The 43083-nt window shown below is 68.1% G+C and carries 36 protein-coding genes; 12 read left to right on the top strand and 24 right to left on the bottom strand.

Annotated elements, in window-relative coordinates; all coding sequences use genetic code 11:
- Positions 1 to 39: 39 nt before the first annotated feature.
- On the bottom strand, positions 40 to 1137 hold the full coding sequence (locus tag ACFVYE_RS41725) for a bifunctional succinyldiaminopimelate transaminase/glutamate-prephenate aminotransferase (protein ID WP_383978384.1): 1098 nt from the start codon (positions 1135 to 1137) through the stop codon (positions 40 to 42).
- 114 nt (positions 1138 to 1251) lie between these two features.
- Entirely contained in the window at positions 1252 to 1572 is a 321-nt protein-coding gene (gene fdxA, locus ACFVYE_RS41720) for a ferredoxin (RefSeq protein WP_018956287.1), read from the bottom strand.
- A 117-nt stretch (positions 1573 to 1689) separates the two neighbouring features.
- On the opposite strand from fdxA, the gene ACFVYE_RS41715 reads away from it, so the two are divergent.
- Together ACFVYE_RS41715 and ACFVYE_RS41710 are read left to right on the top strand one after the other, a co-directional pair.
- On the top strand, positions 1690 to 2691 hold the full coding sequence (locus tag ACFVYE_RS41715; RefSeq protein ID WP_389608687.1) for a GNAT family N-acetyltransferase: 1002 nt from the start codon (positions 1690 to 1692) through the stop codon (positions 2689 to 2691).
- Positions 2692 to 2709: 18 nt separating this feature from the next.
- Positions 2710 to 3567, top strand: a complete 858-nt coding sequence (locus ACFVYE_RS41710) for a tetratricopeptide repeat protein (protein ID WP_389608686.1) — start codon at positions 2710 to 2712, stop codon at positions 3565 to 3567.
- A 161-nt stretch (positions 3568 to 3728) separates the two neighbouring features.
- On the opposite strand, the gene ACFVYE_RS41705 is transcribed toward ACFVYE_RS41710, so the two are convergent.
- Positions 3729 to 5744: a GTP-binding protein gene (locus tag ACFVYE_RS41705; protein WP_389608688.1), complete on the bottom strand. Its 2016-nt coding sequence runs from the start codon at positions 5742 to 5744 to the stop codon at positions 3729 to 3731.
- A gap of 664 nt (positions 5745 to 6408) precedes the next feature.
- On the opposite strand from ACFVYE_RS41705, the gene ACFVYE_RS41700 reads away from it, so the two are divergent.
- From ACFVYE_RS41700 to ACFVYE_RS41685, 4 genes are all read left to right on the top strand, one after another.
- On the top strand, positions 6409 to 6945 hold the full coding sequence (locus ACFVYE_RS41700) for a hypothetical protein (protein ID WP_389608685.1): 537 nt from the start codon (positions 6409 to 6411) through the stop codon (positions 6943 to 6945).
- A gap of 150 nt (positions 6946 to 7095) precedes the next feature.
- Positions 7096 to 7818 (top strand): class F sortase, encoded by a 723-nt coding sequence (locus ACFVYE_RS41695; RefSeq protein ID WP_383975865.1) that lies wholly within the window; start codon positions 7096 to 7098, stop codon positions 7816 to 7818.
- A 122-nt stretch (positions 7819 to 7940) separates the two neighbouring features.
- The gene (locus ACFVYE_RS41690) at positions 7941 to 8204 is read left to right on the top strand and encodes an FG-GAP repeat protein (RefSeq protein WP_383975863.1); all 264 of its coding nucleotides are present in this window, start codon (positions 7941 to 7943) and stop codon (positions 8202 to 8204) included.
- Positions 8205 to 8579: 375 nt separating this feature from the next.
- Positions 8580 to 10352, top strand: coding sequence for a coagulation factor 5/8 type domain-containing protein (locus ACFVYE_RS41685; protein WP_383975861.1), 1773 nt, complete (start codon positions 8580 to 8582; stop codon positions 10350 to 10352).
- Between the two features lie 68 nt (positions 10353 to 10420).
- Here ACFVYE_RS41685 and ACFVYE_RS41680 read toward each other — a convergent pair whose 3' ends face one another.
- The 8 genes from ACFVYE_RS41680 to ACFVYE_RS41645 all read right to left on the bottom strand — a co-directional run bounded on the left by ACFVYE_RS41680 (position 10421) and on the right by ACFVYE_RS41645 (position 17930).
- Positions 10421 to 11032: a response regulator gene (locus ACFVYE_RS41680; protein ID WP_383975859.1), complete on the bottom strand. Its 612-nt coding sequence runs from the start codon at positions 11030 to 11032 to the stop codon at positions 10421 to 10423.
- Complete coding sequence (locus ACFVYE_RS41675; RefSeq protein WP_383975857.1) at positions 11029 to 12207, bottom strand: sensor histidine kinase; 1179 nt, start codon at positions 12205 to 12207, stop codon at positions 11029 to 11031. Before ACFVYE_RS41675 ends, ACFVYE_RS41680 begins: the two co-directional genes overlap by 4 nt.
- Positions 12204 to 12944, bottom strand: coding sequence for an ABC transporter permease (locus ACFVYE_RS41670; protein WP_383975855.1), 741 nt, complete (start codon positions 12942 to 12944; stop codon positions 12204 to 12206). The genes ACFVYE_RS41675 and ACFVYE_RS41670 overlap by 4 nt, the downstream gene beginning before the upstream one ends.
- Entirely contained in the window at positions 12941 to 13876 is a 936-nt protein-coding gene (locus ACFVYE_RS41665; RefSeq protein WP_383975853.1) for an ABC transporter ATP-binding protein, read from the bottom strand. Before ACFVYE_RS41665 ends, ACFVYE_RS41670 begins: the two co-directional genes overlap by 4 nt.
- A 185-nt stretch (positions 13877 to 14061) precedes the next feature.
- Positions 14062 to 15894, bottom strand: a complete 1833-nt coding sequence (locus ACFVYE_RS41660) for a hypothetical protein (RefSeq protein WP_383975851.1) — start codon at positions 15892 to 15894, stop codon at positions 14062 to 14064.
- A gap of 430 nt (positions 15895 to 16324) precedes the next feature.
- Entirely contained in the window at positions 16325 to 16768 is a 444-nt protein-coding gene (locus ACFVYE_RS41655; RefSeq protein WP_383975849.1) for a DUF6113 family protein, read from the bottom strand.
- A complete protein-coding gene (mshB, locus tag ACFVYE_RS41650) occupies positions 16765 to 17664 on the bottom strand; it encodes an N-acetyl-1-D-myo-inositol-2-amino-2-deoxy-alpha-D-glucopyranoside deacetylase (RefSeq protein WP_383975847.1) in 900 nt (299 codons plus the stop codon). Before mshB ends, ACFVYE_RS41655 begins: the two co-directional genes overlap by 4 nt.
- Positions 17665 to 17735: 71 nt before the next feature.
- The gene (locus tag ACFVYE_RS41645; protein ID WP_383975845.1) at positions 17736 to 17930 is read right to left on the bottom strand and encodes a hypothetical protein; all 195 of its coding nucleotides are present in this window, start codon (positions 17928 to 17930) and stop codon (positions 17736 to 17738) included.
- Positions 17931 to 18096: 166 nt separating this feature from the next.
- Here ACFVYE_RS41645 and ACFVYE_RS41640 point away from each other — a divergent pair, with 166 nt between their 5' ends.
- A complete protein-coding gene (locus ACFVYE_RS41640; RefSeq protein WP_389608684.1) occupies positions 18097 to 20229 on the top strand; it encodes a prolyl oligopeptidase family serine peptidase in 2133 nt (710 codons plus the stop codon).
- Positions 20230 to 20270: 41 nt separating this feature from the next.
- Here ACFVYE_RS41640 and ACFVYE_RS41635 read toward each other — a convergent pair whose 3' ends face one another.
- The 7 genes from ACFVYE_RS41635 to ACFVYE_RS41605 form a co-directional block, all read right to left on the bottom strand.
- The gene (locus tag ACFVYE_RS41635; protein ID WP_389608683.1) at positions 20271 to 21272 is read right to left on the bottom strand and encodes a hypothetical protein; all 1002 of its coding nucleotides are present in this window, start codon (positions 21270 to 21272) and stop codon (positions 20271 to 20273) included.
- 197 nt (positions 21273 to 21469) lie between these two features.
- Positions 21470 to 22690, bottom strand: a complete 1221-nt coding sequence (locus ACFVYE_RS41630) for an ABC transporter ATP-binding protein (protein ID WP_389608682.1) — start codon at positions 22688 to 22690, stop codon at positions 21470 to 21472.
- Positions 22680 to 23657, bottom strand: a complete 978-nt coding sequence (locus ACFVYE_RS41625) for an ABC transporter ATP-binding protein (RefSeq protein WP_383973239.1) — start codon at positions 23655 to 23657, stop codon at positions 22680 to 22682. Before ACFVYE_RS41625 ends, ACFVYE_RS41630 begins: the two co-directional genes overlap by 11 nt.
- 12 nt (positions 23658 to 23669) lie before the next feature.
- Complete coding sequence (locus tag ACFVYE_RS41620) at positions 23670 to 24644, bottom strand: ABC transporter permease (protein WP_383973237.1); 975 nt, start codon at positions 24642 to 24644, stop codon at positions 23670 to 23672.
- On the bottom strand, positions 24637 to 25560 hold the full coding sequence (locus ACFVYE_RS41615) for an ABC transporter permease (RefSeq protein ID WP_383973235.1): 924 nt from the start codon (positions 25558 to 25560) through the stop codon (positions 24637 to 24639). The genes ACFVYE_RS41620 and ACFVYE_RS41615 overlap by 8 nt, the downstream gene beginning before the upstream one ends.
- A gap of 121 nt (positions 25561 to 25681) precedes the next feature.
- Complete coding sequence (locus ACFVYE_RS41610; RefSeq protein ID WP_383973233.1) at positions 25682 to 27313, bottom strand: ABC transporter substrate-binding protein; 1632 nt, start codon at positions 27311 to 27313, stop codon at positions 25682 to 25684.
- Positions 27314 to 27725: 412 nt separating this feature from the next.
- The gene (locus ACFVYE_RS41605; protein ID WP_389608681.1) at positions 27726 to 29003 is read right to left on the bottom strand and encodes a PQQ-binding-like beta-propeller repeat protein; all 1278 of its coding nucleotides are present in this window, start codon (positions 29001 to 29003) and stop codon (positions 27726 to 27728) included.
- Between the two features lie 577 nt (positions 29004 to 29580).
- Here ACFVYE_RS41605 and ACFVYE_RS41600 point away from each other — a divergent pair.
- The 5 genes from ACFVYE_RS41600 to ACFVYE_RS41580 all read left to right on the top strand — a co-directional run bounded on the left by ACFVYE_RS41600 (position 29581) and on the right by ACFVYE_RS41580 (position 35700).
- On the top strand, positions 29581 to 30609 hold the full coding sequence (locus ACFVYE_RS41600) for an ABC transporter permease (RefSeq protein WP_383973230.1): 1029 nt from the start codon (positions 29581 to 29583) through the stop codon (positions 30607 to 30609).
- A gap of 75 nt (positions 30610 to 30684) precedes the next feature.
- Positions 30685 to 32472, top strand: coding sequence for an ABC transporter substrate-binding protein (locus ACFVYE_RS41595; protein ID WP_383973228.1), 1788 nt, complete (start codon positions 30685 to 30687; stop codon positions 32470 to 32472).
- 92 nt (positions 32473 to 32564) lie between these two features.
- Positions 32565 to 33545: an ABC transporter permease gene (locus tag ACFVYE_RS41590; RefSeq protein ID WP_383973226.1), complete on the top strand. Its 981-nt coding sequence runs from the start codon at positions 32565 to 32567 to the stop codon at positions 33543 to 33545.
- Between the two features lie 71 nt (positions 33546 to 33616).
- On the top strand, positions 33617 to 34582 hold the full coding sequence (locus ACFVYE_RS41585) for an ABC transporter ATP-binding protein (RefSeq protein WP_383973245.1): 966 nt from the start codon (positions 33617 to 33619) through the stop codon (positions 34580 to 34582).
- Positions 34583 to 34608: 26 nt separating this feature from the next.
- Positions 34609 to 35700: an ABC transporter ATP-binding protein gene (locus tag ACFVYE_RS41580; RefSeq protein ID WP_383973224.1), complete on the top strand. Its 1092-nt coding sequence runs from the start codon at positions 34609 to 34611 to the stop codon at positions 35698 to 35700.
- A gap of 191 nt (positions 35701 to 35891) precedes the next feature.
- Here the strand turns inward: ACFVYE_RS41580 and ACFVYE_RS41575 are convergent, their stop codons facing one another.
- From ACFVYE_RS41575 to ACFVYE_RS41550, 6 genes are all read right to left on the bottom strand, one after another.
- A complete protein-coding gene (locus tag ACFVYE_RS41575; protein ID WP_383973222.1) occupies positions 35892 to 37043 on the bottom strand; it encodes an ABC transporter ATP-binding protein in 1152 nt (383 codons plus the stop codon).
- Positions 37036 to 38094 (bottom strand): ABC transporter ATP-binding protein, encoded by a 1059-nt coding sequence (locus tag ACFVYE_RS41570; protein ID WP_383973220.1) that lies wholly within the window; start codon positions 38092 to 38094, stop codon positions 37036 to 37038. The genes ACFVYE_RS41575 and ACFVYE_RS41570 overlap by 8 nt, the downstream gene beginning before the upstream one ends.
- A 14-nt stretch (positions 38095 to 38108) precedes the next feature.
- A complete protein-coding gene (locus tag ACFVYE_RS41565) occupies positions 38109 to 39056 on the bottom strand; it encodes an ABC transporter permease (RefSeq protein WP_383973218.1) in 948 nt (315 codons plus the stop codon).
- The gene (locus ACFVYE_RS41560; RefSeq protein WP_383973243.1) at positions 39049 to 39975 is read right to left on the bottom strand and encodes an ABC transporter permease; all 927 of its coding nucleotides are present in this window, start codon (positions 39973 to 39975) and stop codon (positions 39049 to 39051) included. Before ACFVYE_RS41560 ends, ACFVYE_RS41565 begins: the two co-directional genes overlap by 8 nt.
- A gap of 150 nt (positions 39976 to 40125) precedes the next feature.
- Entirely contained in the window at positions 40126 to 41769 is a 1644-nt protein-coding gene (locus ACFVYE_RS41555; RefSeq protein ID WP_383973217.1) for an ABC transporter substrate-binding protein, read from the bottom strand.
- 456 nt (positions 41770 to 42225) lie between these two features.
- Entirely contained in the window at positions 42226 to 42810 is a 585-nt protein-coding gene (locus ACFVYE_RS41550; protein ID WP_383973215.1) for a hypothetical protein, read from the bottom strand.
- Positions 42811 to 43083: the final 273 nt, after the last annotated feature.

Below are 43083 nucleotides of genomic sequence, written 5' to 3'. Positions count from 1 at the left end.
GGAGTGCGCACTCCCGAGGCCCCTCGCGCGTACCGCCTGCTATCGGGCCAGCCGCTTGACCGCGGCGGCCACCCGCTCGTCCGTCGCCGTGAACGCCACGCGTACGAAGCGGTCGCCGGCCGTCCCGTAGAAGTCGCCCGGTGCCACCAGAATGCCGAGCTCCGCCAGGTACGCCACGGTCTCCCAGCACGGCTCGTCGCGCGTCGCCCACAGGTAGAGGCTCGCCTCGCTGTGCTCGATCCGGAAGCCGTGGGCCTCCAGCGCCGTGCGCAGGGCCGCGCGCCGGTCCGCGTACCGGGTCCGCTGCTCGGCGACGTGCTCGTCGTCACCGAGCGCCGCGACAGCCGCCGCCTGGACGGGGGCCGGCGTCATCATTCCGCCGTGCTTGCGGATCAGCAGCAGCTCACCGAGCACGGCCGCGTCGCCCGCGATGAAGGCCGCGCGGTATCCGGCCAGGTTGGAGCGCTTGGAGAGCGAGTGGACGGCGACGATGCCCTCGTACGTACCGCCGCAGACGTCCGGATGCAGCACGGAGACGGGTTCGGCCTCCCAGCCCAGCTCCAGGTAGCACTCGTCGCTGAAGACCAGCACGTCGTGCTCGCGCGCCCAGGCGACGATGCGGATCAGCTCGTCCTTGGACAGGACGCGACCGGTCGGGTTGGACGGCGAGTTGAGCCAGAGCAGCTTCAGACCGGCCGGGTCCAGCTCCGTCGGGTCGTCGTAGACGACGGGCTCGGCGCCGCAGAGCCGGGCGCCCACCTCGTACGTCGGGTAGGCGAGGCGCGGGTACGCCACCTTGTCGCCCGCGCCGAGACCGAGCTGCGTCGGCAGCCAGGCCACCAGCTCCTTGGACCCGACGACCGGAAGGACGTTCTCGTGCGCCACCCCGACCGCGCCGAGCCGCCGCTCCACCCAGCCGGTGATCGCGTCACGCAGCTCGGCGGTCCCCCACACCGTCGGATAGCCGGGGCTGTCCGCGGCGGCGACGAGCGCCCGCTGGATCAGCCCGGGCACCGGGTCGACGGGCGTGCCGACGGACAGGTCCACGATGCCGTCCGGGTGGGCGGCGGCCGTCGACTTGTAGGGCGCGAGCTTGTCCCAGGGGAAGACCGGGAGACGGGAGGAGACTGCGGACACGAATCTCTGCTTTCTCGTACGGGGGTTGCTCGGGGCGCTCGGGCGTGGAAACGCCTCGGTCCCGCACGGTGACGAGCCGTACGGGACCGGGGTGACGCACGTGCCGACCGCTGACTACTGGTTCTGCGGCGGCAGCGCAGCGATGAACGCGTGGTCGCGTTCGATCAGGCCCAGCTTGGAGGCACCACCGGGCGACCCGAGGTCGTCGAAGAACTCGACGTTCGCCTTGTAGTAGTCCTTCCACTCCTCCGGGGTGTCGTCCTCGTAGAAGATTGCCTCGACCGGGCACACCGGTTCACAGGCTCCGCAGTCGACGCATTCGTCCGGGTGGATGTACAAGGACCGCTGGCCCTCGTAGATGCAGTCGACGGGGCACTCTTCGATGCAGGCCTTGTCCTTTACGTCGACACAAGGCTGCGCGATGACGTAGGTCACGCTGTCGTTCCTCCTCGGTAGGGCGTTGGCTCTCGCGCGGGAGCGCGGCGTCGTCGATGCCCACCCCTAGTATCTCCGTTCCCGGGCACGAACCGAACAGGAGGGGCGGACAGAGCTGTGGAATTCACCATCGGCGGACAACTCGAAGTCCGAATTACACCGGCTGACGTGGGCAAACGGGTATCAGTCCGGCGCACGGCCGAGCGCGGCTCTCAGGGGCCGAAGTTCACCGACACGGTCGGCGTTCTCACATCCTGGGACAGTGATGTGCTGTCGATCACAACGAAGAGCGGCGACTGTGTCCGCATCGCGGAATCGACGCTGGTGGCGGGCAAGGTCGTGCCCGCCGCCCCGGCCCGGAGGCGCGGCCCCGCGGCCTCCTTCGACGAGCTCGCGCCCGTCTGTGCCCGTGCCTGGCAGCCGGTGGAGAGCGAGCCACTGGGCGACTGGCAGCTGCGCGCCGCGCAGGGGTTCACCCGGCGCGCCAACTCCGTGCTGCCGCTCGGCGATCCGGGCGTACCGCTCGACGAGGCGCTCGGGCGCGTCCGGCAGTGGTACGGGGAGCGGGACCTGCCCGCGTACATCCAGACCGCGACCGGCGCCGAGGGCACCCAGGAACAGCTCTGCGCGGAACTGGAGCAACGCGGATGGCGGCGCGAGGTGACGGCGGAGGTAAGAATCGCCGCGGTGGCGCCGATCGGTGATCTGGACGCGGATGTGTCGCAGGTGCGGCTGAGCCGGGATCTCGACGAGACGTGGCTCTCCCGCTATCAGCGCTTCGACACCCCGGGGCCGCACGTCCTGAAGGTGCTGCGCGGCGGTCCCTCGGTGTGGTTCGCCTCGGTGCCCGGTGACACCGGGGGCGCACCGCCCGCGGCGATCGGACGGTGCGTGGTGGACGGGCGCTGGGCCGGCTTCATGGCTGTGGAGGTCGGTCCCGAGTACCGGCGCCGGGGGCTCGCCACCGCCGTGATGACCGCGCTCGCCCGCAAGGCCCTGGACGAGGGCGCGTCGGCGGCGTGGCTCCAGGTGGAGACGGACAACGAGGGGGCGCGGGCGCTGTACGAGGGCATGGGGTTCGCGGTCCATCACCGGTATCACCACTTCCGGTCGGCGTGACGGAGGCGGACGAGCCCGATGAGTCCTCACCACCCCGAGCAGCCCGGGAGTCCCGGCCCGGACGAGTTGCGCCGGCGGTTCGCCGAGGAGGCGCGCGCCGAGCGGCCGGACCTCGCCCTGCTCTGCCTGCTGCTGGGCGCGGTGGCCGACCCGGCGCTGGACGCGAACGGGATCGACGCGGCGCAGATCGAACTGGACGAGCTGGCGGGCCGGCTTCCGTACGGGGTGCGGGGCGGCCGGGCCTGGGCCTCGGCCGTTGCCGAATTTCTCGGCGAGCGGTGCGGCTTCGCGGGCTCGTCGGCGGACTACCAGCGGCTGGAGTCGTCGCTGCTGCACGAGGTGCTGCGCCGGCGTCGCGGGCTGCCGATCCTGCTGTCCGTGGTGTGGATCGAGGTCGCGCGGCGGGCGGGCGCTCCGGTGTACGGGGTGGCGTTGCCCGGTCACTTCGTCGTCGGGTTCGGCGATCCTTCGGAGCGGGTGCTGGCCGACCCGTTCGACGGCGGCCGGCCGATGACCGGGCAGGACGCGGAGCTGCTGGTGGCGGGGGCGACCGGGGAGCCGCTCGAGGAGTCGATGCTGGTGCCCGCGCGGCCGCTGGAGATCGTGCTGCGGATCCTGAACAACATCAGGGCGTGGGCGGCGGCCCGCCCGGAGCGGACGGATGTGGCGCTGTGGGCGGTGGACCTGTCGCTGTTGCTGCCCTCGCATCCGGCCAGGCTGCGCTACGAGCGGGCGCAGCTGCTCGTACAGAGCGGGCAGTTTCTGCGCGGGGCGGCGGAGATGGAGGAGTACGCGGATGTGGTCGGCGGGGTCGAACCCGAGGTGGCGGAGGCGATCCGGCGACGGGCGCGGGCGGCGCGGGCATTGCTGAATTAGCGGGGCGCAGGCACGGGGGGCGGACCGGCGGCCGCTGCTCCGTGTCCTGGTCTCAGCGAACGAGGTGAAACGGGAGCCGTGCAGGTCCGGGTACGTGTGTACGGGCCGGGAACGTGCCGGGGCGGCGCGTGGCGGCTGAGCCCCGGCCGGACCGGACCCGGTCAGCGGGCATCCTCCCGTCCGGCGATCCTGCGCACGGTGTGCAGCAGGTACTCCTTGCGGTTGAGCGGATTGCGGTCGGTGCGTGGCCGGTCCGGGGGCGTACCGACGACCGCCCGGTAGCGGTCGAAGCCGGATTCCAGGACCCCTTCGCCACGCGTCAGGGCCGGGAGCTGTTGCTGCATGTCATGGACCCGCGCCGCCGGAATCTCTCCCTCCAGCACACATGCCGCACCTTGCACGGCCGGTGTCCCGGGCACGGCACGCAGATGTGCGAGTACCGGCAGGAGCGGCCCCAGCAGGTCCGCGGGGAGTTCCAGACGGAAGCGGTGCATCGGCTCGTACACCGTGGTGCCGGCCTCCCTCAGTGCACTCATCAGGACCAGGGGGGTCAGATTGCGGAAGTCCCCGGCGGTGCTCGACATGCTCTTGTCGAAAACGGCATGGGAATGGCTCTGCCGGGGCCAGTAACCGGAGTGCGTCATGGTGACGACGCAATCGGTGACCTGCCAGCCGTGGATTCCCTGCTGCAGGGTCTCCCCGACTGTCTCCTCCACCGCCCTCATCAGGGAGAACGGCATCGATCCGAGCTCCACCTCCAGCCGGTACTCGATACCGCTGCCGATCGGGGCGGGATCGATGCGAAGACCGATGGTCGCCAGAAAAGGATTCGGATCCTGGTCGCCGACCTCGTACGCCGCACCGCTGCCGTTCGGCCGTTCCAGGCAAATGGTCGTGGTCTTGCGGAAAGTGACATCGATTCCGAATTCATCGGCGAGCGTCGCCTGGATGACTTCTTTCTGCACCTCGCCGTAGAGCGAGACGGACACTTCTTTCCGGATGTCGTCCTGCCGCAGATTGATCAATGGGTCCTGTTCGGCCAGTTGTGCAAGCGCGAAATGCAGCTCGCCCCTGATCGCCGGAGCGCAGGGCACCACGACCGATTCCAGTGTCGGCGGGGCGAACCAACGGCCCGGCGCGGTCGTGTCCGATACACCGACCGTATCCCCGACCCGAATGCCGCCGAGGCCCCGGAGCTTCGCGATCCGGCCTGCACCGACCGCTGCTTCGCGCACGTCCGAGCCTCGGTCGAAGACACTGATCGCGGTCACTTTCCCCTCGCCGCGACCGTCGCCCCGGCCGAACGGCAACCGGTCACGTGTCCGTACCGTGCCCGAGAAGATCCGGACGTAGGCGATCTTCTCGCCGCCCGGCCCCCGCTCCACCTTGAAGACGGTCCCCGAGACCGGCCCGTCGGCATCACCCTCGTCAGCGGGCAGCAGCTCCCTGACCCCGCTGATCAGGGCATCCACACCCGCTCCGGTGATCGCCGAGCCGAAGAACACCGGATGCACCAGCGCCTGCCCGGTCTGCGTCGACAGCGCTTCGCGCAGCCTGCTGTACGGGAGGGGCGCCGCGTTCTCGACGTACGCGGCCAGCAGCGCGTCGTCATGGTCGGCGAGAAGCTCGGTCAGCCGGTCCGTGAAATCCGCATCGGCACCGGTGTACGGCGTGCAGCGGGCGTCCCGGCCGCCCGGCCCGTCGACCGATCCCATGGCGAGCACAGCCGGGGTCAGTTTCTCGGAAATGCTCCGCAGAACGGACTCGTCCTGTGCGCCGCCGCGATCGACCTTGTTCACGAAAATGAGCGTAGGAATGCGCAGGCGTTGCAGTGTCCGCATCAGAACACGGGTCTGCGCCTGTACGCCCTCCACGGCGGAGATGACCAGTACAGCACCGTCGAGCACGTTCAGCACCCGTTCCACCTCGGCGATGAAATCCGGGTGACCGGGTGTGTCGATCAGATTGACCGTGATGTCGTCGATGGCGAACGAGACGACTGCGGACTTGATCGTGATGCCGCGTTGTCGTTCCAGTGCCAGGGAATCGGTCTGAGTGCTCCCGTCGTCGACGCTTCCGATCTCGTCGATGACACCGGCGGTGTGGAGCAGCCGCTCGGTCAGGCTCGTCTTACCGGCGTCGACATGCGCCAGAATTCCCAGATTCAGCGTGTGCACGAAACTCCATGTCTTCAAGATCGGTGGCAATTTCCGTCTGAATGAACATGAGAGTTCCGCGCATGATTTTCTCCTCGGTCGATCGAGTACTGAAGGGGGAGTACAGCAGGTGGCCGCCCCGCACTGCAACCGATTTATCAGCCGGGCATTCGCTGAGCCGGGGACGCCTGCCGGAACCTGCGTGCCCGCCTCCTGCGCTTTCATACCCGGCAGCCGAGGACAAGCAGATAAGCATCTGCGCATCGGCGGGTCGCGTGCGCCGTTATGCAAATTCAAAGTATGGCTCCGGGCGGAGTCCCGCCAGGCGCCGCGTGCGCACTTCTCGCCGGACAGGGAGAGCAAGTCTTCTCAACTCCCGTTCCCCAATGGGCTGTTCGATCCCATCGAGGGATCGTTGCCGAGCCGGGCGGCGATTGGGCCACCGTATCGAAGTGTCGGCAAACGAGTGGTCCGTCGCCGCCCAAACCTCACGTGGCGCTGCGTGCAGTCCAACGGGTGATTATTGGCTTTTCGCCACCCGAAGGGCCCACGACATGTCCTCGATGCGGCATTTTGCGTTGGCGCAAAGTGACATTCGGACTGACGGTAGATCATGTCGCCACTGCGCCACATTGAGTCGACACCCTGTCGCTCTTCGCAGTTGCGCCGGAAGGAATGTGTTCAGATGCGCTCTGCCCGCACACTGTTCGCTTCGGCCGCTGTCACAGCGGTCCTTGCCATTACCGGTCCCTCCGCCTACGCCATGGCCACGGCCGCGGATTCGGGACACCACAAGGAATCCTCGTCCTCGCGCAGCGACGAGAACGGAAAGTCCGGCTCCGACGAAGGCGGTCGTGGCGGCGACGAAGGCGGCCGCGGCGGCGACGAGGGTGGTCGTGGCGGCGACGAGGGTGGCCGCGGCGGCGACGACGAAGGCGGTCGTGGCGGCGACGAGGGTGGCCGCGGCGGCGACGACGAAGGCGGTCGCGGCGGCGACGACGAAGGCGGTCGCGGCGGCGACAAGGGTGGCCGCGGCGGCGACGAAGGTGGCCGCGGCGGCCGTAACGAGGGCAAGCCCAGCGGTGGCGTCAACGCCGGTGGCGGCGGGATGGCTACGACCAGCAGCAGCCTGGCTGCCGGCTCGGCGCTGCTGATCGGCGGCATCGGCGTCGGTGCGTACAAGCTGCGCCGTCGCCAGTCGTCGGGCGGTGCGATCGCCTGACCGGGCCCAACGGCTGACCGGTCGTTTCGTTTTTCGCGGCCGTCGTCCCACGGGGCGGCGGCCGCGACGGCTTCGATTGCACACCACCCCCGCACCCCTCCCTCTCCCTTCTCCCCTCTCCAACACCGCACAACCGAAAGGCACGTTCCCATGGCCGCCCCGCAGTCTCCCGGCTCCATCCCAACCCGGACTGCCCCCGGAACCACACTGGGCCGCGCCTTGATGTGGCCCGCCGTGGCAGCCGGGGTCGGCATGCTCATGATCTACAACTCCATCGAAACCTCGGTCGACGACAAGCCGCCGGCCCCACCCGCCGCCGTCGCGCCCGCAGTCGTACCCGAGATCCTCGGCTCCCATGCCGCGCCCCGACCCGTCACCCCGTCGGCGCCCGCCGTCGGCCCGGCGATGTCGCGTTCCGTCCCGACGCGGCTGCAGATTCCGTCCCTCGCCGTCAAGGCACCGTTCACCGACCTGTCCATCGGCGCCGACGGTCGGCTGAACCCGCCGCCCCCGAACGACAGCAACCTGGTGGGCTGGTTCAAGGGCGGTGTCACCCCTGGCGAGCGTGGTGCCGCGATCGTGGCGGGCCATGTCGACACGACGACCGGTCCGGCCGTGTTCCTGCAGCTCCAGTTCCTCAAGCCGGGTTCCACGGTCGACATCACCCGCACCGACGGCTCGGTCGCCACATTCAAGGTCGACTCCGTCGAGACGTTCAGCAAGGCGAAGTTCCCGGACAAGCGCGTCTACTCGGACACCCCGTCCGCGCAGCTGCGCCTGATCACTTGCGGCGGCCCGTACAACAGGAAGGCCAAGCACTACGAGGACAACGTGGTGGCCTTCGCCCACCTCGAATCCTCCAAGAGCGGCTGACGGCCGGTCGGTGGTCGACGCCGGGATACAACCATCCGCCGAGCCCAAAGGTCGTACGGGGCGGCACGGAACCTGAGTTCCTGCCGCCCCGACTTGCCTTCTGAGCAACGGAGTTGAGCAACATGCCCGTTCTCTCCCACCGCCACAGCCCGGCGATCGCAGCCGGTATCGCCCCGGTCGCCGGAGCCGTCGCGGCACCCGTCGGCCACGCCGCGACGAAGCCGACCGCCCCCATGGCGAGCACGCCGAGCACCAAGCATCTGCACGACGACTTCAATGGTGACGGCTATCCGGACGTCGCCGTGGGCGACGTGCGGCGCGGCGGCCATGTTCTGCACGGTCCGGTCAGCCGCACCGGCCGGTGGAGCCGGGTCAGTTCGAACTGAGTGACGGTCGCGATCGGGTCGTGCCGGTTCGCACGGCGAGTGGCTCGCGCGACGCTGCCGCACGGCCGAACTGTGGCGGCGCGCCGACGACGGACACATCTCGGTGCTCAACTCCGGCGCGAAGGCGCTGGAGTGGCTGCTGGAACATCAGCTTCTGAAGTCATGAGCTCGGTGAACTGAGTACAGAACGGGCCAATTGCCGTTCCGTTGGCGTTAATTGTTGCGCTCAAGCAGATCAGCCAAGCCCCTCCATACACACCTCTTGACGTGTCCTGCACAACAACGGAACCATCGACAACCGCTGGAGAGCGCTCTCAGAGCGCTCTCCCGGCAACTCGTCGTGCACCTGTACCACGACTCAGGAGAAGTGTTCTCATGCATGCTCCCCCCACAGCACCCCCACGCCGCCGGGCCCGAGCACTCGGATTCGCCGCGCTCGCCGTCGCACTCCTCATGTCCATTCCCACCGCCCGGACCGCTTTCGGTCAGGATGCTGTGCCGATCGCGGGCGGCGGCGACCTCGGTCCCAATGTCATGGTCTTCGACCCCTCCACGCCCGACATCCAGGCCAAGGTCGACGACGTATTCAAGAGGCAGGAGTCGGCGCAGTTCGGTGACGGCCGTTATGCGTTGCTGTTCAAGCCGGGCACGTACACCAACATCAATGCGCAGATCGGCTTCTACACCTCGATCGCCGGTCTCGGCCTGAACCCGGACGACACCACGTTCAACGGCGATGTGACGGTGGACGCCGGGTGGTTCAACGGGAACGCCACGCAGAACTTCTGGCGCTCGGCGGAGAACCTGGCGCTCAACCCGGTGAACGGCACCGACCGTTGGGCCGTTTCCCAGGCCGCCCCCTTCCGGCGGATGCACGTCAGGGGCGGGCTGAATCTGGCACCCGACGGGTACGGCTGGGCCAGCGGCGGCTATATCGCCGACAGCAGGATCGACGGCCAGGTCGGGCCGTACTCGCAGCAGCAGTGGTACACCCGCGACAGCTCGGTCGGCGGCTGGGGCAACGGCGTCTGGAACATGACGTTCTCCGGTGTCGAGGGCGCGCCCGCGCAGAGCTTCCCGGAACCTCCGTACACCACGCTCGACACCACCCCTGTCTCGCGCGAGAAGCCGTTCCTCTATCTCGACGGGGACGCGTACAAGGTGTTCGTGCCCGCCAAGCGCACCAATGCGCGCGGCACTTCATGGGGCAACGGCACGCCGCAGGGCGATTCGATTCCGCTGGACCGCTTCTACGTGGTGAAGCCCGGAGCGAGCGCCGCCACCATCAACGCGGCCGTGCAGCAGGGGCTGCATCTGCTCTTCACGCCCGGCGTCTACCACGTCGACCGGCCCATCGAGATCGACCGTGCCGACACGGTCGTGCTCGGCCTGGGGCTTGCGACCATCGTCCCGGACAACGGGGTCACGGCCATCAGGGTCGGCGACGTGGACGGCGTGAAGCTGGCCGGGCTGCTCGTCGATGCCGGTCCGGTCAATTCGGACCGGCTGATCGAGGTCGGCCCCGAGGGCGCGTCCGCCGGTCACGCGGCCAATCCCACATCGCTCCAGGACGTGTTCGTACGCATCGGTGGTGCCGGACCCGGCAGGGCGACCACCGGCATCGTCGTGAACAGCAACGACACGATCATCGACCACTCCTGGCTGTGGCGCGCCGACCACGGCGAAGGCGTCGGCTGGGAGACCAACCGGGCGGACTACGGGCTCCGGGTCAACGGTGACAATGTGCTGGCCACCGGGCTGTTCGTGGAGCACTTCAACAAGTACGACGTGGAGTGGGCCGGCGAGAACGGCAGAACGATCTTCTTCCAGAACGAGAAGGCGTACGACGCCCCGAACCAGGCCGCCGTCCAGAACGGCAGCATCAAGGGGTTCGCCGCCTACAAGGTCGACGACTCCGTCACCACCCACGAGGGCTGGGGCCTGGGCAGCTACTGCTACTTCAACGTGGACCCGACGATCCGTCAGGATCACGGCTTCGAGGTGCCGGTGAAGCCTGGCGTGAGGTTCCACGATCTGCTGGTGGTCTCGCTCGGCGGTCAGGGACAGTACGAGCACGTCATCAACGACACCGGATCTCCTACGTCCGGAACGAGCACCGTTCCGTCGCAGGTGGTGTCGTTCCCTTAGCCGGGGGAAGGGAACGGGGTCCGGTCGCGGCGACAACGGCGGCCGGGCCCCGGTCTGCTGCCGCGGCTCTACAGCCAGCCCTTCTCACGGGCGATGCGGACCGCCTCGGCCCGGTTGCGGGCCGCCATCTTCTGGATGGCCATGGAGAGGTAATTGCGGACCGTCCCCTGCGAGAGGTGGAGCGCGGCCGCGATCTCCGCGTTGGTGGAGCCGTCCGCCGCCGAGCGCAGTACATCGCGTTCGCGGTCGGTGAGCGGGCTCGCTCCGTCGGCGAGTGCGGCCGCCGCAAGCGTGGGATCGATGACCCGCTCCCCCGCCAGCACCTTCCGTACCGCCGAGGCAAGTTGGGCGGCGGGGGCGTCCTTCACCAGGAAGGCGTCGGCGCCCGACTCCATGGCCCGGCGCAGATAGCCGGGGCGGCCGAAGGTGGTGACGACGACGACCTTCACGGCCGGGAGTTCGCGCCGCAGGGCCGCCGCCGCGTCGATACCGGTCATGCCCGGCATCTCGATGTCCAGGAGCGCCACATCGATGCGGTGCTCGTGGGCCGCGGCCAGCACCTCGTCGCCACGGGCGACCTGGGCCACCACCTCGATGTCGGGTTCCAGGCCGAGGAGTGCCGCGAGGGCCTCGCGCACCATGGACTGGTCCTCGGCGAGGAGGAGTCTGATCATGCTCATTCCGTGGATCCTAGGCCGGAACCGAGCGGAACACTCAGGATCAGGGTGAAGCCTTTGCCGGAGCCGGAGTTGCCGGCCCGGGTGGTCAGCGTGCCGTCGACCGCGGCGAGGCGTTCGGTGATGCCGGTGAGGCCGTTGCCCGGTTTCGTACCCGCGGCTCCGACGCCGTCGTCCGCGACGGCGAGTTCGAGGACCCTGCCGTCGAGGGTCTGGCGCGGGGTGAGGGTGACGGTGCAGTGCCGGGCGCTGCTGTGGCGTACGACATTGGTGACGGCTTCGCGCAGCGCCCAGGCGAGCACCTCCTCCGGCTTCTCGGGGAGGCCGTCGGGGGCCTCGGCCGGGACGTCGGCGGTGATGCCCGCGGCGGCGAGGGCGGTACGGGCTCCGGCCAGTTCACCGGGGAGGGTCGGCCGGCGGTAGCCGGTGACGGCGCTGCGTACGTCGACCAGGGCCTGGCGGCTGACCTGTTCGATGTCCGCGACCTGGGCGGCCGCCTGCTCCGGGTGGTCGGGGAGCATCCGCCCGGCCAGTTCGCTCTTGAGCGTGATGAGCGAGAGCGAGTGGCCGAGCAGGTCGTGCAGATCGCGGGCGAGCCTGAGCCGCTCCTCGTTGGCGGCGAGCTGGGCGACGGTCGCGCGGGCCTCGCGCAGCTGGATCGTCGTACGGATCAGCTGCCGTACCCCGGTCATCGCGAACCCGCCGAGCAGCGCCGGGAAGACCAGCGCGGTGATGATCTCGCGGGGGTGGTCGCCGGTCAGCCCGACGCCGACCAGTGCGGCGACGACGACGGGGATCAGCCAACGGGCGGTCCTCAGCGGCATGGTGGCGCCGACGGAGACCGCCACATACACGAAGAGGACCAGCCACGCGGCGCCGAGCGTCAGGGCGAGGACGACGGCGAGGACGCCGAGGAAGGCGATCGTCGTGTGTACGGCGCGCCGGTCCAGGGCCTTCGACGTGTGGCGGAAGACCAGGACGAGGTAGGCCCCCACGAAGACCAGCAGACCGAATGCGCCCAGCGCGGTCGCCCACGGGGTGTGGTCGCCGTCGGCCAGATCCTTGACCGGGGCGCTCATGAAGGCGAGCCAGATGCCGATCCAGAACAGCTTGATCCACACCTGTCGGCGGCCCGTCGCCGCGTACCCGATGCCTACGGACGTCTCCTCGTCGTTCACGCCTTCAGGGTGTCCTTCCGGTAGAGCCAGGCCGCGCCGCCCGCGAAGATCAGGAAGTAGGCGCAGAGGATGGCGACGTCCTCGGCGTGCGGCGAGCCGCCCATCTCGATCGCCTGACCGAGAGAAGCGTACGCGTGGGTGGGGAGCCACTCGGAAATGTTCTGCAGCCACTGCGGGAAGGTCGCGCTGGGCATCCACAGACCGCCGAGGATGGAGAGCCCGAAGTAGATGATCATCGTGATCGGGCGGACCGCGTCACCGCTGGCGATGTAGCCGATGGCGACCCCGAGCGCGGCGAAGACCAGTGAACCGGCCCAGATGACCCCGGCCAGCGCGAACCACTGCCAGGTGTCCAGCCGTACGTGCTTGACGCCGGCGGCGACCAGGAACACGACCACGATGCAGGGCAGGGTGACCATCGCCGCGCTGGCGATCTTCGCCAGGACGTAGCCGCGGCTGGGCAGCGCGGTGAGCCGGAGCTGGCGGACCCAGCCCTTCTCGCGCTCCTTGGCGATGCGTTCGCTGTTGCCCATGAGGACGGCGGTCAGTGCGCCGAAGGAGGCCATCGAGACCATGAAGAAGGCCTGGAGGGTGAGATCGCTGTGCGGGACCTTGTCGGTGGTGTTCTGTGTGCCGGAGATCAGCAGATAGATCACCGACGGGTAGATGACCGAGAAGAACATGAACTTCTTGTTCCGCAGGGTGCGGGTCACTTCGAGCCTGATCAGCGTGTTCATGCGGTCCTGGCCTCCTCGGCCTCGGTGATGGCGACGAAGGCCTGCTCCAGGCCGAGTCCCGCGACTTCGAGCTCGCGCGGGTAGAGGCCGAGTGCGTAGACGGCGTGGACGGTCGCGTCGGCGTTGTGCGACTGGATGCGGACCCGGTTGCCGGAGATGTCGAGCGTGGAGAGGAACGGCAGGGCGCGCAGGGCCGCTTCGTCGACCGGGCCCTCCAGCTCGAAGGAGATCCGGCGGGCTCCGGCCTTCGCCTTGATCTCGGCGGCGCTGCCGTCTGCGAGCAGCCGGCCCTTGTGGAGGACGAGGACGCGGTCGGCGATCGCGTCGGCCTCTTCGAGGTAGTGGGTGGCGAACAGGACGGTACGGCCCTGCTCGGCCTGCTCCCGCATCGTGGCCCAGAAGGCCTGGCGGGCGGTGACGTCCATGCCGGTGGTCGGCTCGTCGAGGACGATCAGGTCGTTGGCCCCGGCGGTGGCGAGCGCGAACCGTACGCGCTGCTCCTGGCCGCCGGAGAGCTTGTTGACCATGCGATCGGCGATCTGCGCGATGCCGGCCCGGGACAGCACCTCGCCCACCGGGTAGGGCCTGGGGTGCAGATCGCAGGCGAGGCGGACCAGTTCCTCGACCGTGACGTCCTCCATCAGACCGCCGGTCTGCAGCATCGCGCCGACGCGTCCCGCGGCGATGGCGCCCTGCGGGGTCGTGCCGAAGACCTGGACGGAACCGGAGTCGGCGGTGCGCAGGCCGAGCAGCAGATCCAGGGTGGAGGACTTTCCGGCGCCGTTGGGGCCGAGGAGCGCCACGGTCTCGCCGGGGTACAGGTCGAGGGTGAGTCCGTCGACTGCTCGTACCGCTCCGTACGCCTTGCTGACCCGGTCGAAGCGGACCACGGCGGTCTTCGCCCCGGTGGCCTCGGTGGCTGTCGTTGTCATGCGTCCAGCCTGGCCCGGAAGGGGGTACGTCCGGCAGGGCCGCGGGTCGTGGAAACGGGATGACAGATGTCATACCGCTCGCGTGACTCCGCTGTCGTGCCGGACGTCCACGGAACACGACGCCGCCCCCGACCGGGTGTCCGGACGGGGGCGGTTGCGTGGTGCGGTTCGCCGTGGTGGGGCGGCTATCCGTTGCCGCTCAGGCTGATCGTGGCGGTCCGCTCGGCGGGGGTCCTGCCGAGCAGCGCGGTCTGCATGGCATGCGCCACATCGTCCGCACTGAGCTGGTGCTTCTTGCCGTCACCCTTGGTGATCATGATGCCGTCGAAGACGCCGTCACAGAGTGTGTCGATGGCCTTCTTGTCGTAGTGCTCGACCAGTCGGCCCTTGACCGGCACCATCGTGAGGATCTGCGGCAGCGACTTCGCCGGACCGAACTGGATCTGCTTGGGGCCGGCCTTGATGGTGACCAGGCCGGACATCGCGGGCTTCGCGAAGTCCTTCATCGCCCGGTCCAGTTCGGCCTGGCTGATGGTGGGCTCCCGGGTGGTGACCGGCAGTTCGACGGTGGCCGGCTTGCCCGTCTGCACCTGTGCCCGGTACGCGTCGCGCACCGAGATCATCGACTGGTTGACGTCCAGCGCCTTGCCCGACTTGCCGGGTACGGCGACGGCCTTGCCCGGCTCGAACCTGATCGTGCCGTCGTTGGCCGAGCCGGAGACACCGGCCAGGTCCGTCAGCGCGACCCCGAGCTTCTCCTCGTCGACCGGGATCACCGGGTTGACGGCGCGCTTGCCGCCGAAGAGGGAACCGATGACGGAGACCGGGTTGTAGTCGCTGACCGCGGCGGAGCGCACGGTCTCCTGACTGTCCAGGCCGAGCCCGGCCTTGTCCGGTGCGAGCTCGGTCTTCTTGCCGTCCACGGAGAGCTGGAGGGGAGTCTCGGCGCGCTTGCCGAGGGCGGCGTCCAGCTTTGCGACGCCTTCCTCCTTCGTGCCGCCGCCGATGTCGACGCCGAGGACGGTGGTGCCCTTCGGGACGTCGGAGTGGTTCATCAGCAGTCCGGCGCCGTACGCGACACCGAGCAGACCGACGACGCCGGCACAGAGGAGGACCAGCTTGGAGCGGCCCTTCTTCTTCGCGGGCGCGGGCGCCGGGGCGGGGCGTGCGGCGGGGGCGGGCGCCGGGGCGGCGGGACCGCCGGGTCCTGCCGGTCCGGTGCCCATCGCGCCGTCCGGGATACGGGGCGTCAGATCGGGACGCCCGCCACCGGGGCCGCCCGCGCTCGGGAACGGGGACGGCGAGCGGTGTTCCGGCGGAACGACGGGGATGCCGCTGGTGAGCGTGTCACCGGAGACGTTGCCGCCGGGCCCGGCTGAGGCCGGGGCCGCGAACTGGGGCGTGAGCACCGCCGTGTCGTCGGACATCCGCGGGGGCATGCCACCGGGTGTACCGGGTGCGCCGGGATCCTGCGGGCCCGCGGGACCGCCGGAGCCTCGCGGAGCGCCGGGGCCCGGGCCGCCCGCCCCGTCGAGGTTCGGGGTGAGGGACGAGGTGCCGGTGACCGGGCCCGTGGTGGGTCCGGAGGGGCCCGGCGTACGCACCCCGAGGTTCGGCGTGGGGCGCGGGCCGGCTTCGGGGCCGCCGTGGCCGAACTTGTCGAGGACGCTGCCGGGGCGGGGGGCGTCCTGGTCGCCCGTGCGCTGCGGACCGTCCGAGAAGTACGGCAGGTCGGCACGGGGCGGGGTGGGCGCCTCGCCCGTGGGGCCGTCGGCGCCACCGGTCGCGCTGCCGCCGACGACCGAGGTGTTCGTGGGGGCCTTGCGCGGGGCGAACCAGTCGCTGCCGCTCTTCTCCCTGGCCGGCTTGTCGGCAGCCGGTTCCGCGGGCGCGGAACCGGCTCTCGCCTCGGCGCCCGGGTCGGCGTCGGACACACCCGACGCGCCGCCCGGCACGGGCGAGCCGGGGCGCGGAATGCTGCCCGTGCGCTCGGCCTCGGCCGTGTCGGCGTCGCTCATGGGCGTACGCATGACAACCGGCGGGATGGGACGCGAGCCCGGAATGTTGATCCGGATGCGCGTCGTCAGCGTCGTCTCGGTCCTCGGCTCCTCGGACTGAGGCGGGTCCGCAAGCTCCGGGGCCCCCTCCGGGGCGTCCTGCGAAGGGTGCAGCGACGGATACTGGCGGGATCCGTACGGCGGCGTCCCCGAGGGGTACGCGGCTCCCCCGCGCCCCTGGGGCCCGGAGGACGAACTGTCAGTTTCACGACTCAAAGCAGGTTCTCCCGATTGGCTCCGCCGCCCGTACTTCCCCCATGCCGCAGGCCAGGGGACGGCTCGGCGCGCGAACCACCATACTGGCCGCCGCCGACAGACACCCCGCGACCGGGGGAAACGACTGCGTGACCACCGGACGGACAAGGGGCATTACGGGATCGGACGTGGCACATTACTTGCCAGGTCGGCCGCTGTCGGCGCCCGGTTGAGGCGACCGCGACATCGTGGCACAGATCACAGCGATCGCCATCCCGCCCAGCATGAAAAGGGTGAGGCCCAGTTCATCGCCGAAGACATAGTCGCCTTCTGGTCGTCCACCGAGCATGAGAAGGACCGAAATCAGCCAGCCCGCCGCGGGCGCCAGGGCGCCGAGCTGGGTGCCGAAGACGCAGCTCCCGCCGTAGAACAGCCCGGCGCAGGCGAGCAGCGCGAGCAGCAACCCGCCGGGGAACCAGGCGGCTTGGACGAGCGCCCCCGCGATCCCGACGAGCACGCCGAGAACGGCGAGGCCCGCATAGGCGGCGATCCGCCCGGGGTTGAGGGGTGCGGCGAGACCGGTGGCCCGAACGTCCCCGGAGGGTGCGCCGGTGCGCGGTGCGCGCTGTTTGCCGCTCATTGTTCCGCCCCCGGCACTCCGGCGAACAGGTCGTCTTCGCGCGCCCCTTGAGGGGCCCCGGAGGCGCCATGTACCAACTCGTAGTACTCGGTGGTGAAGACGGGCTGGCCGAGGTCGTTGGAGAGGGCGAAGAAGGGACCGTCCACGGCGATCTGTGTGGCATGGGCCCGCATCGCCGCGCGTTTGGCCGCCGCATGGGCAAAACCGTCGATCTGCGCGGTGATCCTCGTGTCGTCGACCACACCCGGTACGTCGTCGATGGCGGCGATCCCCGGGAAGGCGTCCGGCACCGTGTCCCGCAGGCGCGCGAAGCCCTCTTCGGCGACCGAACGCGGCACCCGGTTCCAGTAGATCTTGGCGACGGTGTGCACCGCGCCTGCTCCGGTGCGGTACGCGGGATCGGCGGCGAGCTCCGCCGCGCGCATCGCGACGCGGTGCGCCTGGATGTGGTCGGGGTGCCCGTAGCCGCCGTCGGGGTCGTAGGTGACGAGGACCTGCGGGCGCACCGAGCGGATCACCTCCACGAGGTACTGGGCTGCGTCGTCCACGTCCGCGTCCCAGAAGGCGCCGGGGCGGTGATTCTGCTCGGCGCCCATCATTCCGGAGTCGCGGAAGCGTCCTGGGCCGCCGAGGAGCCGGTGGTCGGTGACCCCGAGCTCCTTCATCGCCGCGGCGAGTTCGCCCTGGCGATAGGGGCCCAGGGTGTCGTCCCGGTCTGCCGCGAGATGGGCGAGCGCGGGCGGAATGATCTCGCCCTCCTCGCCGAGCGTGCAGGTCACCAGGGTGACCTGGGCACCCTCGGCCGCATACCTGGCCATGGTGGCGCCGTTGTTGATCGACTCGTCGTCGGGGTGCGCGTGCACCAGGAGGAGACGCCGGGCGGGATGGTCCGTCATGGGGACCAGCCTACGAGCCGGGCGGGCCCTGGCCGACCGCGCCCGCGCCCGAGCCGCCGACGAGCCGGGTCTCAGAACTTGATGCTTCCGATCATGCCGGCCACATTCGTGGTCAGGTCCGCGATGGTGGGCGCAATGGACGAGCTGGCGAGATAGAAACCGAGCAGCGCGCAGACCACCGCATGTCCGCCCTTCAGTCCGGATTTCCGGATCAGCAGGAAGACGACGATCGCCAGCAGCACCACCGCCGAAATCGAGAGTGCCACGGCGGTTCACCTCCATCAGTACGGTCGGGACGGGCAGCACACATGGAGCCAGCAGGTTCTTACCCACCGAGCGCTACGGATCATAACTATCCGTGGCACCGCATTGATCGGGGCACAGCAGCACGAGGGGCGCACGACCGGGCGGTCGGGGACTAGGTTCGGGCCCATGACTTCGCAGAAGATCTCGTTTCCCCGTCAGCACGCCAGGACGATGCGTTTCACCCTCGGCGCTCCCCGTGCGTTCACCGTTTCACCCGACGGGGAGCGGGTGATCTTCCTGCGGTCGGGATCCGGCACGGACCGGTCGGGGCGGCTGTGGGTGCTGGATCTGCCTGCGGGCGGTACACCGAAGGAGCGCGTCGTCGCCGACCCCGGGACGCTGCTCGGCGGTTCGACGGAGCGGCTGTCGGCCCAGGAGCGGGCCCGGCGCGAGCGCAGCCGTGAGGGTTCATCGGGAATCGTCGGCTACGCGGTCGACGCGGCGGCCGAGTTGGCCGCTTTCGCGCTCTCCGGGAAGGTGTACGTCGCGGAGTTGCGCGCGGGCACGGCGCGTGCGCTGCCGGTGCCGGGCCCGGTGATCGACCCGAGGCCGTCCCCGGACGGGCGCCGCATCGCGTATGTGTCCAAGGGCGCGCTGCGCGTCGTGGGCGCCGAGGGCGACGGGGACCGGGCGCTCGCGGAGCCGGAGGGCGCGAACATCTCCTACGGCCTCGCGGAGTTCATCGCGGCCGAGGAGATGCAGCGCTCGCGGGGCTTCTGGTGGTCACCGGAGTCGGACCGGCTGCTGGTCGCCAGGGTCGACGACAGCCCCGTACAGCGGTGGTGGATCGCGGATCCCGCACACCCGGACCGCAGGCCGGCCGAGGTCGCCTACCCGGCGGCCGGGACGCCCAACGCCGAGGTGCGGCTCTTCGTGGTGGGCCTGGACGGCACCCGTACCGAAGTGGTCTGGGACCGGGCACGCCACCCGTATCTGGCACAGGTGCACTGGTCGTCGGCCGGGGCTCCGCTGCTGCTCGTGCAGGCCCGTGACCAGCAGAGCCAGCTCTTCCTCGCGGTGGACACAGAGACGGGTGCGACGCGGACGGTACATGTCGACGAAGACCCGGTCTGGCTGGAAATCTTCCCCGGTGTGCCCGCCTGGGCGCCGGACGGGCGGCTCGTGCGGATCGCGGACGAGGGCGGGGCGCGGGTGCTCGCGGTCGGCGACCGGCTGCTGACCGGGGCGCAGTTGCAACTCCAGGCGGTCCTGGACATCGGTGAGTCGGATGTCCTGGTCTCGGCGTCGGCGGGCGAGGAGGCCGCGGAGCCGGAGATCGGCGAGAGCCATGTGTACCGGGTCAATGAGCTGGGCGTCGAGCGGGTCTCCGAAGGGGCGGGGGTGCATTCGGCCGTCCGCGCGGGCGGCGTGACGGTGCTGGTCTCCCACTCGCTGGAGCGGCCGGGGGCCCGTGCCGACGTGCTCCGGGACGGCAAGCGGATCGCCACCGTCGCAAGCCATGCGGAAGAGCCGGTTCTGTCGGCGCGGGTGCACCTCACCGAGGGGGGCGCACGGCGGATTCCGTGCGCCGTGCTGCTCCCCGAGGGGTACAAAGAGTCGGACGGCGCGCTTCCGGTACTCATGGATCCGTACGGCGGCCCGCACGGCCGACGGGTGGTCGCCGCGCACAATCCGCATCTGACGTCGCAGTGGTTCGCCGATCAGGGCTTCGCGGTCGTCGTCGCGGACGGCCGGGGCGCACCGGGGCGTTCACCGGGCTGGGAGAAGGCTGTCAAGAACAACCTCGTCCTCACCGTGGACGACCAGATCGAGGCGCTGCACGCGCTCGCCGGGCGGTTCCCGCTGGACCTCGGCAAGGTGGCGATCCGGGGCTGGTCCTTCGGCGGCTACCTGGCGGCTCTGGCGGTGCTGCGACGGCCGGATGTCTTCCACGCGGCGGTGGTGGGCGCGCCGGTGACCGACCAGCGGCTGTACGACACCCATTACACCGAGCGTTATCTCGGCGACCCGGCGAAGCAGCCGGAGGTGTACGCGCACAACTCGGTGCTGACGGACGAGGGGCTCTCCGAGGCCGCGGACCAGGTCCGGCCGATGATGATCATCCATGGTCTGGCGGACGACAATGTGGTGGTCGCGCACTCGCTCAGGCTGTCGTCGGCGCTGCTCTCGGCGGGGCGCCCGCACGAGGTGCTGCCGCTCAGCGGGGTGACGCACATGACGCCGCAGGAGCAGGTGGCGGAGAATCTGCTGCTGCTCCAGGTGGACTTCCTGAAGCGGTCGTTGGGGCTGCGGGGGTGACCTGACCGGCGGCGCCCGGTGGTCGCTTCCGGCCGCGCCCGTCACCAGCCCGGCGGTGGCTGGGACGGGGGCGGCGGCCCGAAGACGCCGGGCGGCGGATAGCCGTACCCCTGCCCATAGCCCTGGTGGGGCCGGTCGGGAGCGTCGGCGGAGCCCCGCCGGGCCAGCACGATGAGCACCACCACGGCGACGACCACCTCGAAGAACCAGGTCACCACCGTGAGCTGGTCCTCGGCCGGCAGATCGCCGAAGTGGTCGAGCATCTTGTAGTGCACGGCGCGGGACACTCCCGCCACCCCGCCGGTCAGCAGCAGCCCGACGGCTATCAGGCCGAACGGCCGCGCGTGCACGGCACGGAAGAGCGCGCTCACCGCCGCGAACAGACACAGCAGCGCGATGACTGCGTCGCCCCAGCCGGGCGGCGGGTCGATCAGCCCCTGGAAGAGCCGGTCCCCGCCCACGTACCAGTCCGGGAAGATGTCGGGGAATCGCACCACCTGACGGATATCCCAGGCGATCACGACCACGCCCGAGGCGCCCAGCAGCAGAAAGGCGGTCACACCCGCGCCCCGGCCGGGCCGGTTCGGTGTGCGTTCGGAGAAGTCACGCGGCGGTCTGCGTCCCGCCCCCGCGGTGATGACGAGCGCGATGCCCGCCGCGAGGGCCGCGAAGGCACAGATCAGGGCGCGGGTACGGAGGTCGTCGGCGAAGCGGGCGCTCATCGCGGACTCACCGATGTTCCAGAGTCCGGGCAGCCGCATGGCGAGCGTCACCACGCCGGTGGCGACCAGTGCGGTGGCGGCCACCGTGGACCGCAGAGCCGCGAAGGCTGCGACGAGATACACCACGAGCAGCGCCACGTCGTTGGCCGATGTGGCGGGCACCGCGGAGAGCCGCACGTCGTAGTGACCGGCCCAGTACCGCACCAGATCCGCGGGCTCCTCGACCGCCCTGAAGTCCCGTACGAGCCAGCCGGCGACGATCACCGCGAGCAGGGCGCAGAGAACGGCGCCGGTGATCCTTGCCCCCCGTGTGAGTATCACGCGAGCGATACTCCACCGTCGTCGCTCGCCGGACAAGGGAGTTGTCCGGGCAGTGCGCGAATGGGCAACCGGCCGGGGGGACTTGACGTCCCCCCGGCCGGTTCACGGCACCCGCACGGCCGTACGCCGACCATGGTGGCGCGTTCGTATATCGGACGTGAGACGGCCAAGTTGCCCGCGCGTTAACGTGTCCGCGGTCAGCCGGCCCGGCTGCTCCCGGAAGGCGGCAGCCCGTCCTCCTTGCCCAAGGCACCCTGCCCGCCCGGCTCGTCCGCCTTCTCCTCGTCCGCCTTCTCCTCGTCCGCCTTCTTTTCGGTCCGGGCTTCCTCCACCACCGTCTCCCCCGGCGTCTCCAGCAGCCCCTCCGGCGGCACCACCTGCTTCTCCTCCGCGAAGTGACAGGCCGAATCGTGCCCGGCCGGTGTGTCCGCCATCCGGAAGACCGCAGGAACCGCCAGCAGCGGCACTTCCAGTTCGCACCGCTCCTGCGCCTTCCAGCAGCGGGTGCGGAACGGGCAGCCGGAGGGCGGGTTGGCGGGCGAGGGGACATCGCCGTGCAGGATGATCCGTTCCCGGTGCTCGCGGGCCATCGGGTCCGGCACCGGGACGGCGGACAGCAGCGCCTGGGTGTACGGATGCGTGGGGTGGTCGTAGATCTGCTCTTCGGTGCCGATCTCGACGATCCGGCCCAGATACATCACGCCCACCCGGTCGGAGATGTGCCGGACGATCGACAGGTCGTGCGCGATGAAGACGTAACTCAGCCCGAACTCCGCCTGGAGCCGGTCCAGCAGGTTGACGACCTGCGCCTGTACGGAGACGTCGAGGGCGGAGACGGGTTCGTCGGCGACGATGATCTCGGGGTTCAGGGCCAGCCCGCGGGCGATGCCGATGCGCTGGCGCTGGCCGCCGGAGAACTGGTGCGGATAGCGGTTGATGTACTCCGGGTTGAGCCCGACGACGTCCAGCAGATCCTGGACCTTTCTGCGCCGGTCGCCCTTCGGGGCCACCTCGGAGTGGATCTCGTACGGCTCCCCGATGATGTCGCCGACGGTCATCCGGGGGTTGAGCGAGGTGTACGGGTCCTGGAACACCATCTGGATGTTGCGGCGCACGGCCTTCAGGGCGCGCCCCGACAGTTTGGTGATGTCCTCGCCCTTGTACCTGATCGCACCGGCCGTCGGCTGTTCCAGATGCACCAGCATCCTGGCCACGGTCGACTTGCCGCAGCCCGACTCCCCCACGATGCCGAGCGTCTCGCCCGCCGCCAGGTCGAAGGAGACCCCGTCGACCGCCTTGACGGCGCCGGTCTGCTTCTTGATCAGGATGCCCTGGGTCAGCGGGTAGTGCTTGACCAGATCGCGGACTTCCAGAATGGGTTCGCCGCCCACGCGGGTGCTCCCCGGTTCAGCGCGCATCGAGCGTCTCCTTCCAGAAGTAGCAGGCGCTCTCTCGGTGCTGGGCCACCTCGAAGAGAGGCGGCACCTCACCTCGGCAGATCTCCTGAGCCATCGGGCAGCGCGGGTTGAAGGCGCAGCCGGGCGGGATGTGCAGCAGGTTGGGCGGCAGGCCCTTGATCGCGTACAGCTCCTGGCCCTTCTGGTCCAGGCGCGGGATCGACTGGAGGAGGCCCTTGGTGTACGGGTGGGCGGGGGCCTTGTAGATCTCGTGGACGGGGGCCGACTCGACGATCCGGCCCGCGTACATCACGGCGATGTAGTCGGCGACGTCCGCGACCACGCCCAGGTCGTGGGTGATCAGGATGAGTCCCATGTTGAGCTCGCGCTGGAGCTCGGCGAGCAGGTCCATCACCTGGGCCTGGACGGTCACATCGAGAGCGGTGGTGGGTTCGTCCGCGATGATCAGCGAAGGTTCCAGCGCCATCGCCATGGCGATCATGATGCGCTGGCGCATGCCGCCGGAGAACTGGTGCGGGTAGTTCCCGACGCGTTCCTTGGCGGCCGGGATGCGGACCCGGTCCATCAGCTCGACGGCCTTGAGCCTGGCGTCCTTGTGAGACATCCCGCGGTGGACGACGAACATCTCGCCGAGCTGCTCGCCCACGCTGAGCACGGGATTAAGGGAGGAGAGCGCGTCCTGGAAGATCATGGCCATCTCCTGGCCGCGGATCTTCCGGCGCTCCTCCTTCTTCATCTTCAGCAGATCACGGTCCTTGAAGAGGATCTCGCCGCCGCTGATCTTTCCCGGGGGCATGTCGAGAATGCCCATGATCGCCTGTGCGGTGACCGACTTGCCGGAGCCGGACTCGCCGAGGACGGCGAGCGTCTCACCCTCGGCCACCGAGTAGTTGACCCCGTTGACGGCTTTGGCCACCCCGTCGCGGGTGTGGAACTCCACGTGCAGATCGCGCACTTCGAGCAACATGGCAACGGCTCCTCAGCGCAGCTTGGGGTCGAGGGCGTCGCGCACCGCGTCGCCGAGCATGATGAACGCGAGCACGGTGATCGCCAGCGCTCCGGCGGGCCAGAGCAGCATGTGCGGGGCGTTGCGGATGTAGTTGGCCGCGGCGGAGATGTCGATGCCCCAGGAGACGGCAGGCGGTTTCAGGCCGACGCCGAGGAACGAGAGAGTCGCCTCCAGGGAGATGTACGTACCCAGGGCGATGGTCGCGACGACGATCACGGGGGCGACCGCGTTGGGCGCGATGTGGCGCAGCATCATCCGGGAGTTGGAGGCGCCGAGCGCGCGGGCCGCCTGCACGTAGTCGTTCTGCTTGGCGGTGATGACCGAGCCGCGTGCGATACGGGCGATCTGCGGCCAGCCCAGCAGCACGATGAAGCCGATCACCGGCCAGACGGTGGAGCTCGGCACCACGGAGAGGAAGACCAGGCCGCCGAGGACCACCGGAATGCCGAAGAAGATGTCGGTGATCCGGGAGAGGAACGAATCCGACAAGCCGCCGTAGAAGCCGGCAAGGCCGCCGAGGAGGCTTCCGAGCAGGGTGACGCCCAGGGTGGAGCAGACGCCTACGGTCACCGAGTTCCTGGCCCCGTAGACGGTCCGGGTGTAGACGTCGCAGCCCTGTCCGTCGAAGCCGAAGGGGTGGCCGGGCTGTGAGCCCTCCTGGGCCTTGCCCAGGTTGCAGTTGAGGGGGTCCTGGTCGGCGATCAGTGACGGCCAGATCGAGATGATCACCAGGAAGAGGATGATCAGGGCGGAGATGATGAAGACCGGGTTGCGGCGCAGGTCCCGCCAGGCGTCGGACCACAGACTGCGCGGCTTCTCGGCCGGGCCGGTGCCTTCGGGGCCGCCCGGTGTCTTTTCGAGGGTCGCACCCTCCTCCAGGGCGAGGTCCATCACACCTCCCGCTCCGGCCGACGAGATCGCCTCGTCCGGTGTCTGCTCAGGCATAGCGGATCCTCGGGTCGAGTACGGCGTACAGCAGGTCGACGATCAGGTTCGCCGCCAGGAAGACGAGGACCAGAATGGTGACGAACCCGACGACCGTCTGGGAGTTCTGGCGCAGGATGCCCTGGTAGAGCTGATAGCCGACGCCGTGGATGTTGAAGATCCGCTCCGTGACGATCGCCCCGCCCATCAGGGCGCCCACGTCCGTACCGATGAAGGTGACGACGGGGATCAGGGAGTTGCGCAGCAGATGCCGGATGATCACGCGGCGCCTGGGCAGGCCCTTGGCGACGGCGGTACGGACATAGTCGGCGCGGGCGTTCTCGGCGATCGAGGTCCTGGTGAGCCGGGTGACGTACGCCAGGGAGACGGAGGCGACGACGAGCCCCGGGATGATGAGTTCGTCGAGCGGCGCCTCCGAGGAGACGGACGGATGGATGATCCCCCACTTCACGCCGAGGAGGAGCTGGAGAAGCAGACCGGTGACGAAGGTCGGGATGGAGATGACGACCAGGGTCAGGATCAGCACGGTGGTGTCGATGGGGCGGCCGCGGCGCAGACCGGTGACGACGCCGAGGCTGATGCCGATGACGATCTCGAACAAGAGCGCCACGATGGTGAGCCGGATGGTGATGGGGAAGGCGGTCGCCATCAGATCGGTGACCTTCTGCCCGTTGAACGCGGTGCCGAAGTCGCCGGTGAAGACGTTGCCCATGTAGGTCAGGTATTGCTGCCAGACGGGCTTGTCGAGGCCGAATTCCGAGCGGAGTTGGGCTGCGGTCGCCGGATCGCACTGGCGTTCGCCGCAGAGGCCCGCGATGGGGTCACCCATCACGTTCACCATGAGGAAGATCAACAGCGTGGTGCCGAAGAAGACCGGGATCATCTGCAGCAGCCGCCGGATCACATAACGTCCCATGAAGGGCTCCGGGGGTCGCGGGGGGGGGCAGAGGCGCGGGGCTGGGGAGTGACGCGTCGACGGGATGCGGAAGCCGGGCGGCCGGTGCCAGGAAGCGCACCGGCCACCCGGCCTCAACGGGTCACTTGACCGTGATCTGCTCGTACACCGGGACGCTGAACTGGTTCAGCGACACATTGGTGATCCGGTCCGAGTAACCGGCGCTGCCGTTCTGGTACCAGAGCGGGATCACGGGCATCTGCGCGACCAGGACCCTCTCCGCGTCCTGGAAGGTCGAGACGGCCTTGGCCTTGTCGGACTCGGCGTTGGCCTTGTCGACGAGGCCGTCGAACTGCTTGTTGCTCCACTTGCCGTCGTTGGACGAGGCATCGGTGTAGTACACCGGCTGCAGGAAGTTCTGGATGAGCGGGTAGTCCATCTGCCAGCCGGCCCGCCAGGCGCCGGTCAGCTTCTGCTGGGAGACCTGGCTGCGGAAGTCCGCGAAGGTGCCGACCGGGGCGCCGACACAGGCCTTGTTGTTGCCCATCACCTTGTTGATGCTGTTGCAGACGGCATCGACCCACTCCTTGTGGGAGCCGGTGTCCGCGTTGTACGAGATCTTGAGCTGGCCGCCGGGGATGCCGCCGCCCTCCTGGATCAGCTTCTTGGCGTTCGCCGCGTTGTATTCGCAGGGCGCGCCGCACAGCCCCTTCTTGAATCCGCCGTCCACACCGAGGACCGGGGAGGTCCAGTCGGAGGCGGGGGTGCGGGTCTTCTGGAAGATCTGACTGGTGATCTGATCGCGGTTGATCGCCATCGACAGGCCCTGGCGGACCTTGATGCCGCCGGGGGTGTCCCACTTCTTGTCGTAGAAGGGGAAGGCGAGCGTCTGGATGATGCCGGCCGGGGTGTTGATGTACCGGCCGCCGAGGTCCGCCTTGACGTTCTTCAGCTGCGAGGCGGGCACATCGTCGACGAGGTCGAGGTTGCCCGCCGTCAGATCGGTGTAGGCGGTGTTGTTGTCCGTATAGACCTTGAGGTCGATGCCGCCGTTCTGCGCCTTGTCGACCCCGGGGTACTTGTCCCACTTGCGCAGGTTCATCGACGAGCCCTTGGTGTACTTGTCGATGGCGTACGGGCCGTTGCCGATCGGCTTGGACACCCAGGCGGCGTGGTCGGTGAAGAAGGCCCTGGGCAGCGGGGCGAAGGCCGGGTAGCCGAGGGTGTCGGGCCAGAGGGAGAACTTCTGCATCAGCTTGACCGTGAAGGTCTTGTCGTCGACGAGCTTGAGGCCGGAGAGCGTATTCGCCCTGGAGCTGCCCGACTCGGGGTGGACCTTGCTGTATCCGTCGATGTAACCGAAGAAATAGGCGTTCTTCTGATTGTTCTTCAGCAGGGCCCCGTAGTTCCAGGCGTCCACGAACGACTTCGCGGTGATCTTCTCTCCGTTGCTGAAGGTCCAGCCGTCCTTCACGGTGATCGTGAAGTTCTGGTTGTCCTTGGTTTCGATCTTCTCGGCGAGCATGTTGGTGGCCGCGCCGGTCTTCGGGTCGTACCTCTTGAGTCCCCGGAAGATCATGTCGAGGACCTTGCCGCCCTGCACCTCATTGGTATTCGCGGGCTCCAGCGGGTTCTGCGGGTCACCCCAGGAGGAGCTCACGATTCCGTCGGCACCACCGCCACCACCGCTGCTGCCCCCTCCGCCACATGCCGTCGCCGCCAGGGCGACGGCCACCGCACATGCGGCCCACTTGGCCTGTGTGGCTCCGCGCATGGAGTGCCTCCTCGTTGTGCTCCGTCTCACTTAGGGTCAAATATCACCGCATAATGAATCTTGCGCATATTTACTCCACCCATTCGGGCGCAGCGGAGCCGCCTCGAGTGGCGCTGGAGGGTCGGGTTCGCACAGACCGGCCACGAGCCGCCGCGTTCGACTCCATGGCCGGCGACCTGACGGCCTCCCGGCTCACCGACACCCTCGCAGCGGCCGGGCCGAGGGCTCTGACCGCGATCGGCTCCTCGCGGATCGAAGCGCGGGCACATGCCTGGAGGTTGGCCGGCCTCCGGACGCCGCGGGCCTCCTGATCGTTCACCCGGACGGGGTGCTGAATACTGCCCACGTCGGCAAGCAGGATGCCGCTGCGACCCGGAAGAGGAGAGTCATGCCCGAAAGGGGGCGTGACCGGTCAGTCCGCGGCGATCAACAGGTCCCCGTCGTCGTCCCGCCAACCGATGCTTGTCGCCCCGTCGGCGACGTCGAGGACGTCGAGCTTCACGAAGTGGTCGGAATCGTCCGGCACCGTCATGGCCGGCAGCCGCAGGGTGTGCAGCAGACGTCCGGCGTCCGCGTCGAGGACGAGCAGGTCGGCGCGGATCCGGCGACCGACGTCCGCCCCGGTGAGGAACGGCTGGCGCACGACGTAGACCCGGCCGTCGGCGATCTTGCCGAAGCCGTACTCCCGGCCGGACGGTGCCTTGAGCCGCCAGGCGAGGTGACCGTCCGTCGTGTCGAAGGCATGCAGAACCGTGATGTGGTCCTCGGTCCCGCCGTCGGCGTCGGTGCCGACCAGCACGGTGCCGTCTCCCGCACCTGCCGGATTCCACGAGTCGGTGGCCAGTTCGCCGCGCGCAGTGGCCCCTTCGCGGTTCACGTCGAGCAGTTGGACGTACGTCCGGCCGTCCGGGCCCGGCGCCGGGGCGACCAGCGTGTGTGCGTCGCCCCTGACCACCTGCTCGGGATCCTGGGTGCGCCGCTGCCAGAGAAGCTCGCCGGTGCGGTTGTCGACGCCGAGCAGAAGGCTGTACTCGTCCTTGGTGACGCCCGACACGTTGCACATCACATGGACCGCGCTGACGTGATCCGGCAGGGCGTACACGGTGTGGACGAGGACCTCGGGGCAGTTCCCGGGCGTCTTCACCGTCCACAGGCTCCGGCCGTCGCGCTCGTCGAAGGCACGCACGGCGCCGGTTGCCTCGGTGACGGCCTGGCCGCCGGTGAGGCTCACGCCGCGAAAGCCGTCGTCGTGCGGGATCTTCTCGTGCCACAGCGGTTTGCCCGTCCGCAGGTCGATGCCGACGAGCTTCCCGTCGTCGAACCCCGCCACCACCGTGCGTGCCGACACTTCGAACGACCACATGGTGCCGCCCGAGTCCCGGCGCTCATAACGCCAGTACTCCTTGCCCGTCCGCAGGTTCACCGCCTTCACACCGGGGCCCGTCCACTCCAGGGACATCCCGTGCACCAAAGTCACGTCGACACCCGCCGAACGGCGTATGACGTGCTCGGGCGCGACCGGGGATCCGGCAGCGAACACGGCGGGGAAAGGACCCTGCGCGCCGGTGACCCGATCGCGCTCCGCGTACCAGTCGTACAGCCAAGCGAGCGTGAGACAGACGACGACGAGCGCCATGAACCACCGCAGCCGGCGGCTCGCCACGGCATCGGGTTCTCCCAGCAGATCCATCTGTCTGTCCGTACCAATCACAACAACCCCACAGGCCGAACCCCTGACCCCGGCGACCCGGCGGCTGACGGATATTGCACCAACCACCCGTCCCCCAGCAAGGAACTCACAGGATCACCCACCGTCGTCTCACCACAGGGAACGACGTTCCGTCCCGGAGATGGTGGTTGTCATTTGGGCAGCAGGTCGACTCGGGAGTGATGAGGTCAGAGGCACCCCTGCCGCGAACCGCGAGGGCGCCGGACGCCGAGCCGCATAAGGACTGCGGCGATAACGACCGCGCATCGAACTGGCATCGACCGCGCACCCCCTTGACTGGATGTACGAATTCCGAGACAACGGTGCCCGGATAACGAACTCATTGCCGGATTCATCCAGAAAAGGAGCAAACGCACCCTCGGGATAATCAAACGGAAGCAAAGACACCCCCCTTTGAAGGTCATGAACTGGTCAATTTCCCAAAGAGCGCCTCAAGGGGGGCGGACATTCATTGACCCTGCATGAATTGCGTTGAAAAAGTCCGGGTAGCCCGTAGGTGTGCCTGCGGAGTCCTTCGACCCTCCGGGCCAGGAGCACCATGACGATTCCAACCTCGAACGCAGCCATGCCCATTGAGGACACGGATGCGAAGACGCCGCAGGCGCCGGACCCTTCGGCGCTCAAGGGCGGCGACGGCCGTTCGCCGGGAAAGCTTGCCTGGCGGCGCTTCAGGCGCGACCGCACCGGCATGATTTCGGCCTATGTGGTCATTTTCTTCTTCCTGGTGGCCATCTGCGCGCCACTGATCTCCAAGGTGTACGGCAAGGATCCGTATACGACCTACGGCCAGGACCAAGAGGGCCTGCTCAACGACTTCGGCTTTCCGATCAAGCCCAATGGCGGGATCAGCGGCGACTTCTGGTTCGGCATCGAGCCGCAGCTCGGCCGTGACCTCTTCACCTTCCTCGTCTACGGCATCCGCAACTCGCTGTTCATCGCCGGCGTGACGACGCTCCTGGTGACCGTCCTCGGCATCGTGATCGGTGTGACCGCCGGTTACCTCGGCGGGAAGACGGACTATTTCATCGGCCGGATCATCGACATCCTGCTGGCGTTCCCCTCGACGCTGTTCTTCATCGCGTTCTGGCCGGTACTCATCTCGATCCTGGTCTCGCCGGAGGAATCCACCCCGATCTGGCTGACCGTCACCAGCCTCATCCTGGTGATGACGGCGTTCGGCTGGGCGTCCATCGCGCGACTGCTGCGCGGCGAGGTACTCGCCCTGCGTGAGCGGGAGTTCGTCGAGGCGGCCAAGGTGACCGGTGCCTCGCCCGCCCGGATCATCTTCAAGGAACTGCTGCCCAACCTGTGGACGCCGATCCTCATCCAGGCGACCCTCGCTCTTCCCATGTTCGTGACCGCCGAAGCCGGACTCGCCTTCCTGGGGGTCGGACTGACCGCGAAGACGCCCGACTGGGGCGTGATGCTTCAACGCGGTGCCGACGTCTATCAGGACGACATCACCTTCATGCTCTTCCCGGGCGTGTCGATGGTGGTCTTCGTTCTCGCATTCAATCTCCTCGGCGACTCGGTCCGCGACGCTCTCGACCCGAAGACCAAGCGCTGACAGTTCCGCCCCGGACCGGAGCGACGGGGCTCCGCCGGATCATTCGTCCCTCTTCATCGACCAGGGCAGGTTGCCATGTCTCTCTCCCGCAGAAACTTCGTCATCGCCACATCCGTCGCGGCGGGCGGCTCCCTCGTTCTCTCCGCGTGCAGCAGTGGTGACGCGGGCGGAGGCGGCAGCAAGGGCACGCCGCACGCAGGCGCCACCGAGTACACCGGTGCCTCCGTCAAGATCGGCACCAAGGAGGACTCGGTCGGCCCCGCTCCGGAGATTCCCGGCGCCAAGAAGGGCGGGACGATCTACGGCGTCTCCGAGGACGACTTCTCGCACCTCGACCCGCAGCGCATCTACTTCGCGTTCAACTCCACCGCGGCGCTCATGTTCGCGCGCGGCCTCACCGGCTACAAGATCGACCTGAAGGGTGCCCTGACCCTCGTCGGCGACCTCGCCACCGACGTCGGCACCGCGTCCGCCGACAACAAGACCTGGACCTTCACGCTGAAGGACGGGCTCAAGTGGGAGGACGGCAGCGAGCTGACCGTCGACGACGTCCGCCACGGCATCGAGCGCGCCTGGGCGCCGTTCATCACCGAGGGCGCCGCCTACGTCCAGCAGGCGCTCACCGGCAAGGGTGACTGGCGCAAGGGCTACGAGGGTCCGTACGGCGGCAAGCACCTGGACTCGATCGTCACCGACAAGGCGAAGAAGACGATCACCTTCAAGCTGGCGGAAGCCCGCCCGGACTTCAACTTCACGCTGGCCATGAGCTCCTACGCGGCCACCCCGGTGAAGCTGGACACCAAGGAGAAGTACGACAAGCAGCCCGTCTCCTGCGGTCCGTACATCGTCAAGCACCGCTCCATCGACAAGTCGATGACGCTGACGCGCAACAAGCACTGGGACCCGGCCACCGACTCGATCCGCAACGCCTACCCGGACAGCTTCGAATTCGAGTTCGGCCCCACCTCGCTGGAGTCCGCCGACCGCTTCATCGCGGACCAGGGCAAGGACCAGCAGATGGTCTCCATCTACAAGTCCGTGCCTGCTGAGCGCATGCAGAAGGTGCTCACCGACCCGGCGCTGAAGAAGCGCACGTTCAACGGCCTGCTCACCGGCACGTACTACTACGCCATCAACTGCAAGCGCATCACGGACGTCGAGGTGCGCAAGGCGCTCAACACCGCCTGGCCGCTTGAGCAGATCCGCAAGATCTACGGCGGGCCGTCGGCGGGCGACTACGCGAGCACCATCCTCAGCCCCGACATCCTGGGCCGCCAGGAGTTCGACCTCTACGGCAAGCTGAAGGCCCCCCAGGGAGACGCGGCAGCGGCCAAGGCGATCCTCAAGAAGGCCGGCAAGCTCGGCCAGAAGGTCGTCTACAGCTACCCGCAGAGCCCCACCTACGACAAGACGGCCGTCGTCATCGAGAACGCGCTGAAGAAGGCCGGCTTCACGCCGGTCATCAAGGCCGTCGACTCGACCTCGTACTACGACCAGATCCAGCAGGTCGACAACAGCTTCGACGTCATGTGGTTCGGCTGGTCGCCCGACTGGCCGACGGCGTACACGATGATCCAGCCGCTCTTCGACAGCGCCTCCGTCGGCAACGGCCAGAACAACGTCTCCCAGGTGAAGGTCGACTGGATCGACGCCGCCATCAAGGAGAACGTCGTCATCAGCGACCAGAAGAAGGCCGGTGAGGCCTGGACGGCGCTGGACAAGCGGATCATGGACGAGGTCGCCCCGATCATCCCCGAGACCTTCCAGCGTCGCTTCTACCTGTACGGCTCCAAGGTCGGCGGCGCCATGATGGACCCGCTGTTCTCCGCGACGCTGCTCTACAAGACGTACGTCAAGGCCTGACGAACGGCCCCCGCGGGGCGCGGGCGGCTCTCCACCGGAGAGCCGCCCGTGCCCCTCCTCCCCCTCGGCATCCGTCAGGAAAACCCACTGCCATGCTGCGCTTTCTTCTCCGCCGTGTCGTCGGCGCCGCGGTCATCCTGCTGATCATCAGCGCCCTAGTCTTCGTTCTCTTCTACACCGCCCCGCGCGACCCCGCCCGGGTAGCCTGCGGCAAGGTCTGCACCCCCGAGACACTCGCGCTGGTACGTCACAACCTGGGGATCGCCGACCCGATACCGGTGCAGTACTGGCATTGGCTGCAGGGAATCTTCGTCGGCCGCGAGTACCAGTCGTACGGACACTGCCCCGCCCCCTGCCTGGGGTACTCGTTCATCAACCGCGAGCCGGTCTTCGGCACCATCGTCGACCGCTTCCCGACCACCCTCTCGCTCTCCGTGGGCAGCGCGTTCGTCTTCGTCATCTTCGGCGTCGGCACCGGCATGCTCGCCGCCGTCAAGCAGGGCAAGCTGCTCGACAAGGTCGCGTCCTCCGCGTCGCTCGTCGCCTCCTCGCTGCAGATCTACATCGTCGGTGTGGTCGCCATGTACTTCCTCACCGACCAGCTGCACCTGCTGGACCGGCCGAGCTACACGCCGTTGACCGAGAATCCCGGTGCGTGGTTCTCCGGCCTCCTGCTGCCCTGGCTGGTCCTCTCCGTCATCTTCACGGCCAACTACACCCGTATGGCCCGGTCCCAGCTGGTGGAGTCACTGAGCGAGGACTACGTACGGACGGCGCGGGCCAAGGGCCTGTCCCGGCGGACCGTCTTCTTCCGGTTCGCCTGGCGCGGGGCCATGGGCCCGATCGTCACCATCTTCGGCCTCGACCTGGGCGTCCTCCTCGGCGGCGCGATCATCACCGAGAAGACCTTCAGCCTCCAGGGCATCGGGGCGCTCTCGGTCAAGGCCGTCTCCACCAACGACCTGCCGACACTGCTCGGCGTGATGATGGTGGCCGCCACCGCGATCGTGATCCTCAACATCGTCGTCGACGCCGTCTACGCCCTCATCGACCCACGCGTCCGCCTCGCCTAGGGAGAGATCCAGTGAGCACCCCCTTCCTCTCCGTACGCGATCTGCGCGTGCACTTCTCCACCGAAGACGGCATGGTCAAGGCCGTCGACGGGCTGTCCTTCGATGTGGAGAAGGGCAAGACCCTCGGCATCGTCGGTGAGTCCGGCTCCGGCAAGTCCGTCACCAACCTGACGATCCTCGGCCTGCACCACCCCGACCACACCGAGATCGAGGGCGAGATCCTGCTCGACGGCCAGGATCTGCTGGCCGCCTCGGAGCGGGAGCTGGAGCGGCTGCGCGGCAACAAGATGGCCATGATCTTCCAGGACTCCCTGGCCTCACTCTCGCCGTACCACACCATCGGCAAGCAGATCGGCGAGACGTTCCGCAAGCACACCGGTGCCTCCAAGCGGGACGCCCGGGCCCGGGCTGTCGAGATGCTCACCAAAGTGGGCATTCCCCAGCCCGATCTGCGGGTGGACGACTACCCACACCAGTTCTCCGGTGGTATGCGCCAGCGCGCGATGATCGCCATGGCGCTGGTCTGCAACCCGGCGTTGCTGATCGCGGACGAACCGACAACCGCACTGGACGTCACCGTGCAGGCCCAGATCATGGACTTGCTCAAGGACCTCCAGCAGGAGACCGGCACCTCGATCATCTTCATCACCCACGACCTCGGTGTCATCGCCGACATCGCGGACGACGTGCTGGTGATGTACGGCGGGCGCTGTGTCGAGCGCGGCACCAAGAAGGAGGTGCTGCGGACACCCCAGCACCCGTACACCTGGGGCCTGCTGGGGTCCATGCCGAGCCTCGAAGGGCCGGTCGACGTACCGCTGTCGCCGATCCCCGGCTCGCCGCCGAGCCTCCTCAACCCGCCGACCGGCTGCCGCTTCCACCCACGGTGCACGTTCACCGAGCAGGTCGGCGGCAAGCGCTGTGCGACCGATCAGCCGCCGCTGGAGCTGGTGGCCGGGCGCGGGGCCGCCTGTCACCTCACCGCGGAGCAGCGCACCGAGTTCTTCGCCGACTTCGCCGGCACCCGGCCCAACTGACGTACAAGAGACGGGACTTCCCTACGATGAGCAGCACAGATCCCCTCCTGGACGTCTCCGGACTCACCAAGCACTTCCCGATCAAGGGCGGCTTTCCGATTCGGCGGACGGTCGGCGCGGTCCAGGCCGTCGACGGGCTGGACTTCACCGTCGGCGAGGGCGAGAGCCTGGGCCTGGTCGGCGAGTCCGGCTGCGGCAAGTCGACCACGGGCCGGCTGATCACCCGGCTCCTGGAGCCGACGGCCGGCACGATCTCCTACCGCGGGCAGGACATCACCCACGCCTCGCGCAAGCAGCTGGCCCCGGTCCGCTCCGAGATCCAGATGATCTTTCAGGACCCGTACGCCTCGCTGAATCCGCGCCAGACCGTCGGCAAGATCATCACCGCGCCGATGGAGATCAACGACATCAACCCGGCGGGCGGCCGCGAGGCGCGTGTACGGGAGCTGCTGGAAATCGTCGGACTCAACCCGGAGCACTACAACCGCTTCCCGCACGAGTTCTCCGGCGGCCAGCGCCAGCGCATCGGCGTGGCCCGCGCGCTCGCCCTGGAACCGAAGCTGATCGTGGCCGACGAGCCGGTCTCGGCGCTGGACGTGTCGATCCAGGCCCAGGTGGTGAACCTGCTGCAGAAGCTGCAGAAGGAACTCGGTATCGCGTTCCTGTTCATCGCCCACGACCTGGCCGTCGTACGCCACTTCTCGCAGCGCGTGGCGGTGATGTATCTCGGCAAGATCGTGGAGATCGCCGATCGCGATGACCTGTACGGCAACCCGCGTCACCCGTACACCAAGGCGCTGCTCTCCGCCGTGCCCGAGGCAACCGCCGACGACACACCGGCCCGTGAGCGCATCCGCCTCGTCGGCGATGTGCCGTCCCCGGTCAACCCGCCGTCGGGCTGCCGCTTCCGTACCCGTTGCTGGAAAGCGACGGACAAGTGTGCGAGCGAGGCACCGCCGCTGGTGCGGGTCGAAGGCAACCGGGAAGGCCATCTGACGGCCTGCCACTACCCCGAGGACTCCCAGTCCGTCTCGTCCGTTCCGAAGGCCCGTGACGCCTCGTCCGGACCGAAGCTCAACAAGAACAAGACTGCCGAAGACCCCAAGGCCGGGGCCTGACACCCCTGCCCCGGCCCCGGGGCGCCTCACGGACACGGACCCGATCGGTCCTCGGACGCGAGGCTCCCCGGTCCCGAGGAACCGAGCACGTGAGCCCCTTGACCCGAGCCACCTGCACGCCCGGTTCCGGGAAAAGGAAGAAGCGCCCGGAACCGATCGGTTCCGGGCGCTTCCGCGTCGTTCGGGCCGTACTACGAAGCCGCGCCGACGACGTCCTTCTCCTCGGCGAAGTGGCACGCCGATTCGTGCGCAGCCGGGGAGTCCACGGACTTGAAGTGCTCGGGGATCGCCAGCAGCGGCGTCTCCGTGGCGCACTTGTCCTGGGCCTTCCAGCACCGCGTACGGAAGCGGCAGCCCGACGGCGGGTTCGCCGGCGACGGGACGTCACCGGTGAGGATGATCCGCTCGCCGCGCTCGCGGGCCTCCGGGTCCGGGACCGGGACCGCCGACAGCAGCGCCTGGGTGTAGGGGTGCGTCGGGTGGTCGTAGATCTGCGCGTCCGTACCGATCTCGGCCATCTTGCCGAGGTACATCACGCCGACCCGGTCGGAGATGTGCCGGACGATGGACAGGTCGTGCGCGATGAAGAGATAGGAGAGGTTGAACTCGTCCTGGAGCTTCTCCATCAGGTTGATGACCTGCGCCTGCACCGACACGTCGAGCGCGGAGACCGGCTCGTCGCAGATGATGATCTCCGGGTTGAGCGCGAGGCCTCGGGCGATGCCGATGCGCTGGCGCTGGCCGCCGGAGAACTGGTGCGGATAGCGGTTGATGTACTCCGGGTTGAGACCGACGACGTCCAGCAGCTCCTGGACCTTGCGGCGCCGGTCCCCCTTCGGGGCCACCTCCGGATGGATGTCGAAGGGCTCGCCGATGATGTCGCCGACCGTCATACGCGGGTTCAGCGAGGTGTACGGGTCCTGGAACACCATCTGGATGTTCCGGCGCACCGCCTTCAGCGCGCGCCCGGACAGCCTGGTGATGTCCTGGCCCTTGTAGAAGACCTCGCCGGACGTGGCCGTCTCCAGCGCCATCAGCAGCCGCGCGACCGTGGACTTCCCACAGCCGGACTCGCCGACGATGCCGAGCGTCTCGCCCTGGTAGAGGTCGAAGGAGACCCCGTCCACGGCCTTGACGGCGCCGATCTGACGCTTGAAGAGGATGCCCTGGCTCAGCGGGAAGTGCTTGACCAGATTGCGCACCTGGAGGATCGGCTCACCGCGTTCCACCGGGGCCTCGATCGCCGCGACCGCCGCCGTCTCGTCGACGGCGTCGACGGTCACGACGTCGGTGACGTTAGGGGTGCTGTCCAACGATCCGTCCGTCTTGTCGAGCTCAGCCATGGATCGTCTCCTTCCAGAAGTGGCAGGCGCTGCCGCGGCCGGGCAGCTCGCTGCCGTCCTGCTCGGAGACCGGCACCAGAGCCGGAATCTCCGTGCGGCAGATGTCCTCCGCCCTGGGGCACCTCGGGTTGAAGGCGCAGCCGGACGGAATCTTGAGCAGGTTGGGCGGCAGACCCTTGATCGCGTAGAGCTCGTGGCCCTTCTGGTCAAGGCGCGGGATCGAGTCGAGCAGACCGCGGGTGTACGGGTGCGCGGGCCGCTTGTAGAGCTCGTGCACCGGCGCGGTCTCGACGATCCGGCCCGCGTACATGACCGCGATCTTGTCCGCGACGTCGGCGACGACGCCGAGGTCGTGGGTGATCAGGATCAGGCCCATGTTGAACTCGGTCTGCAGCTCCTTGAGCAGGTCCATGACCTGGGCCTGGACCGTCACGTCGAGCGCGGTGGTCGGCTCGTCCGCGATGATCAGGTCCGGTTCCAGGGCCATCGCCATGGCGATCATGATGCGCTGGCGCATACCGCCGGAGAACTGGTGCGGGTAGTCGTTGACCCGCTGCTTGGCCGCGGGGATCTTGACCCGCTCCATCAGCTCGATGGCCTTGGCCTTCGCCTGCTTCTTGGAGAGTCCCTGGTGGACACGGAACATCTCGCCGAGCTGGTAGCCGACCGAGAGCACGGGGTTGAGCGAGGAGAGCGCGTCCTGGAAGATCATCGCGATCTTCTGGCCGCGGATCTTCCGCCGCTCCTCGTAGCTCATGGTGAGCATGTCCTGTCCGCGGTACAGGATCTGGCCCTGCGGGATCTTGCCGGGCGGCATGTCGAGAATGCCCATGATCGCCTGAGCGGTCACGGACTTGCCGGAACCGGACTCGCCGAGCACGGCCAGGGTCTCGCCCGAGTCGACCCTGTAGTTCACACCGTTGACGGCCTTGGCGACTCCGTCACGGGTGTGGAACTCCACGTGCAGGTCGCGCACTTCGAGGAGCGGGCTGTCGTCCGACCCCCCGGCACGGGGCGCCGGGATGTCTGCTGTCTTGTCCATGATGGTCACGTCGTACGCCCTCCTCAGCGCAGCTTCGGGTCGAGTGCGTCGCGCACCGCGTCGCCGAGCATGATGAACGCGAAGACCGTGAGGCTGAGCATTCCTGCCGGGAACAGCAGAGCATGCGGGTTGTCCCGGATGGCCTTGCTGCCCTCGGCGATGTCGATGCCCCACGAGATCGTCGGGTCCGCGAGCCCGAGACCGAGGAACGAGAGCGTCGCCTCGGCCGAGATGTATCCGCCCAGCGCGATGGTGGCCACGACGATCGTCGGGGCGAGCGCGTTCGGCAGGACGTGCCGGAAGAGGATCCGCGAGGTGCCGGCGCCGAGCGCGCGGGCCGCCGTCACGTAGTCGGCCTGCTTCGCTGTGATCACGGAGGACCGCATCACACGGCAGATCGAGGTCCAGCCCAGGAAGGCGAGGGCCAGGATCACCACGTACACCTTGCGCTCGGTGAAGGCGTTCAGGACGACCATGGCGCCGAGCAGGAAGGGAATACCGAAGAAGATGTCGGTGATCCGGGATATGACGGAGTCGAGCCAGCCGCCGAAGTATCCGGCGAGCATGCCGAGCAGGCCACCGACCAGGGTGACCGCCGCGGTGACGCCGACGCCGACCAGGATCGAGGCGCGGGTGCCGTAGATGACACGCGCGTAGATGGAGCGCCCCTGACCGTCGTAGCCGAACCAGTCGGGCTGGAAGAGATGCCCCAGCTCCGGCTTGGTCAGGAAGTGGTTGGTCAGATCGCCGTCGCGCGGATCGACGCTGGTGAACATCCCCGGGAACGCGGCGATGACCAGCAGGAGCAGCAGCAGGATCGAGGAGATCCAGAACATCGGGCGGTGACGCAGGTCGAACCAGGCGTCGCCCCAGAGGCTGCGCGGCTTGCCCTGCTCCTTGTGGCCGTCTGCGGCCGGCGGAGCCACGGCGTCGACCGCCGCTTCGGTCTGGGTCTTGGTCACGTCAGGCATACCGGATCCTCGGGTCCAGGACCGCGTACAGCAGGTCGACGATCAGGTTGATCACAAGGATGACGAGGACGAAGACCGTGACAACGCCCACGATCGTCGAACCCTCACGCTGCTGCAGCGCCTTGAAGAGCAGGTTTCCGACACCCTGGACATTGAAGATGCCCTCGGTCACGACCGCGCCGCCGATGAAGCCGCCGACGTCCGTACCGAGGAAGGTGACGACCGGGATCAGCGAGTTGCGCAGCAGGTGGACACCGACGATTCGGCGACGCGGCAGGCCCTTGGCCATCGCCGTGCGCATGTAGTCGGCGCGCAGGTTCTCCGCGAAGGTCGTACGCGTCAGCCGTGCCACGTACGCCATGGAGAGCATGGCGAGCACGAAGCCCGGCAGGAACAACTGCGAATAGTTCGTGGAGTCCTGGACGTTCGGAGCCACCCAGCCGAGCTGGTCCGCGAGGACGAAGCGGGCGAGGTAGCCGAGCACGAACACCGGGATCGAGATGACGACCAGGGTGAAGATCAGTACGCCGGTGTCGGCGGCCTTGCCGGCCCGCAGACCCGCCCAGGCACCGAGCCCGATGCCGACGACGATCTCGATGAGCATCGCCACGCCGGTCAGCCGGAGCGTCACCGGGAACGACTCGGACATCTCGTCGATGACCTCGCGGCCACCGAAGGTCTTCCCGAAGTCGCCCTGGAAGAGGTTGCCCATGTAGTCGATGTACTGCTTCCACAGGGGCTGGTCGAGCCCGAACTCATGGCGCAGCGAAGCGACCTGTGCGGGGTCCGCCGCTTTGTCTCCCCACATCGCCCGGATGGGGTCACCGGGAAGGATGTGGACCATGAGGAAAATAATCAGAGTGGTCCCGATGAATACCGGGATCATCTGGAGCAGTCGCCTTGCGACGTAACGCCCCATCATGCCTCCATGCCGTGAGGGGTCGGCGATGGCCTTCTCAGAGTTGTCTCCGCCGCGGGGGTGTGGGGGAGAGCCCCGGGGCCTACGCCTACGGGCCGGTTCCGCCGCCCCCTGAAGGGAGCGACGGAACCGGCCTTCGGATCCCGATGCTTACTTCTTGGCCTTCACCTGGACGTCGGTGAAGATGGGGTCGCCGTCCTGGCCGTAGACGATCTTGCCGAACACGTTCTTGGACTGACCCGAGTTGTTCTTGTAGAACCACAGCGGGATGGACGGCATGTCGTTCTTCAGGAGCTGCTCGGCGTCCTGGTAGAGCTTGACGGTCTCGTCGAGCGTCTTGGCCTTGTCGGCCTTCGCGGCGAGAGCGTCGAACTCCTTGTTGGAGTAGCCCGAGGTGTTACCCGCGGCGGTGGTGCCGTACAGGTCGCGCATGAAGTTCGAGTTGACCGGGTAGTCGAGCACCCAGCCACCGCGGTACATGGACTTGACCTGCTTGTTGTCACGGGCGTTCAGGTCGGCCTGGAAGTCCGGCTTGGAGTCGCCGGTGCACTCGACACCGGTGGACTTGCGGATGCTGTTGCAGACCGCGTCGACCCAGGGCTTGTGGTCCTGGTCGGCGTTGAACTGGATCGAGATCTTGTTGCCCGGGACGCCGCCACCCTCCTGGATGAGGGCCTTGGCCTTGGCCGGGTCGAACTTCGTGATGTCACCGAGGGCGCCGGGCTTGTAGCCGAGCACACCGCGGGCGACGTACGAGTCGGCCGGGGTACGGGTGCCGTGCAGCACGGTCTTGGTGATCGTGTCACGGTCGATGGCCATCGACAGACCCTGGATGACCTTGGGGTCGATGTCCTTGAACTGGTCCGTGTAGAACGCGGGGACGATCGACTGGACCGCGGAGTACTCGGCGTCGATGGCCCGGTCGCCCAGGTCCTGCTTGTAGCTGGTCAGCGAGGTCGTCGGGATCTGCTCGATCCAGTCGAGGTTGTCCGACCGCAGGTCCGAGTAGGCGGCGTCGGCGGTGGTGTAGTTCTTGAAGTCGATGCCACCGTTCTTGGCCTTGTTCGGGCCCTGGTAACCGTCGAACTTCCGGACCTTGATCAGCTTCTTGTGGTCCCACGAGACGAACTTGTAGGGGCCGTTGCCGATCGGCTTCTGGCCGGCGGCCGCCGGGTCCTTGAAGAAGGACTCGGGCAGCGGCGCCCAGACGTCGTAACCCAGCTTGTACGCGAAGTACGAGACCGAGCTGGTCAGGGTGATGGTGAAGGTGTTCTCGTCGACGATCTTCAGGCCGGACATCTTGTCCGCCTTCGGAGCACCCTTCTCGGGGTGGACGTCGGCGTAACCCTTGATGTCCTGGAACCAGCTGGAGTTGGTCTGGTTGTTCTTGACGTTGGCCGACCAGTTCCAGGAGTCCACGAAGGACTTGGAGGTGACCGTGGTGCCGTCGTGGAACTTCCAGCCCGGCTTGAGCTTGACGGTCCACACGGACGAGTCCGCGTTGGGCGTCACGGACTCGGCGTTGATGTACTCGAGCTTGCCGGTGCCGGGCTCGTAGTCGACGAGGCCGGAGAAGACGGTGCGCAGGACACGGCTGCCCTGGCTCTCCTTGGCGTTCGCCGGCTGCAGCGGGTTCTGCGGTTCGCCGAGCTGGGCGGTCAGGATCCCGTTCGGGTCCGCCTTGCCCGAGTTCATGTCCTTGCCGCTGTCGCTGTCGCCGCCGCCACAGGCGGTCGCAGCCAGGGCGATGATTGCCGCTCCCGCGACCCACTTGGCGCTCTTGGCACCACGCATGGGTTTCCTCCTCATGAGTCCACTTTTGACTACAAGAAGGGCACTGGAGTTGATACACCGACACCCCTGACGGTGATCGTTTCAGTGCCCCTAGTGTGCTCGTGAGTCGGCACTCCCCACAGTGCGTGACCCATTGACCCGAGCTCAATGGAGCCAACTATTAAGTACGACCGGACCGTAAACCACACTTAAAGGGTCTCGGTTTGACAACATCGACAGGGCATGGTTGACCGAAATCCGGACAAAGCGAGCCCAGACAGACACGCCCGAAACGGACCGTTAACACATGTTCCGGAGAGCAACGCCCGATAACCGGACGCACGGCTCGTGAAAACGGGTTGCACGCCCGCGGGCTCAGCACCCCGGCAACGCGTCGCGGCCAGGGTGCGAAAAGCGCCCCGCCGACCCGCGCAAGCGGATCGGCGGGGCATGTCCACAGAATACTGGGCGGCCGGATCAGCAGTACTTCTTCTTCACGACCGCGGCCAATGACGACTTGGGCGGCTTCGTACCGCAGCGCACTCCGCCCTCGGTGGGCGTCGTCCAGCTCTGTGCCTTGCCGTACCGGCCGGTCTTGATCCACTTCGTGCCACGGTCGCAGCGGTACTGCGTGTAGTAGCCCCTGGCCTTCTTGGTCCCGGAATAATAGATGTAAGTGTCATACTTCGTCATGGTGTAGGTGACGGACTCGGACTTCTTGTTCGTCACCTTCCCCTCGGCCTTGAGCTCCAGGCCGATGGAGCCCTCGAGGCTGGCGAGGACGACCTTCCCGCCGATCTTCCCCCCGGCCGTCGCCGTCACCGACGCCTTGACTTCGGCGACCTTGCTGACCGTGAACGTCTTCTTCGCAGTCTCGGTCGTGAAGTGCTCGACCCGCCTCTTGTGCGTCACGACCCAGGGCTTGCTCTTCGTGGACCACACCAGCTTGGTCCGCCCCGGGCTGCACATCGGGTCGCCGCCCGACGAAGCCGCCACCGCCGGCGTCGTCAGTACGGCCGACATCGCCGCTCCCGCAAGCACAATCGCCACAGTCTTCCGCATCAGAATTCTTTGCTTGAGCGAATATCAAGAGTTCGCTTTGCGATCCCAGCCTCACCGGTCGGTGCGACAGTGGCGACCCTGTCGCCCAACAAGGCCCTAATGCCAGCCATTTGAGGAACTGTTGAGGTTGAGGTGACGGCTCATGAACACAGAGCAATCGAGGCATTTGCTTCCGCTAGAGTTTCCGGTCGCACACATCTTGTGTTCCGTGCAGTGTGTCGGGAGTGCGGGGGAAAACAGCCGAGAGGCCCGGCTCCCCGCAGACTTGCGGGG

Origin of the sequence: Streptomyces sp. NPDC058239 (genome assembly GCF_042882185.1) — a bacterium.
Lineage (GTDB): Bacteria > Actinomycetota > Actinomycetes > Streptomycetales > Streptomycetaceae > Streptomyces.
This window is presented reverse-complemented; position numbering and strand designations above follow the sequence as displayed.

Coding starts and splice junctions, on each gene's coding strand:
- ACFVYE_RS41710 (WP_389608686.1), top strand. CDS start 2,710: ATGAGTCCTCACCACCCCGAGCAGCCCGGGAGTCCCGGCCCGGACGAG.
- ACFVYE_RS41580 (WP_383973224.1), top strand. CDS start 34,609: ATGAGCAGCACAGATCCCCTCCTGGACGTCTCCGGACTCACCAAGCAC.
- ACFVYE_RS41550 (WP_383973215.1), bottom strand. CDS start 42,810: ATGCGGAAGACTGTGGCGATTGTGCTTGCGGGAGCGGCGATGTCGGCC.
- ACFVYE_RS41625 (WP_383973239.1), bottom strand. CDS start 23,657: ATGTTGCTCGAAGTGCGCGATCTGCACGTGGAGTTCCACACCCGCGAC.
- ACFVYE_RS41670 (WP_383975855.1), bottom strand. CDS start 12,944: ATGAACACGCTGATCAGGCTCGAAGTGACCCGCACCCTGCGGAACAAG.
- ACFVYE_RS41620 (WP_383973237.1), bottom strand. CDS start 24,644: ATGCCTGAGCAGACACCGGACGAGGCGATCTCGTCGGCCGGAGCGGGA.
- ACFVYE_RS41605 (WP_389608681.1), bottom strand. CDS start 29,003: ATGGATCTGCTGGGAGAACCCGATGCCGTGGCGAGCCGCCGGCTGCGG.
- ACFVYE_RS41655 (WP_383975849.1), bottom strand. CDS start 16,768: ATGAGCGGCAAACAGCGCGCACCGCGCACCGGCGCACCCTCCGGGGAC.
- ACFVYE_RS41555 (WP_383973217.1), bottom strand. CDS start 41,769: ATGCGTGGTGCCAAGAGCGCCAAGTGGGTCGCGGGAGCGGCAATCATC.
- ACFVYE_RS41565 (WP_383973218.1), bottom strand. CDS start 39,056: ATGCCTGACGTGACCAAGACCCAGACCGAAGCGGCGGTCGACGCCGTG.
- ACFVYE_RS41665 (WP_383975853.1), bottom strand. CDS start 13,876: ATGACAACGACAGCCACCGAGGCCACCGGGGCGAAGACCGCCGTGGTC.
- ACFVYE_RS41595 (WP_383973228.1), top strand. CDS start 30,685: ATGTCTCTCTCCCGCAGAAACTTCGTCATCGCCACATCCGTCGCGGCG.
- ACFVYE_RS41660 (WP_383975851.1), bottom strand. CDS start 15,894: ATGAGCGACGCCGACACGGCCGAGGCCGAGCGCACGGGCAGCATTCCG.
- ACFVYE_RS41585 (WP_383973245.1), top strand. CDS start 33,617: ATGGTCAAGGCCGTCGACGGGCTGTCCTTCGATGTGGAGAAGGGCAAG.
- ACFVYE_RS41700 (WP_389608685.1), top strand. CDS start 6,409: ATGCGCTCTGCCCGCACACTGTTCGCTTCGGCCGCTGTCACAGCGGTC.
- ACFVYE_RS41695 (WP_383975865.1), top strand. CDS start 7,096: ATGGCCGCCCCGCAGTCTCCCGGCTCCATCCCAACCCGGACTGCCCCC.
- ACFVYE_RS41630 (WP_389608682.1), bottom strand. CDS start 22,690: ATGCGCGCTGAACCGGGGAGCACCCGCGTGGGCGGCGAACCCATTCTG.
- ACFVYE_RS41590 (WP_383973226.1), top strand. CDS start 32,565: ATGCTGCGCTTTCTTCTCCGCCGTGTCGTCGGCGCCGCGGTCATCCTG.
- ACFVYE_RS41685 (WP_383975861.1), top strand. CDS start 8,580: ATGCATGCTCCCCCCACAGCACCCCCACGCCGCCGGGCCCGAGCACTC.
- ACFVYE_RS41560 (WP_383973243.1), bottom strand. CDS start 39,975: ATGGGGCGTTACGTCGCAAGGCGACTGCTCCAGATGATCCCGGTATTC.
- ACFVYE_RS41575 (WP_383973222.1), bottom strand. CDS start 37,043: ATGGCTGAGCTCGACAAGACGGACGGATCGTTGGACAGCACCCCTAAC.
- ACFVYE_RS41610 (WP_383973233.1), bottom strand. CDS start 27,313: ATGCGCGGAGCCACACAGGCCAAGTGGGCCGCATGTGCGGTGGCCGTC.
- ACFVYE_RS41615 (WP_383973235.1), bottom strand. CDS start 25,560: ATGGGACGTTATGTGATCCGGCGGCTGCTGCAGATGATCCCGGTCTTC.
- ACFVYE_RS41640 (WP_389608684.1), top strand. CDS start 18,097: ATGACTTCGCAGAAGATCTCGTTTCCCCGTCAGCACGCCAGGACGATG.
- mshB (WP_383975847.1), bottom strand. CDS start 17,664: ATGACGGACCATCCCGCCCGGCGTCTCCTCCTGGTGCACGCGCACCCC.
- ACFVYE_RS41600 (WP_383973230.1), top strand. CDS start 29,581: ATGACGATTCCAACCTCGAACGCAGCCATGCCCATTGAGGACACGGAT.
- ACFVYE_RS41680 (WP_383975859.1), bottom strand. CDS start 11,032: ATGAGCATGATCAGACTCCTCCTCGCCGAGGACCAGTCCATGGTGCGC.
- ACFVYE_RS41690 (WP_383975863.1), top strand. CDS start 7,941: ATGCCCGTTCTCTCCCACCGCCACAGCCCGGCGATCGCAGCCGGTATC.